This window comes from Streptomyces sp. NPDC051243 (assembly GCF_044455405.1).
Taxonomy (GTDB): domain Bacteria; phylum Actinomycetota; class Actinomycetes; order Streptomycetales; family Streptomycetaceae; genus Streptomyces.
This window is the reverse complement of the sequence record NZ_JBITES010000006.1, coordinates 33,210-89,763: the sequence shown is the minus strand read 5'-3', so window position 1 is coordinate 89,763 and position 56,554 is coordinate 33,210. Positions and strand designations below refer to the sequence as shown.

Annotated in this window: 52 protein-coding genes, 1 pseudogene and 1 riboswitch (1 of these 54 running past the window's edge); of the genes and pseudogenes, 21 read left to right on the top strand and 32 right to left on the bottom strand. The window is 70.9% G+C overall.

Annotation, left to right across the window (positions count from 1 at the left end; all coding sequences use genetic code 11):
• A protein-coding gene (gene ileS, locus ACIBAG_RS16665) for an isoleucine--tRNA ligase (protein WP_399105586.1) crosses the window boundary here: on the top strand, positions 1 to 1,428 show its 3' end. 1,710 nt of this gene lie to the left of the window's left edge; 1,428 of the gene's 3,138 nt are visible here — the last part of the coding sequence; its start codon lies off the left edge, out of view; it ends in the stop codon at positions 1,426 to 1,428.
• A 270-nt stretch (positions 1,429 to 1,698) separates the two neighbouring features.
• On the opposite strand, the gene ACIBAG_RS16660 is transcribed toward ileS, so the two are convergent.
• The 16 genes from ACIBAG_RS16660 to rsmH all read right to left on the bottom strand — a co-directional run bounded on the left by ACIBAG_RS16660 (position 1,699) and on the right by rsmH (position 19,609).
• Entirely contained in the window at positions 1,699 to 2,817 is a 1,119-nt protein-coding gene (locus ACIBAG_RS16660) for a DivIVA domain-containing protein (RefSeq protein WP_399105583.1), read from the bottom strand.
• Positions 2,818 to 2,872: 55 nt separating this feature from the next.
• Positions 2,873 to 3,160: a YggT family protein gene (locus ACIBAG_RS16655; protein WP_031483361.1), complete on the bottom strand. Its 288-nt coding sequence runs from the start codon at positions 3,158 to 3,160 to the stop codon at positions 2,873 to 2,875.
• A gap of 59 nt (positions 3,161 to 3,219) precedes the next feature.
• The gene (locus tag ACIBAG_RS16650) at positions 3,220 to 3,861 is read right to left on the bottom strand and encodes a cell division protein SepF (RefSeq protein ID WP_031483359.1); all 642 of its coding nucleotides are present in this window, start codon (positions 3,859 to 3,861) and stop codon (positions 3,220 to 3,222) included.
• 125 nt (positions 3,862 to 3,986) lie between these two features.
• Positions 3,987 to 4,706, bottom strand: a complete 720-nt coding sequence (locus ACIBAG_RS16645) for a YggS family pyridoxal phosphate-dependent enzyme (protein ID WP_399105581.1) — start codon at positions 4,704 to 4,706, stop codon at positions 3,987 to 3,989.
• A 6-nt stretch (positions 4,707 to 4,712) separates the two neighbouring features.
• Complete coding sequence (gene pgeF / locus ACIBAG_RS16640) at positions 4,713 to 5,441, bottom strand: peptidoglycan editing factor PgeF (RefSeq protein WP_399105579.1); 729 nt, start codon at positions 5,439 to 5,441, stop codon at positions 4,713 to 4,715.
• Positions 5,442 to 5,451: 10 nt separating this feature from the next.
• On the bottom strand, positions 5,452 to 6,654 hold the full coding sequence (ftsZ, locus tag ACIBAG_RS16635; RefSeq protein WP_399105577.1) for a cell division protein FtsZ: 1,203 nt from the start codon (positions 6,652 to 6,654) through the stop codon (positions 5,452 to 5,454).
• 287 nt (positions 6,655 to 6,941) lie between these two features.
• On the bottom strand, positions 6,942 to 7,739 hold the full coding sequence (locus ACIBAG_RS16630) for a cell division protein FtsQ/DivIB (RefSeq protein ID WP_399105575.1): 798 nt from the start codon (positions 7,737 to 7,739) through the stop codon (positions 6,942 to 6,944).
• Positions 7,740 to 7,765: 26 nt separating this feature from the next.
• Positions 7,766 to 8,857, bottom strand: a complete 1,092-nt coding sequence (gene murG / locus ACIBAG_RS16625) for an undecaprenyldiphospho-muramoylpentapeptide beta-N-acetylglucosaminyltransferase (protein WP_399105573.1) — start codon at positions 8,855 to 8,857, stop codon at positions 7,766 to 7,768.
• 6 nt (positions 8,858 to 8,863) lie between these two features.
• Positions 8,864 to 10,228, bottom strand: coding sequence for a putative lipid II flippase FtsW (gene ftsW, locus ACIBAG_RS16620; RefSeq protein WP_399105571.1), 1,365 nt, complete (start codon positions 10,226 to 10,228; stop codon positions 8,864 to 8,866).
• A gap of 103 nt (positions 10,229 to 10,331) precedes the next feature.
• Entirely contained in the window at positions 10,332 to 11,756 is a 1,425-nt protein-coding gene (gene murD / locus ACIBAG_RS16615) for a UDP-N-acetylmuramoyl-L-alanine--D-glutamate ligase (protein WP_399105569.1), read from the bottom strand.
• Positions 11,738 to 12,811 carry a phospho-N-acetylmuramoyl-pentapeptide-transferase gene (mraY, locus tag ACIBAG_RS16610; RefSeq protein WP_399105567.1) on the bottom strand — a complete coding sequence of 358 codons (1,074 nt, stop codon included), beginning with the start codon at positions 12,809 to 12,811 and terminating at the stop codon, positions 11,738 to 11,740. Before mraY ends, murD begins: the two co-directional genes overlap by 19 nt.
• The gene (gene murF, locus ACIBAG_RS16605) at positions 12,808 to 14,220 is read right to left on the bottom strand and encodes a UDP-N-acetylmuramoyl-tripeptide--D-alanyl-D-alanine ligase (protein ID WP_399105565.1); all 1,413 of its coding nucleotides are present in this window, start codon (positions 14,218 to 14,220) and stop codon (positions 12,808 to 12,810) included. The genes mraY and murF overlap by 4 nt, the downstream gene beginning before the upstream one ends.
• Before the next feature lie 4 nt (positions 14,221 to 14,224).
• A complete protein-coding gene (locus ACIBAG_RS16600) occupies positions 14,225 to 15,754 on the bottom strand; it encodes a UDP-N-acetylmuramoyl-L-alanyl-D-glutamate--2,6-diaminopimelate ligase (RefSeq protein WP_399105563.1) in 1,530 nt (509 codons plus the stop codon).
• 172 nt (positions 15,755 to 15,926) lie between these two features.
• Entirely contained in the window at positions 15,927 to 17,888 is a 1,962-nt protein-coding gene (locus ACIBAG_RS16595) for a peptidoglycan D,D-transpeptidase FtsI family protein (RefSeq protein ID WP_399105561.1), read from the bottom strand.
• A gap of 5 nt (positions 17,889 to 17,893) precedes the next feature.
• Positions 17,894 to 18,490, bottom strand: a complete 597-nt coding sequence (locus tag ACIBAG_RS16590) for a hypothetical protein (protein WP_399105559.1) — start codon at positions 18,488 to 18,490, stop codon at positions 17,894 to 17,896.
• Positions 18,491 to 18,652: 162 nt separating this feature from the next.
• Positions 18,653 to 19,609: a 16S rRNA (cytosine(1402)-N(4))-methyltransferase RsmH gene (gene rsmH / locus ACIBAG_RS16585; protein ID WP_399105557.1), complete on the bottom strand. Its 957-nt coding sequence runs from the start codon at positions 19,607 to 19,609 to the stop codon at positions 18,653 to 18,655.
• 418 nt (positions 19,610 to 20,027) lie between these two features.
• Between rsmH and ACIBAG_RS16580 the strand changes: the two genes are divergently transcribed.
• The 4 genes from ACIBAG_RS16580 (at position 20,028) to ACIBAG_RS16565 (ending at position 25,610) form a co-directional block, all read left to right on the top strand.
• Complete coding sequence (locus ACIBAG_RS16580) at positions 20,028 to 20,576, top strand: beta-class carbonic anhydrase (protein WP_399105555.1); 549 nt, start codon at positions 20,028 to 20,030, stop codon at positions 20,574 to 20,576.
• A gap of 236 nt (positions 20,577 to 20,812) precedes the next feature.
• A complete protein-coding gene (locus ACIBAG_RS16575; RefSeq protein ID WP_399105553.1) occupies positions 20,813 to 21,853 on the top strand; it encodes an AAA family ATPase in 1,041 nt (346 codons plus the stop codon).
• Positions 21,853 to 23,226 (top strand): DUF58 domain-containing protein, encoded by a 1,374-nt coding sequence (locus tag ACIBAG_RS16570; RefSeq protein ID WP_399105551.1) that lies wholly within the window; start codon positions 21,853 to 21,855, stop codon positions 23,224 to 23,226. Before ACIBAG_RS16575 ends, ACIBAG_RS16570 begins: the two co-directional genes overlap by 1 nt.
• Positions 23,223 to 25,610, top strand: a complete 2,388-nt coding sequence (locus tag ACIBAG_RS16565; protein ID WP_399105549.1) for a DUF3488 and DUF4129 domain-containing transglutaminase family protein — start codon at positions 23,223 to 23,225, stop codon at positions 25,608 to 25,610. Before ACIBAG_RS16570 ends, ACIBAG_RS16565 begins: the two co-directional genes overlap by 4 nt.
• Positions 25,611 to 25,885: 275 nt before the next feature.
• Here ACIBAG_RS16565 and ACIBAG_RS16560 read toward each other — a convergent pair whose 3' ends face one another.
• From ACIBAG_RS16560 to ACIBAG_RS16550, 3 genes are all read right to left on the bottom strand, one after another.
• Positions 25,886 to 26,281 carry a DUF3040 domain-containing protein gene (locus tag ACIBAG_RS16560; protein WP_399105547.1) on the bottom strand — a complete coding sequence of 132 codons (396 nt, stop codon included), beginning with the start codon at positions 26,279 to 26,281 and terminating at the stop codon, positions 25,886 to 25,888.
• A 290-nt stretch (positions 26,282 to 26,571) separates the two neighbouring features.
• Positions 26,572 to 27,399 (bottom strand): methyltransferase, encoded by an 828-nt coding sequence (locus tag ACIBAG_RS16555; RefSeq protein ID WP_399105545.1) that lies wholly within the window; start codon positions 27,397 to 27,399, stop codon positions 26,572 to 26,574.
• 425 nt (positions 27,400 to 27,824) lie between these two features.
• Positions 27,825 to 28,397 carry an SAV_6107 family HEPN domain-containing protein gene (locus ACIBAG_RS16550; RefSeq protein WP_399105543.1) on the bottom strand — a complete coding sequence of 191 codons (573 nt, stop codon included), beginning with the start codon at positions 28,395 to 28,397 and terminating at the stop codon, positions 27,825 to 27,827.
• 166 nt (positions 28,398 to 28,563) lie between these two features.
• On the opposite strand from ACIBAG_RS16550, the gene ACIBAG_RS16545 reads away from it, so the two are divergent.
• The 5 genes from ACIBAG_RS16545 (at position 28,564) to ACIBAG_RS16525 (ending at position 34,607) form a co-directional block, all read left to right on the top strand.
• Positions 28,564 to 29,325: an ATP-binding cassette domain-containing protein gene (locus ACIBAG_RS16545; RefSeq protein ID WP_399105541.1), complete on the top strand. Its 762-nt coding sequence runs from the start codon at positions 28,564 to 28,566 to the stop codon at positions 29,323 to 29,325.
• A complete protein-coding gene (locus ACIBAG_RS16540; RefSeq protein ID WP_399105539.1) occupies positions 29,297 to 31,381 on the top strand; it encodes a YhgE/Pip family protein in 2,085 nt (694 codons plus the stop codon). The genes ACIBAG_RS16545 and ACIBAG_RS16540 overlap by 29 nt, the downstream gene beginning before the upstream one ends.
• A gap of 23 nt (positions 31,382 to 31,404) precedes the next feature.
• Positions 31,405 to 32,034 carry a TetR/AcrR family transcriptional regulator gene (locus ACIBAG_RS16535; protein ID WP_399105537.1) on the top strand — a complete coding sequence of 210 codons (630 nt, stop codon included), beginning with the start codon at positions 31,405 to 31,407 and terminating at the stop codon, positions 32,032 to 32,034.
• A 397-nt stretch (positions 32,035 to 32,431) separates the two neighbouring features.
• Positions 32,432 to 33,046, top strand: coding sequence for a DUF4126 domain-containing protein (locus ACIBAG_RS16530; RefSeq protein ID WP_399105535.1), 615 nt, complete (start codon positions 32,432 to 32,434; stop codon positions 33,044 to 33,046).
• A gap of 55 nt (positions 33,047 to 33,101) precedes the next feature.
• Positions 33,102 to 34,607, top strand: a complete 1,506-nt coding sequence (locus ACIBAG_RS16525; protein WP_399105533.1) for a phytoene desaturase family protein — start codon at positions 33,102 to 33,104, stop codon at positions 34,605 to 34,607.
• A 33-nt stretch (positions 34,608 to 34,640) separates the two neighbouring features.
• Here the strand turns inward: ACIBAG_RS16525 and ACIBAG_RS16520 are convergent, their stop codons facing one another.
• From ACIBAG_RS16520 to ACIBAG_RS16495, 6 genes are all read right to left on the bottom strand, one after another.
• Positions 34,641 to 35,615, bottom strand: coding sequence for a hypothetical protein (locus ACIBAG_RS16520; protein ID WP_399105531.1), 975 nt, complete (start codon positions 35,613 to 35,615; stop codon positions 34,641 to 34,643).
• 57 nt (positions 35,616 to 35,672) lie between these two features.
• Positions 35,673 to 36,596 (bottom strand): methylenetetrahydrofolate reductase [NAD(P)H], encoded by a 924-nt coding sequence (metF, locus tag ACIBAG_RS16515; RefSeq protein ID WP_399105529.1) that lies wholly within the window; start codon positions 36,594 to 36,596, stop codon positions 35,673 to 35,675.
• Between the two features lie 221 nt (positions 36,597 to 36,817).
• Complete coding sequence (gene thiE / locus ACIBAG_RS16510) at positions 36,818 to 37,480, bottom strand: thiamine phosphate synthase (RefSeq protein WP_399105527.1); 663 nt, start codon at positions 37,478 to 37,480, stop codon at positions 36,818 to 36,820.
• 228 nt (positions 37,481 to 37,708) lie between these two features.
• Entirely contained in the window at positions 37,709 to 38,074 is a 366-nt protein-coding gene (locus ACIBAG_RS16505) for an Rv2175c family DNA-binding protein (RefSeq protein ID WP_031483328.1), read from the bottom strand.
• Between the two features lie 116 nt (positions 38,075 to 38,190).
• Entirely contained in the window at positions 38,191 to 39,444 is a 1,254-nt protein-coding gene (locus ACIBAG_RS16500; protein ID WP_399105524.1) for an NAD(P)/FAD-dependent oxidoreductase, read from the bottom strand.
• A gap of 8 nt (positions 39,445 to 39,452) precedes the next feature.
• Positions 39,453 to 39,803: a hypothetical protein gene (locus tag ACIBAG_RS16495; protein ID WP_399105522.1), complete on the bottom strand. Its 351-nt coding sequence runs from the start codon at positions 39,801 to 39,803 to the stop codon at positions 39,453 to 39,455.
• A gap of 52 nt (positions 39,804 to 39,855) precedes the next feature.
• Positions 39,856 to 39,967, top strand: a riboswitch (TPP riboswitch).
• Between ACIBAG_RS16495 and thiO the strand changes: the two genes are divergently transcribed.
• The 6 genes from thiO to ACIBAG_RS16465 all read left to right on the top strand — a co-directional run bounded on the left by thiO (position 39,965) and on the right by ACIBAG_RS16465 (position 45,747).
• Positions 39,965 to 41,131 carry a glycine oxidase ThiO gene (gene thiO, locus ACIBAG_RS16490; RefSeq protein ID WP_399105520.1) on the top strand — a complete coding sequence of 389 codons (1,167 nt, stop codon included), beginning with the start codon at positions 39,965 to 39,967 and terminating at the stop codon, positions 41,129 to 41,131. Its footprint overlaps the riboswitch before it by 3 nt.
• On the top strand, positions 41,128 to 41,340 hold the full coding sequence (gene thiS / locus ACIBAG_RS16485) for a sulfur carrier protein ThiS (protein ID WP_399105518.1): 213 nt from the start codon (positions 41,128 to 41,130) through the stop codon (positions 41,338 to 41,340). Before thiO ends, thiS begins: the two co-directional genes overlap by 4 nt.
• Before the next feature lie 3 nt (positions 41,341 to 41,343).
• Positions 41,344 to 42,138: a thiazole synthase gene (locus tag ACIBAG_RS16480; RefSeq protein WP_399105516.1), complete on the top strand. Its 795-nt coding sequence runs from the start codon at positions 41,344 to 41,346 to the stop codon at positions 42,136 to 42,138.
• Between the two features lie 110 nt (positions 42,139 to 42,248).
• The gene (gene pknB, locus ACIBAG_RS16475) at positions 42,249 to 44,189 is read left to right on the top strand and encodes a Stk1 family PASTA domain-containing Ser/Thr kinase (RefSeq protein WP_399105514.1); all 1,941 of its coding nucleotides are present in this window, start codon (positions 42,249 to 42,251) and stop codon (positions 44,187 to 44,189) included.
• A 102-nt stretch (positions 44,190 to 44,291) separates the two neighbouring features.
• The gene (locus tag ACIBAG_RS16470; protein WP_399105512.1) at positions 44,292 to 45,185 is read left to right on the top strand and encodes a deoxyribonuclease IV; all 894 of its coding nucleotides are present in this window, start codon (positions 44,292 to 44,294) and stop codon (positions 45,183 to 45,185) included.
• A 76-nt stretch (positions 45,186 to 45,261) separates the two neighbouring features.
• Positions 45,262 to 45,747: a DUF4396 domain-containing protein gene (locus ACIBAG_RS16465; RefSeq protein WP_399105510.1), complete on the top strand. Its 486-nt coding sequence runs from the start codon at positions 45,262 to 45,264 to the stop codon at positions 45,745 to 45,747.
• Positions 45,748 to 45,768: 21 nt separating this feature from the next.
• On the opposite strand, the gene ACIBAG_RS16460 is transcribed toward ACIBAG_RS16465, so the two are convergent.
• Positions 45,769 to 46,401 carry a sulfite oxidase-like oxidoreductase gene (locus ACIBAG_RS16460; RefSeq protein ID WP_031483319.1) on the bottom strand — a complete coding sequence of 211 codons (633 nt, stop codon included), beginning with the start codon at positions 46,399 to 46,401 and terminating at the stop codon, positions 45,769 to 45,771.
• Between the two features lie 175 nt (positions 46,402 to 46,576).
• Between ACIBAG_RS16460 and bfr the strand changes: the two genes are divergently transcribed.
• A complete protein-coding gene (gene bfr, locus ACIBAG_RS16455) occupies positions 46,577 to 47,053 on the top strand; it encodes a bacterioferritin (protein WP_399105508.1) in 477 nt (158 codons plus the stop codon).
• A gap of 13 nt (positions 47,054 to 47,066) precedes the next feature.
• On the opposite strand, the gene ACIBAG_RS16450 is transcribed toward bfr, so the two are convergent.
• Positions 47,067 to 47,312: a bacterioferritin-associated ferredoxin gene (locus ACIBAG_RS16450; protein ID WP_399106312.1), complete on the bottom strand. Its 246-nt coding sequence runs from the start codon at positions 47,310 to 47,312 to the stop codon at positions 47,067 to 47,069.
• A gap of 144 nt (positions 47,313 to 47,456) precedes the next feature.
• On the bottom strand, positions 47,457 to 48,809 hold the full coding sequence (locus ACIBAG_RS16445; RefSeq protein ID WP_399105506.1) for a class II 3-deoxy-7-phosphoheptulonate synthase: 1,353 nt from the start codon (positions 48,807 to 48,809) through the stop codon (positions 47,457 to 47,459).
• Between the two features lie 66 nt (positions 48,810 to 48,875).
• Between ACIBAG_RS16445 and ACIBAG_RS16440 the strand changes: the two genes are divergently transcribed.
• Entirely contained in the window at positions 48,876 to 48,962 is an 87-nt protein-coding gene (locus ACIBAG_RS16440) for a trp operon leader peptide (RefSeq protein WP_078662494.1), read from the top strand.
• A gap of 95 nt (positions 48,963 to 49,057) precedes the next feature.
• Positions 49,058 to 50,950 (top strand): anthranilate synthase family protein, encoded by a 1,893-nt coding sequence (locus ACIBAG_RS16435; RefSeq protein ID WP_399105504.1) that lies wholly within the window; start codon positions 49,058 to 49,060, stop codon positions 50,948 to 50,950.
• Positions 50,951 to 51,001: 51 nt separating this feature from the next.
• Here ACIBAG_RS16435 and ACIBAG_RS16430 read toward each other — a convergent pair whose 3' ends face one another.
• The 4 genes from ACIBAG_RS16430 to ACIBAG_RS16415 form a co-directional block, all read right to left on the bottom strand.
• Positions 51,002 to 52,030: a 6-phosphofructokinase gene (locus ACIBAG_RS16430; RefSeq protein ID WP_031483314.1), complete on the bottom strand. Its 1,029-nt coding sequence runs from the start codon at positions 52,028 to 52,030 to the stop codon at positions 51,002 to 51,004.
• 149 nt (positions 52,031 to 52,179) lie between these two features.
• A complete protein-coding gene (locus ACIBAG_RS16425; protein WP_399105502.1) occupies positions 52,180 to 52,881 on the bottom strand; it encodes a response regulator in 702 nt (233 codons plus the stop codon).
• Positions 52,878 to 54,107: a MacS family sensor histidine kinase gene (gene macS / locus ACIBAG_RS16420; protein WP_399105500.1), complete on the bottom strand. Its 1,230-nt coding sequence runs from the start codon at positions 54,105 to 54,107 to the stop codon at positions 52,878 to 52,880. The genes ACIBAG_RS16425 and macS overlap by 4 nt, the downstream gene beginning before the upstream one ends.
• Positions 54,108 to 54,150: 43 nt before the next feature.
• Positions 54,151 to 54,870, bottom strand: coding sequence for a lysophospholipid acyltransferase family protein (locus ACIBAG_RS16415; protein WP_399106309.1), 720 nt, complete (start codon positions 54,868 to 54,870; stop codon positions 54,151 to 54,153).
• 204 nt (positions 54,871 to 55,074) lie between these two features.
• Between ACIBAG_RS16415 and ACIBAG_RS16410 the strand changes: the two genes are divergently transcribed.
• Together ACIBAG_RS16410 and ACIBAG_RS16405 are read left to right on the top strand one after the other, a co-directional pair.
• A complete protein-coding gene (locus ACIBAG_RS16410) occupies positions 55,075 to 55,854 on the top strand; it encodes an alpha/beta hydrolase (RefSeq protein ID WP_399105498.1) in 780 nt (259 codons plus the stop codon).
• A pseudogene (locus ACIBAG_RS16405) lies at positions 55,847 to 56,479 on the top strand (hypothetical protein); the annotation flags it as partial. The gene ACIBAG_RS16410 and the pseudogene ACIBAG_RS16405, both read left to right, overlap by 8 nt.
• Between the last annotated feature and the right edge of the window lie 75 nt (positions 56,480 to 56,554).

Sequence of the window (56,554 nt, the reverse complement as noted above, 5' to 3'; positions counted from 1 at the left end):
GCGGTCGGCACGCTGGTCTTCGACAAGTCGTCGTACGAGAACGTCGTCTGCCTCGGCCACATCCTCGCCGAGGACGGCCGCAAGATGTCCAAGCACCTGGGCAACACCCTGGACCCGATCCCGCTGATGGACCGGCACGGCGCCGACGCGGTCCGCTGGTTCATGGCGGCCGGCGGCTCCCCGTGGGCGGCACGCCGCGTGGGCCACGGCACGATCCAGGAGGTGGTGCGCAAGACCCTCCTCACCTACTGGAACACCGTCGCCTTCCAGGCCCTGTACGCGCGTACGTCGAACTGGGCGCCGTCCGCGGCCGACCCGGCCCCGGCCGACCGCCCGGTCCTGGACCGCTGGCTGCTTTCCGAGCTGCACGCGCTGGTCGACCAGGTCACGCAGTCGCTGGAGGCGTACGACACCCAGCGCGCCGGCAAGCTGCTCTCGGCCTTCGTCGACGACCTGTCGAACTGGTACGTCCGCCGTTCGCGTCGCCGCTTCTGGCAGGGTGACAAGGCGGCGCTGCGCACCCTGCACGAGGTCGTCGAGACGGTCACGAGGCTGATGGCCCCGCTGACCCCGTTCATCACCGAGCGGGTCTGGCAGGACCTGGTGGTCCCGGTCACCCCCGGCGCCCCCGAGTCGGTCCATCTCTCCTCCTGGCCCGAGGCGGACCTCTCCGCCATCGACCCGGAGCTGTCGAAGCAGATGGTCCTGGTCCGCCGGCTGGTCGAGCTGGGTCGTGCCACGCGCGCCGAGTCGGGCGTGAAGACCCGCCAGCCGCTGTCCCGTGCCCTGGTGGCGGTCGCGGGCTTCGAGACGCTCGACCCCGAGCTGCACACACAGATCACGGAGGAGCTGAACGTCTCGTCGCTGGCGTCCCTGTCCGAGGTGGGCGGCAGCCTGGTGGACACCACCGCCAAGGCCAACTTCCGCGCGCTCGGCAAGCGGTTCGGCAAGCGAGTCCAGGACGTGGCCAAGGCGGTGGCGAACGCGGACGCGGCGGCGCTGTCCCTGGCGCTGCGCGAGGGGACGGCGTCGGTGGAGGTCGACGGCGAGACGATCACCCTCGCTCCGGACGAGGTGATCATCACGGAGACCCCGCGCGAGGGCTGGTCGGTGGCGTCCGACTCGGGCGCGACGGTCGCCCTGGACCTGGAGATCACGGAGGAGCTGCGCCGCGCGGGCCTGGCCCGTGACGCGATCCGCCTGATCCAGGAGGCCCGCAAGAACAGTGGCCTGGACGTGGCCGACCGGATCGCTCTGCGGTGGACGGCAACGGACGAGGCGACGATCGCGGCGCTGACCGAGCACGCCGACTTGATCGCCGACGAGGTCCTGGCGACGGACTTCGCCCAGGGCGAGGCGGACGACACCTACGGCTCCCCGTTCGAGGACGAGGGCCTGACCCTGACGTTCCGCCTGCGCAAGGCGTAGCCGAACGACCGAAGGCCCGGGCCCACCAAAAAATCATGGTGGGTACGGGCCTTCGGCGTTGTGTGCGCTCGCACAGCTGACGCACTGGGGCGGGCCGGATTCGAACCGACGTCCTCCTGGATGCTGTCGAGCGCGACGACCAGCTGCGCTACGCACCCCAGCGCGGGGAGGACGCTACCCCAGAGCCTGTGAACAAAAGGGCGGAGGCCCCGGAATTTTCCGGGGCCTCCGCCCTGAACGCTGCCGACGCCTACGGCGTACTACCAACCGTCAGTTGTCGTCCTCGTCGATGAGGAACCCGCGCATCGGCGAGGGAGCCTGGCCCATCGGTGACGGACCCTGCGGCCTGACCGGTGCCATCGGCTGGGTCATCGCCGGGGACATCTGCTGCTGACCACCGTAGGACGGACCAGCCGGAGACGGGGCGCCGCCCATCGTCTGGTTGCCGCCGTACGACGGGGCGCTCGCGCCGGCCGGTGCCATGGAGGGCGCCGGGGACGGCGGGAGGGACGCCGTGGCCGGGGTGCGCGGCGGGGCGAGCGAGTCGTCCGCCTGCGTCTCCAGCTGGCGCAGCTGGGACTCGAGGTAGGACTTCAGCCGCGTGCGGTACTCGCGCTCGAAGCCGCGCAGGTCCTCGACCTTGCGCTCCAGCGTGGCGCGGGCGGACTCCAGGGAGCCCATCGCGACGCGGTGCTTCTCCTGCGCGTCCCGCTCCAGGGCGTCAGCCTTGGCACGGGCGTCACGCTCGAGACCCTCGGCACGCGAACGCGCCTCGCCGACGATCTTGTTGGCCTCGGAACGGGCCTCGGCGATCGCCTGGTCGGCGGTCTGCTGGGCGAGCGACAGAACGCGCGCGGCGCTGTCGCCACCGGGGCCGCCCTGACCGGGACCGCCCATCGGGCCACCCATCGGACCGCCCATGGGGCCGCCCATCTGCTGCATGGGGGGCTGGCCCATCGGCCCCGGACCCTGGCCCATCGGACCGGGACCCTGCGGGCCACCCTGACCGCCGGGACCGGCGGGCAGCTGCGGGGCACCGCTCGGCAGCTGGGGCGGGCCACCCATGGGGCCACCCATCTGCTGCTGCGGCGGGCCCGATATCCCGGCGGGTACGGGAGCCCCGGGACCGCGCATGCCCTGCTGCGGCATGCCGCCCTGCTGCTGGTCCTGCTGCGGCTCCGGAGGCTTGCGCATGTTCTGCTGGTTCTGGGCAGCAGCGCGCGTGGCCGCGGCCAGCTTGGCGCGCAGGTCCTCGTTCTCGCGGAGCAGGCGCGTCAGTTCGGCTTCGACCTCATCGAGGAAGGCATCGACCTCGTCCTCGTCATAGCCTTCTCGGAGGCGGACGGTCGTGAACTGCTTGTTCCGCACGTCCTCGGGGGTCAACGGCATCTCTTCACCTCAACGTAGTCGTCGGCAGTCGGCAAGACCGTATCTGTCACATCGTTCACATCGCGCTCCGTACAAGCGTGATCAGGATGTAGACGATGATCATCAGTACGAAGAAGGACAGGTCGAGCGCCACGCCCCCGAGACGCAGCGGCGGGATGAACCGCCGCAGAAGCTTCAGCGGTGGATCAGTGACAGTGTAGGTGGCCTCCAGAACGACCACCATCGCCTTGCCGGGTTGCCATGAGCGGGCGAACTGGAAGACGTAGTCCATGACCAACCGGAAGATCAGCACGATGAGGAACACCATCAGCGCGATGTAGAGAACCTGCAGTACCACGCTCATGACTGGTGCTTCCCTCTCCCCTGTTTCAAGTTCCGTGCTGTTCTTTCCGGTGGTGCGTCTCAGCTCTGGTTGAAGAACCCGCCCTCTGCGATGCGGGCCTTGTCCTCCGCCGTGACATCGACGTTAGCAGGAGACAACAGGAACACCTTCTGGGTCACCCGCTCGATGCTTCCGTGAAGACCAAACACCAAACCGGCCGCAAAGTCGACAAGTCGCTTCGCGTCTGTGTCATCCATCTCAGTCAGATTCATGATCACCGGGGTGCCCTCACGGAAGTGTTCCCCGATGGTACGGGCCTCGTTGTACGTCCGCGGGTGGAGCGTGGTGATCCGGTACGGCTCTCGTTCCGACACGACCTTGGGCATGATCACCGGTGCGTTCTTCTCCAGGCTTGCGCGTTCTTGTGTGATGGACGCCACGGGCGCGATGCGCGCCGGGCGGCTGGATTCCGCGGGTAGCGAAGTCGATCGGGCCACGGGTTCACGCGGCGCGGGCGGCTGCACGATTCGCACCTCTTCGTCCCTTTGGGACTGATGTGCGCTGTGCGACTGGTGTGACGGCTCGTGCCGTCGGTGGTCCCGCTCGGGCTCCGGGTCCAGTTCGGGCTCGAAGTCGTCGTCGGGGTCGAACCCCCGGCCGTCGTACCCATCGTCCTCCACGAGGCCGAGGTAGACCGCCATCTTGCGCATCGCGCCGGCCATGCTCTGAGTCCTCCGCTCTGTGGTGGATCGGCGACTGCCAAGTGCCCGCGATCCACGCGGTCGTTACGCCCGCCTTTCGGCGACATTGACCATATTTTCTGCTGTGGTCCGACTTCCTGGCGACGTTACCCGAGCCTGGGGCGGACTCCGAGTACCGCAGTGCCGACGCGCACATGTGTCGCACCGGCCGCCACCGCCTCTTCGAGATCCGCACTCATCCCTGCCGACACCATGTTCGCAGTCGGATGAGCTCGGCGCAGGTCAGTCGACAAATCCATCAACCGCTCGAACGCCGCCTGTTGGCGCCCGGCGTACTCCCCGGCAAGCGGAGCGACGGTCATGAGTCCGTCCAGTCGCAGCCCCGGAGCCTTGGCGATGAGGTCCGCCAACTCTTCGATTCCGCCCGGCGCCACACCACCTCTCTCACCTCTCAGGCTCTCAGCCGCGTCCAGCGCCACCTGGATGAGGCAGCCCACCTCGCGTTCCTGCCGTTCGGCCTCCCTGGAGAGGGCCGTCACCAGCTTGGAACGATCGACGGACTGCACTAGATCCGCGTAACCCACCACGGATCGCACCTTGTTGGTCTGCAATTGACCAACAAAATGCCAAACGAGGGGCAGATCCGAACATTCGGCGGCCTTGGGGGCCGCGTCCTGGTCGCGGTTCTCGGCGACGTGACGGACACCGAGTTCCGACAGGATCCGCACATCGCTCGCGGGATAGGTCTTGGTGACCACGATGAGTGTCACCTCTTCGCGCCCCCGCCCCGCGGCGGCGCACGCGGCGGCGATCCGCGCCTCCACTTTCGCCAGGTTCGCGGCGAGTTCGCCCTTACGGTCCGTCATTCGCTCTCAGTCCAACCAGACATATCCCGCGAGTCGCCCCGTGGTGCGGTCGCGGCGGTACGAGAAGTGGTCGCCCGACTCACGGGTGCACACCGGCGACTGCTCCCGGTTGCGCACGCCGAGTCGTGCGAGCTGCGCGTGCACTCCGGCGGCGACGTCCACCGCCGGGGTGCCCCAACTCGTCTCGGTGTGCGCCGTCGGTTCCACGGCGGCCACTTCGGCGCGCATCGCCTCCGGCACCTCGTAGCACCGACCGCACACGGTGGGCCCGGTGCGGGCGATGATCCGGGCCGGGTCGGCGCCCAGTTCGGTCATCGCGCGTAGCGCGGCCGGAACGACTCCGGCGACCATGCCGGGCCGGCCGGCGTGGGCCGCGGCGGCGATCCCGGCGACCGGGTCGGCCAGCAGGACCGGCACGCAGTCGGCGGTGAGGACGGCGAGGGCGAGACCCCGCCGCGCCGTGACGATCGCGTCGACTTCGGGCACCGGACGATCACGCCACGGCCCGTCGACCACGGCGACGTCCGTCCCGTGCACCTGGTTCATCCAGACGACGGCACCGGGGTCGAGCCCGAGCGACTTGGCGGCCAGCTCCCGGTTGGTCAGTACGGCGTCGCTGTCGTCGCCGACCGCCCCGCCGAGGTTGAGCTCCTCATACGGAGCGGCGCTCACCCCGCCCCACCGGTCGGTGAAGGCGAAGTGCGCGCCGCTCACGGTGTCGCGCTGTCCTATCACGTCAGAAGGATCACTTAAGGAAGTCCGGGACGTCCAGTTCCTCGGCCGCGCTGTCGGCGTAGGTCCGCGACGGCGGGACCGGCGGGGCGACCGGAATGTCGGCGACCGGCTCCGGTGCGGCCGGAGGCTCGGGCTCCTCCTTCGGCTTGACGCTGCCGAGCGAGCCGAACGACGGACGGCTCTCGGGCTGCCGTACCGGAGTGGGCTCCTCGCGGCGGGCCGAGGACGAGGTCGAGCCGAGGACGTTGTCCCGGCGGGCCGGCGGCTGGCCTCCGTCGAAGCCGGCCGCGATCACGGTGACCCGGACCTCGTCGCCGAGGGCGTCGTCGATGACCGCGCCGAAGATGATGTTGGCCTCGGGGTGGGCGGCCTCGCTGACCAGCTGGGCGGCCTCGTTGATCTCGAACAGGCCGAGGTCGGAGCCGCCGGAGATGGAGAGCAGCACGCCCCGGGCGCCGTCGATGGACGCCTCCAGCAGCGGCGAGGAGATCGCCATCTCGGCCGCGGCCACCGCGCGGTCGTCGCCGCGGGCCGAGCCGATGCCCATGAGGGCCGAACCGGCCTCGGACATGACCGACTTGACGTCGGCGAAGTCGAGGTTGATGAGGCCGGGGGTGGTGATGAGGTCGGTGATGCCCTGGACACCGGAGAGCAGGACCTGGTCGGCCGACTTGAAGGCGTCGAGCACCGAGACCTGGCGGTCCGAGATGGACAGCAGCCGGTCGTTCGGGATGACGATGAGGGTGTCGACCTCTTCGCGGAGCTCGGCGATGCCGTCCTCGGCCTGGTTCGCGCGGCGCCGTCCCTCGAAGGTGAACGGGCGCGTGACCACGCCGATGGTGAGGGCGCCAAGAGAGCGTGCGATGTTGGCCACGACGGGCGCGCCGCCGGTGCCGGTGCCGCCGCCTTCACCGGCCGTCACGAAGACCATGTCGGCCCCCTTGAGGACCTCTTCGATCTCCTCGCGGTGGTCCTCGGCGGCCTTGCGGCCGACGGCCGGGTTCGCTCCGGCGCCGAGTCCGCGGGTGAGTTCGCGGCCGACGTCGAGCTTGACGTCGGCGTCGCTCATCAACAGAGCTTGCGCGTCAGTGTTGATGGCGATGAACTCGACGCCCTTGAGACCGACCTCGATCATCCGGTTGATGGCATTGACACCACCGCCGCCGACACCGATGACTTTGATGACTGCGAGGTAGTTCTGCGGTGCTGCCACGTCGAAGGCCTCTCGCCTCGAGTTACGGGTCGTCGGATCGCGGGGAGCGAGGTGCTTCGCGAACCGGCGACTGATGCCGAATGGGACGGTCCGTAGCGCCGACCCGAACCCTAACCCTGAAGTTTAGGGTTACCAGTGTGTCTGTTCCTTGAAGTCTTCTGAACAGGACACTAAGTCGACAAGTGGCGCACGTTCAACGAACACGCCGAACCTCCCGTTTTTCTTTTCACCCTATGTGATCAGCCATGTCGCTGCCCAACCAGGGTGCTGGCCTGCGCGAATGTGCGTCAACTCCCCGCTGACGCCGGGGCGGTGGGAACACTGACGTCGAAGTACCGCGCATCCGGCGAGGCTTTCATGAGAGCGGTGAGTGTGCGAGCCTTCGCGGCACCCTTCTCGCCACTGCCCCACCTGACGGTCCGGCCGTCGCCCAACTCCAGCGAGATGTCGTCGTAGGAACGGACCTTGACGACCTCGGTGGACCGCGCGACGGCGGCCGGAATGGCGCCGGCGACCCGCACCGCCTCCCGCACCAGACGGCCCTCTCCGAAGCGCCGCAGGCTCGCGGCGGCGGAGCTCGACCGGGACGGCGCCAATTCCAGTGCGGGGATGCCTTTCGGAGGCTCGGAAACCGTGGCGAAACGGACACCCTCATCGTCCACTTCGATGAAGTTTCCGCCCTTTTGGACAATCAGAACCGGAGTGCGCTCCACCACTTTCAGGCCGATTCCATGCGGCCAGGCACGGACCACGTCAATCGAGTCAATTCGGGGCAATTTCCGGCGCAGTCGTGCCGCAATCGCATCGGTGTCGACGGAAATCATGGGCTCCCCTACGGGGACGTCGGCGGCGTCATGGATCTGCCCGGGCGTCAGAACCCGGGTCCCGGAGACGGAAACGCGCTCCACGCGCAGCCACTGGGAGCCGTACAACGCCCATACGGAGCCCGCCCCGAGGAGCACCAGGATGACGGCAAGGATGATGATCGTACGAAGGCGGCGCAGCCTCAACCGCCGCCGGGCGAGGGGCGGGTCGGACGACTCCTGCTGGCGTTCACCGCGCTCCGCGGTCGTCTGTCCGGCCACGCTCCCTGCCCTCCGTCATGCGGTCCCTAACGGCGGTGCGAGGCGATCGCCTCGTACACCATGCCGACGAGCAGGTCGTCGGCGTCCCGGCGGCCGAACTCGCTTGCGGCGCGGGACATCTCGTACAGCCGGTGCGGGTCGGCGAGCACGGGCAGGACGTTCTGCTGCACCCACTCGGGCGTGAGTTCCGCGTCGTCGACCAGCAGTCCGCCGCCGGCCTTGACCACCGGCTGGGCGTTCAGCCGCTGTTCGCCGTTGCCGATGGGCAGCGGGACGTAGGCGGCCGGGAGTCCGACGGCGGAGAGTTCGGCGACGGTCATCGCGCCCGCGCGGCAGAGCATCATGTCGGCCGCGGCGTACGCGAGGTCCATACGATCCAGGTAACTTACCGGGATATAGGGGGGCATTCCCGGCATCTGGTGCACTTGCGGCAGTTCGTTCTTCGGGCCGACCGCGTGCAGGATCTGGATCCCGGCCTGCTGCAGCCAGGGCGCGACCTGCTGGACGACCTCGTTGAGGCGGCGGGCGCCCTGCGAGCCGCCGGAGACCAGCAGCGTCGGCAGGTTCGGGTCGAGCCCGAACATCGCGCGGGCCTCGGGGCGGGCGGCGGCCCGGTCGAGGGTGGCGATGGTGCGGCGCAGCGGGATGCCGATGTAGCGCGAGTTGCGGAGCTTGCTGTCCGGGGTGGAGACGGCGACCTGGGCGGCGTACCGCGAACCGATCTTGTTGGCCAGGCCCGGGCGGGCGTTGGCCTCGTGGATGACGATCGGCACGCCGAGGCGCTTGGCGGCGAGGTAGCCGGGCAGGGCGACATAGCCGCCGAAGCCGACGACGCAGTCCGCCTTGGTGCGCTCCAGGATCTGCTCGGTCGCCTTGATCGTGCCGCGCAGCCGGCCCGGGACGGTAATCAGCTCGGGCGTGGGCTTGCGCGGCAGGGGTACGGCGGGGATCAGCGCGAGCTCATAGCCCCGCTGCGGAACGAGCTTGGTCTCCAGGCCGCGCTCCGTGCCCAGGGCCGTGATCCCCACGGTCGGGTCCTGCCTGCGCAGGGCGTCCGCGAGGGCGAGCGCGGGCTCGATGTGGCCGGCGGTCCCCCCACCGGCGAGTACGACATGCACCGAAATTCACCGCTCTCCGGACGAACGCGCCGCCGAGGCACGCCGTCGCATCGTGTTCCATCTCCGAGGCCCCCGATCCTGCGCGGCGCCTCCCGCACGCTTTCTACCAAAGCGGGGTTGCCGCGCAGAAAGCGCCGCCCGCGCAGCGGGCTCGTCGCGCGCGAAGGCGATCAGCAGCCCGATGGCGAACATGGTCGGCAGCAGGGCGGACCCTCCGTAGGAGAACAGCGGGAGGGGGACGCCGGCGATCGGCAGCAGGCCGAGCACCGCACCGATGTTGATCACGGCTTGCGCGGTGATCCAGGTGGTCACGCCTCCCGCGGCGTACCTCACGAAGGGGTCCTCCGTGCGTCCGGCCACGCGGATACCCGCATAGCCTAGAGCCGCGAAGAGGGCGAGCACCGACAGCGTCCCCGACAGGCCCAGTTCCTCACCGGTGACGGCGAAGATGAAGTCGGTGTGGGCTTCGGGGAGTTGGCCCCATTTCTCCACACTTGCCCCTAGCCCGGAACCGAAAATTCCGCCGGAGGCGAGCGCATAGATGCCGTGCACGGCCTGCCAGCAGTCGACGGGGCCGGACTGCGGTTCGGTGGCGCCGAGGCACTGCAGGCGGGCCATCCGGTTCTCGCTGCTCTTGATCAGGAGCACGCCGATCACACCGGCGAACGACAGGACCCCCACGAACAGCCGGGTCGGCGCCCCCGCCAGCCACAGCAGGCCGAACAGGATCGCCGACAGCACGATCGCCGTACCCATGTCGCCGCCGAGCATGATCAGTCCGAGCAGCATGAAGGCGACCGGCACGAGCGGCACCAGCATGTGCTTCCACTGCGTCAGCAGCCTCTTGTCCTGCTTGCGGGCGATCAGGTCCGCGCCCCACAGCACCAGCGCGAGCTTGCCCAACTCGCTGGGCTGGATCTGGAAGGAGCCGCCGAGGGCGATCCAGTTCTGGTTGCCGTTGACCGCGACTCCTATCCCGGGCACCTGCACCAGGGCCATCAGGAAGACGGCGACGGCGAGGATCGGGTAGGCGAGCGCCCGGTGCAGCTTCACGGGCATCCGGGAGGCGGCGAACAGCAGCCCGGTGCCGATCGCCGCGGCCAGCAGCTGCTTGCGGAAGAAGTACGACCCCGGCAACGACATCTGCAGTGCCTTGATCTGGGAGGCCGAGTAGACCATCACCAGACCGAGCACGGTGATCAGCAGGCTGCCGCCGAGGATCAGGTAGTACGCGGTCAGCGGCCGGTCCCACGCCCGCTGCACGCGCGTGTACAGCCGTCGTACGGCGTTGTCGCTCGGCGGACGGGGAGGCTCGGGGCGGCGCCGGACGGCCCGCTGCACGGGAGGCCCTCCCGTACGGCTACCGGGCATCGGCGCTCACCACCTCGCCATGCGCGTACACACTGGCCGGCCACATCCGAGTCACGCGTCCCTCCAAGGGTCCCGAAGCACCCGAAGTGGCCGAGACCCGGCGTCAGGCGCCCGCGCCGAGTTCGCGAACCGCCTCCGCGAACACGTCACCGCGCTGGTTGTAGTTGGCGAACATGTCCATCGAGGCACAGGCCGGGGCAAGGAGCACCGTGTCGCCGGGCCGTGCGAGCCGCTGCGCTTCCTGGACTGCCGCGAGCATCGCCCCAGTGTCGGTCCGGTCGAGGTCGACGACGGGTACTTCCGGCGCGTGTCGCGCCAGGGCTTCACGGATCAGGCCACGATCGGCTCCGATGAGCACGGCCGCGCGAAGTCGCTTTGCCGACTTGGCGACCAGCTCCTCGAAGACGGCGCCCTTGGCGAGCCCGCCCGCGATCCACACGATGGACTCGTAGGCCGCCAACGACGCTTCCGCCGCGTGGGTGTTGGTCGCCTTGGAGTCGTCGACGTACGCGACCCCGTCCACGTCCGCCACGTGCGCGATGCGGTGCGCGTCCGGGGTGAAGGCCCGCAGCCCGTCCCGTACGGCCTTGGCGGGCACCCCGAAGGCCCGGGCGAGGGCCGCCGCCGCGAGGGCGTTGGCGATGTTGTGCGGGGCCGGCGGGTTGACGTCGGAGACCTCGGCTAGCTCCTGGGCGTTCTGCTGCCGGTTCTCGACGAAGGCGCGGTCGACCAGGATGCCCTCGACGACACCGAGTTGGGACGGGCCCGGGGTGCCGAGGGTGAAGCCGATGGCCCGGCAGCCCTCCTCGACGTCGGCCTCGCGCACCAGGTCCTCGGTGGCCTTGTCGGCGACGTTGTAGACGCAGGCGACGCGGTTGCCCTCGTAGATACGGCCCTTGTCGCGCGCGTACGCCTCCATGGAGCCGTGCCAGTCGAGGTGGTCGGGGGCGAGGTTCAGCACGGCCGCCGAGTGCGCCCGCAGCGAGGGCGCCCAGTGGAGCTGGTAGCTGGACAACTCCACGGCGAGAACGTCGTACTGCTCCTCGCCGAGCACGGCGTCGAGGAGGGAGACGCCGATGTTGCCGACGGCAGCGGTGCGCAGGCCCGCCGCCTTCAGGATCGAGGCCAGCATCTGGACGGTCGTGGTCTTGCCGTTGGTGCCGGTGACGGCGAGCCAGGGCGCGGCGTCGGGGCCGCGCAGCTGCCAGGCGAGTTCGACGTCGCCCCAGATCGGTACGCCGGCTTCCTGAGCCGCCGCGAACAGCGGCTTGTCCGGCTGCCAGCCCGGGGAGGTGACGATCAGCTCAGTGCCTTCGGGCAGGGTCGCGCCGTCGCCGAGGCGGACGGTGATACCGAGCGCCTCCAGTTCCTCGGCCTGGGCACGCGCGCGTGCGTCGTCGCCGTCGTTGACGACCGTGACGTTCGCCCCGCGCGCGTGCAGCACCTTGGCCGCCGGGATCCCGGAGACGCCGAGCCCGGCGACGGTGACGTTCTTCCCCTGCCAGTCGGTCACTTGTCCGCTGCCCATCCCGCGTAGAAGAGGCCCAGTCCGACGATCACACAGATGCCCTGAATGATCCAGAAGCGGACCACGACGAGCACTTCGGACCAGCCCTTGAGTTCGAAGTGGTGCTGGAGTGGCGCCATGCGGAAGACGCGCTTCCCGGTGAGCCGGAAGGAGCCGACCTGGATGACCACCGACATGGTGATGAGCACGAACAGGCCGCCGAGGATGGCGAGCAGCAGCTCGGTGCGCGAGCAGATGGCGAGACCGGCGAGCGCGCCGCCGAGGGCCAGCGAACCGGTGTCACCCATGAAGATCTTCGCGGGCGAGGTGTTCCACCACAGGAAGCCGAGGCAGGCGCCCATCAGCGCCGAGGAGACGACCGCGAGGTCGAGTGGATCGCGTACTTCGTAACAGGCGCCCGGGTTGGCGAGCGTCTGGGCGTTGGCGCAGGACTCCTGGAACTGCCAGACGCCGATGAACGTGTAGGCGCCGAAGACGAGCACGGAGGCGCCGGTGGCGAGGCCGTCCAGACCGTCCGTCAGGTTCACGCCGTTCGACATGGCGAGGATCATGAACAGCGCCCACACGACGAACAGCACCGGGCCGATGGACCAGCCGAAGTCCTGCACGAAGGACAGCTTGGTGGAGGCCGGGGTGTTGCCGCGGTTGTCCGCGAACTGCAGCGAGAGCACCGCGAAGGCGATACCGCCGAGCAGCTGGCCGGCCATCTTGGCCTTGGCCCGCAGGCCCAGCGAGCGACGCTTGACGATCTTGATGTAGTCGTCCAGGAAGCCGACCAGACCCATGCCGGCCATCAGACCGAGCACCAGGACGCCGGAGAACGTCGGCGGCTTGCCGGTGATCAGCTTGGACAGGAAGTACGCGGCGATCGTCGCCAGGATGAAGGCGATACCACCCATGGTCGGCGTACCGCGCTTGCTGTGGTGCTCGCGCGGGCCGTCGTCACGGATGTACTGGCCGTAGCCCTTGCGGGCCAGCAGCTTGATCAGCAGCGGGGTGCCGACCAGGGTCAGGAAGAGGCCAATGACTCCTGAGAACAGGATCTGATTCATCATCGGGCTGCGACCTCACCCTCGGCACCGTCGAGGAGCGCCTGGGCAACGCTCTCCAGACCGACCGAACGGGACGCCTTCACGAGGACGACGTCCCCCGGGCGCAACTCGCTGCGCAACAGGTCGACCGCCGCCTGTGCGTCGGACACGTGCACCGACTCCTCACCCCACGAACCCTCGTTATATGCGCCCAGTTGCAGCCAGGACGCTTCCCTGCCCCCGACCGCGACGAGCTTGCCGACATTGAGCCGGACGGCGAGCCGCCCGACCGCGTCGTGCTCGGCGAGCGCCTCGTCCCCGAGCTCGGCCATCTTGCCGAGCACCGCCCACGTACGGCGCCCCTTGCCCATGGCTGCCAGCGCACGCAGAGCTGCCCGCATGGACTCGGGGTTCGCGTTGTAGGCGTCGTTGACGACCGTCACGCCGTCCGGACGCTCGGTGACCTCCATCCGCCAGCGGGAGAGGGAGCCCGCCTCGGAGAGCGCGGTGGCGATCTCTTCCGCGGACATGCCCAGCTCATGGGCGACGGCGGCCGCGGCGAGCGCGTTCGACACGTGGTGCTCACCGTACAGGCGCATGGTCACATCGCTTGCACCGGAGGGTGTGTGAAGGGTGAAAGCAGGCTGTCCGCTGTCCGTGAGTCTCACGTTCTCGGCGCGTACGTCCGCTTCGCCTGACTCTCCGAAAAGGATCACCTTCGCCTTCGTACGGGACGCCATGGCCCGTACGAGGGGATCGTCGGCGTTGAGGATCGCGGCGCCGCCGTCCTGCGCGGACGGCAGGCCCTCGACGAGCTCGCCCTTGGCCTGCGCGATCTGCTCACGGCCGCCGAACTCGCCGATGTGGGCGGTGCCGACGTTGAGCACGAGGCCGATCTTCGGCGGCGTCAGATCGGCGAGGTAGCGGATGTGGCCGATGCCGCGGGCGCCCATCTCCAGGACCAGGAACCTGGTCTCCTCGGTGGCGCTGAGGGCGGTGAGCGGCAGCCCGATCTCGTTGTTGAGCGAGCCCGGCGTCCACACGGTGGGCGCCTTGCGCTGGAGGACCTGGGCGATCAGGTCCTTGGTGCTGGTCTTGCCCGCCGAGCCGGTCAGGGCGACGAGGGTCGCGCCGAGCCGTCGTACGACATGACGGGCGAGGGCACCGAGGGCCGTCTGGACGTCGTCCACGACGATCGCGGGGACGCCCACGGGGCGGGAGGCCAGGACGGCGGCTGCACCCGCCGCCACGACCGCTTCCGCGAAGTCGTGGCCGTCCACGCGCTCCCCGGCGAAGGCGACGAAGAGGCTGCCGGGCTCCACTTCACGGGAGTCCCGGACGACCGGTCCGGTGACCTGGACGGACGGATCCGGTATGTCGTGCGTCTGCCCGCCGACGACTTCAGCGATCTCGGCGAGAGAGAGGGCGATCACAAGTTCATCCCTGGGTCTTCTGGATAGCTTCGCGAAGCACCTGGCGGTCGTCGAAGGGACGCACCACCCCGGCGATGTCCTGGCCCTGCTCATGGCCCTTGCCCGCGACCAGCACGGTGTCGCCGGGCTCGGCGCGGGCGACGGCTGCGGCGATCGCGGCGGCCCGGTCCTCGAAGACCTGGACCTCGCCACGCTCGTGTACTGGCACGGACGCCGCGCCCTGGAGCATGGTTGCGAGAATCGCGAGCGGGTCCTCGGAGCGGGGGTTGTCGGAGGTCAGTACGGCGGTGTCGGCGAGCCGGGCCGCGGCGGCGCCCATCGGGGCGCGCTTGGTCTGGTCCCGGTCGCCGCCGCAGCCGAGCACGACGTGCAGCCTGCCCTCGGTGACCTTGCGGAGCGCCTTGAGCACCGATTCGACGGCGTCGGTCTTGTGGGCGTAGTCCACGACCGCGAGATACGGCTGCCCGGCGTCCACCCGCTCGAGCCGGCCCGGCACGCCGGGTACGGCGGCGATGCCGTCGGCGGCGGCCTGCGGGTCGAGGCCGGCCGCGGCCAGGGCGACGATGGCGGCGAGGGTGTTCGCCACGTTGAAGGGGCCCGCGATCGGCGACCTGGCGGCGATCCGCTCGCCCTTGGGCCCGATCACGGTGAACGTCGAGTCCATGGGGCCGATCTCGACGTCCTCGGCGCGCCAGTCGGCGTCGGGGTGCCCCTCGGCGGAGAAGGTGACGACCGGGACGGTGGCTTCCTTGGCGAGCCTGCGGCCGTACTCGTCGTCGAGGTTGACGACGCCGAGTTTGCTGCGTTTCGGCGTGAACAGCTGCGCCTTGGCCCGGAAGTAGTCCTCCATGTCGGAGTGGAACTCCATGTGTTCCGGGCTGAGGTTGGTGAACACGGCGATGTCGAAGACGCAGCCGTCCACGCGGCCGAGGACCAGCGCGTGGCTGGAGACCTCCATGGCGACCGCCTCGACGCCGCGTTCGCGCATGACGGCGAACAGGGCCTGCAGGTCGGTGGCTTCGGGGGTGGTGCGCTCGGACTTGATGCGCTCGTCGCCGATGCGCATCTCGACCGTGCCGATGAGTCCGGTGGCCCGGGCGGTCCTGAGGCCGCCCTCGACCAGGTACGCGGTCGTGGTCTTGCCGGAGGTGCCCGTGATGCCGATCTGCAGCAGGTCGCGGCCGGGGTGGCCGTAGATCGTCGCCGCGAGTTCGCCCATCCGGCCGCGCGGGTCCTCCACGACCAGGGCCGGCAGGCCGGTCTCGGCGGCGCGCCCGGCGCCGGTCGGGTCGGTCAGCACGGCTGCCGCTCCGAGGCCGGCGGCCTGCGTGACGAAGTCGGCGCCGTGCAGGCGGGCGCCCGGGAGGGCGGCGTACAGGTCGCCGGGGCGGACGGCACGCGAGTCATGGGTGATGCCCGTGACCTCGGCGGCGCTCTCCGGGTGGTCCGGCGCGGCGACACCCAGCTGGTCGGCGAGTTCCGCGAGGGGTGTGGCGGAGACCTGGGCCGGCCTGGGCGGTCCCGGGTATGTCACGGGATGCCCCTTCTGGGTGGTTTGGGACTGATCAGCGTGTGGCACGGCGGTGAGCGTACCCGGCGCACCGGCTTCGGAGCGAAGTGAGGGGCTGGGCATGCTCTGGTTCCCGGAGTCGGGAGTGATCGTTGTCACGAGGTGGTTCCTGGCTGCTCGGTGCTGATCAGGGTGGTCAGGGTTTGAAGCTGACCGGGAGCTTCGCGGGCTTGGCTCCGGTCGGCGGGACCTGGAGGGTCTTCAGCGCGAACTCCATGACCTTCTTGTAGATGGGTCCGCAGATCTGGCCGCCGAAGTAGTTGCCGGCGGTGGCGTTCTGGATCGCGCAGTAGACCGTGATGCGGGGTTTGTCGGCGGGCGCGAAGCCGGCGAACGACGACGTGTAGCCGCGGTACCTGCCGGTGGCCGGATCCACACGGTTCGCCGTACCCGTCTTGCCCGCGACCCGGTAGCCGGGGATGCGCGCCTTGGTGCCGGTGCCCTCCCTGTCGTCCACGACCGACTCCAGCATCTGGGCGAGGGTCTTCGCCGTCTTGGCGCTGATCACTCTGGTCTTCTTGGGCTTCGAGGCCGGGGTGAACTGCCCGTCGGGTCCCTTGGTGCCGCGCACGAGTGTGGGCTCGACGCGCACGCCGCCGTTGGCGACCGTCGAATAGACGGAGGCCGCCTGCATCGCGTTGATGGACACGCCCTGGCCGAAAGGAATCGTGTACTGCTGCGAAGTCGACCAGGTGCCCGGGGCGGCGAGGATGCCCGGGGTCTCACCCGGGAAGCCGAGCCCGGTGGGGCTGCCGAAGCCGAACTTGCGCAGGTAGTCGTACAGGATCCGGTTGGACTGCTTCTGCGTCTTGCCCAGCTGGCCGGTGGCCAGGATGGTGCCGATGTTGCTGGACTTGGCGAGTACGCCGTTGAGCGTCAGGTACCAGGTCGGGTGGTCGATGTCGTCCTTGAAGAGCCGGTCGCCGCGGTGCAGCCGGTTGGGTACGACGACGTTCGTACCGGGTGTGGCCACGCCCTCCTCCAGTACGGCGGCCATGGAGATGACCTTCGCGGTGGAGCCTGGCTCGTAGGCGTCCTGGACGGCCGCGTTGCCGAGGTTCGCGGCGCTGGCCGCGGAGAGGTCGTTCGGGTCGAAGCCGGGCGAGTTGGCCATTGCGAGGACCTCGCCGGTCTGCGTGTCCTGGACGATCACATAGCCGCGGTCCGCCTGGGACTTCGCCACCTGTTCGCTGATCGCGTTCTGCGCGGCCCACTGGATGTCGCGGTCGATGGTGAGCTCGACCTCGCTGCCGGGTACGGCGGGTGTCTCGGTGGAGTTCACGGTGGGCACCTGCCGGCCGCCGGACTGGGCGTAGCGGATCTCGCCGTCCTTGCCGGACAGTTCCTTGTTCAGCTGCTGCTCGACGCCGCCGCCGCCCTTGCCGTCGGCGTTGACCCAGCCCAGTATCCCGGCGGCGAGGTCGCCGTTCGGGTACACGCGCTTGCTGCTGGCGACGGCGAGGACGCCCGCGAGGACGTTGACCGTGCTCTTGTCCTTCTCCGCCTTGGTGGCCAGCGCGTTCTTCAGGTCCTTGATCTGCTTCCAGACCTGCGGGGTCCGGCGGCTCGCCAGCAGGGCGTAGCGCAGGTTCTCGTTCTCCGGCCGGAGCTTCTTGACGATCGCCGCCTGGTCCTGGCCGAGGATCGGCGCGAGAAGGGCGGCCGCCTGCTCGGGACCGTCGTCGATCTTCAGCTGCTCGCGGCTGAACAGCGTGGGGTCGGCCGTGATGTCGTACGCGTCCACGCTGGTCGCCAGCGCCACACCGTTGCGGTCGGTGATGGCGCCGCGCTCCGCGGCCAGGGTGTAGCCGACGTACCGGTTCCGCTCGGCCTTGGCGGCGTACGTGGCCGCGTCGACGCCCTGCACCTGGAGCAGTCGTACGACGAACGCGATCAGGACGAGGGTCAGGGCCAGGCTCACCATGCGCAGCCGGGGGCGTGGACTGCCGAGCCGGATGATGCGGGGGCCCGGGCCGCGGGACGGTGCCGGGCGGCGGGCCGGGCGGGCGCCGGCGCCCGGGCGCCGTTGGGTGCCGCCGGAGCGGGCGGGCTTCGCGGGTCCGGGCACCCGACGGCGGGGCGCTTCCCTGTCGGACACTTCCGTCACCTGCCGGGGGTCGGATACGTCGAGTACGGGGTGGACTGCTGGGCGGGGGGCGCGTACTGAGGCGTGGTGGGCGTGGCCTCGGGGGACGCGTAATGGGGTGCGGTGGGGGTGGCCCCGGTGAACGGCGTGGCGGACATCGGGGTCACGCCGGTCGCGGGCGGCAGAGTGGGCTCGCCGACGAGTGCCTCGGGGGCGAGGATCAGCGGCACGTACGCGGAGGTCTGGTCGGCCGGGGCCGGGCTGGGTACGCCCTTGACCGTGCCGTCCGGTTCGAGGAAGGCGGGGTCGCCGCCGGGGACCATGCCGAGTTCGCGGGCGCGGCGCTGGAGGGCGTCGGGGGCGGAGTAGGCGTCGATGTCCCGCTGGAGGGACTGCTCCTCGTCGGTGAGGGCCTTGGTGTCCCTCTTCAGGTCGTCGAGTCTGAACGCGCCTTCGCTGAGGGCGGAGTTCAGGACGAGAAGCCCGATGAGGCCGCCGCCGAGGAGCAGGACGACGAGGAGGACGAAGGGGGTGCGGGCGGCCCGTGCGCGCCCTGCTGGAATGAGTCGCGCGAGCCGGGCGGCACGCCCCCTCAGTTCGGGATTCCTACTCACTCACCCTCCCCCGGGTCCGGTTCTCCCACTCATGGGCGTACATCGCGGACACGTGGGTTTGGATTCTGGACCCGCTGGTCCGAACTCCGGAACCGTGGATCCGGACTCCGGAACCGTGGGTTTGAATCCCGGCCCCGGACGCCCGCCCGTGCCTCACGCCCCTCATTCGATGGACTCCCTGATGCGCTCGGCCCCGCGCAGGCGCGCTGGTGCCGCGCGCCGGTTCTCGGCGACCTCTTCCTCGGTGGGAAGTTCGGCACCGCGCGTCAGCAGCTTGAGCCGGGGCTGGTACTGCTCGGGCACGACGGGCAGCCCGGGCGGGGCGGTGCTGGCGGCGCCGGCCGCGAACACCTGCTTGACCAGCCGGTCCTCCAGCGAGTGGTACGACAGGACGGCGATCCGTCCGCCGACGGCGAGAGCCTCCACGGCGGCCGGGATCGCCCGCTCCAGGACGGAGAGCTCGCCGTTGACCTCGATGCGCAGCGCCTGGAAGGTGCGCTTGGCCGGATTGCCTCCGGTGCGCTTGGCGGCCTGCGGCAGCGCGTCCCGGATCAGCTCCACCAGCCGCGCGCTGTTGCTGAACGGCTCCTTCTCCCGCTCGCGCACGATCGCGGCAACGATCCGCTTGGCCTGCTTCTCCTCGCCGTACGCGCGCAGGATCCGGACCAGCTCGCCGGCCGGGTAGGTGTTGAGGACCTCTGCGGCGCTGATGCCGGTCGTCTGGTCCATGCGCATGTCCAGGGGGGCGTCCTGGGCGTAGGCGAAGCCTCGGTCGGCCTCGTCGAGCTGCATGGAGGAGACGCCGAGGTCGAACAGGACGCCCTGCACGCGCGCGATGCCGAGCCGGTCCAGGACGTCGGGGAGCTCGTCGTAGACGGCGTGGACGAGGGTCGCGCGCTCACCGTAGGGCGCGAGCCGCTCGCCGGACAGCCGCAGGGCCTCCTTGTCCCGGTCGAGGGCGACGAGCCGGGCCTCGGGGAACTGCTGGAGCAGGGCCTCGCTGTGGCCGCCGAGCCCGAGCGTGCAGTCGACGACCACCGCTCCCGGCCGCTGCAGGGCGGGGGCCAACAGGTCCAGGCACCGCTGGAGCATCACCGGGACATGTCGACTCTGGCTCAAGGGGCCCTCTCAGATCCGACGGGCCCGTACGCACTGCCGGGTCCCCGCCCGCTCGTGAAGGGGAGGCCTGCCGGCGCCGAGAGCGTCAGCCGACCGGGAGCGGGAGGAGGCCGAGCCGTACGTACGCGCCGCGCACGCGGGGAGATCTCCGGACAATCGCCGGGGTCTCCAGGAAAATCACAGCAGGGAGAGCCGCCCCTCCCGCTTCGCGTCACTTTAGTCCACGGTGTCGCGCGGTCAATCAACCGGCCTGCGCGTCGCGCTCCGGAGCGATCCGGACGCGGGAAGCCGGGAAAAATCACCCGCACGGCAACGCGCCCCTCACCCTTGTGGGTTACCTCACAGTGAGCGCGTGATAACGCTCTTTTTCCCTTCTCACGACAGGACCGGAAACGCTGTGACCAGTACCGTCGTGGGTATGACGACTTCTGCATCGGTTCCCGCTGCTCCCGAAGGTGCGATAGCCCCCCGCGGTACGGTCACCGACCGTCTCGTCGAGGCGAACGAGCGATACGCCTCCGCCTTCACCGACCCCGGTATGGACGCCCGCCCTGTGCTCCACGTCGCCATCGTCGCCTGCATGGACGCCCGTCTCGACCTGCACGCCGCGCTCGGTCTGGAACTCGGCGACTGCCACACCATCCGCAACGCGGGCGGCGTCGTCACCGACGACGTGATCCGCTCGCTCACCATCAGTCAGCGCAAGCTCGGCACCCGCAGCATCGTCCTGATCCACCACACCGGCTGCGGCCTGGAGGCGATCACCGAGGACTTCCGCACCGACCTGGAGATGGAGGTCGGCCAGCGGCCCGCCTGGGCGGTGGAGGCCTTCCGGGACGTGGACCAGGACGTGCGGCAGTCGATGCAGCGTGTGCGCACCTCGCCGTTCCTGCTGCACACCGACGACGTGCGGGGCTTCGTGTTCGACGTGAAGACCGGTCTGCTGCGCGAGATCGACCCCGCGTGACCATCCGCCACACCTGTCGTTTCGCTGTCAATGTGAGCTCGGGCCTGCCCAAAAGGCCGTAAGACCCGACATATCGCAGGCAGTTGTCCACAGGCGAGTGACACGAATCGGTAACGGCAGCAAGAATGCGGGTGTGGCAACACGCGGAACTTTTCACGCGTGGTGTCCGTGTTCCAGGGGTGGACCGGTCCGCGTCGTAAGCGTCGGCCCGGAAAGAACGGGCCGAGGAGGGCCGGGTGACGACCTATGACGATCGAGCGAGCCTCACTGATCTGACCGCCACTGTCGAGCGGGTTCGCAGTTCGGTGGAGGGTGTGATCGAGGGTAAGCCCGAGGTCGTACGGCTTTCGCTGACCGTGCTGCTCGCCGAGGGTCATCTTCTGATCGAGGATGTTCCCGGGGTGGGCAAGACGATGCTCGCCAAGGCGCTGGCGCGGTCCATCGACTGTTCGGTACGGCGTATCCAGTTCACGCCCGACCTGCTGCCGTCCGACATCACGGGCGTGTCCATCTGGGACCAGCAGCGCAAGGACTTCGAGTTCAAGCCCGGCGCGATCTTCGCCCAGATCGTGATCGGCGACGAGATCAACCGCGCCTCGCCGAAGACGCAGTCCGCGCTCCTGGAGTCCATGGAGGAGCGCCAGGTCACGATCGACGGGCAGACCTACGAGCTGCCGAGCCCCTTCATGGTGGTGGCCACACAGAACCCGGTCGAGATGGAGGGCACCTACCCGCTGCCCGAGGCACAGCGCGACCGTTTCATGGCCCGTGTCTCCGTCGGCTACCCCAGCGTGGAGGCCGAGCTGCAGATGCTGGACGTGCACGGCGGCGCCTCACCGCTGGAGGACATGCAGCCGGTGGCGCACGCGCACGACGTGGTGAAGTTGATCGACGCCGTGCGCGGTGTCCATGTCGCCGAGCCGGTCCGCCGGTACGCGGTCGATCTGGTCGCCGCCACGCGTACCCACCCCGACCTCAGACTCGGCGCCTCTCCGCGCGCGACGCTGCACCTGCTGCGCGCGGCGAAGGCGTCCGCGGCCCTGAGCGGCCGGGAGTACGCGCTGCCGGACGACGTGCAGGCCCTCGCCGTGGCCGTCCTGGCCCACCGCCTCCTGCCCACCGCGCAGGCCCAGCTGAACCGCCGTACGTCCGAGCAGGTCGTCCAGGAGATCCTGCAGCGCACACCGGTGCCCGCCGCGCCGCAGCAGCAGAGCGGCTTCGGGGGTCTCGGTCACGGCACTCCGGCGTACGGCCAGCAGCCGCCGCGGAGGCTGTGATGACCTCCGGCAGTACGGGCCCGGCCGAGGCGGACCACGGTGAGCGGAGCGGGGTCCGCACGGCACTGGCGGGTCTGACCACGCGCGGCCGCTCGTTCCTCGCCGCCGGCGTCGCGGCCGCCGTCTGCGCCTACGTCCTCGGCCAGAGCGACCTGCTGCGCGTCGGGCTGCTGCTCGCCGTGCTGCCGCTGGTCTGCGCGACCGTGCTGTACCGCACCCGCTACCGGGTCGCGGGCAGCCGCCGGCTCTCCCCCGCGCGCGTGCCCGCAGGCAGCGAGGCCCGGGTGCATCTGCGGATGGACAACGTCTCCCGGCTGCCCACGGGCCTGCTGATGCTCCAGGACCGCGTGCCGTACGTACTCGGCCCGCGGCCCCGCTTCGTGCTGGACCGGGTGGAGCCGGGCGGCCGCCGCGAGGTGTCCTACCGGGTCCGCTCCGACCTGCGCGGCCGCTATCCGCTGGGGCCGTTGCAGCTGCGCCTGAGCGACCCGTTCGGCATGTGCGAGCTGACCCGGTCCTTCTCGACGTACGACACCCTGACGGTCATCCCACGCGTGGAGCCGCTGCCGCCGGTCCGCTTCAGCGGCGAGGCGAAGGGGTACGGCGACGGCCGGCAGCGCTCGCTGGCGCTGGCCGGCGAGGACGACGTGATCCCGCGCGGCTACCGCTACGGCGACGACCTGCGGCGCGTGCACTGGCGCTCCACCGCGCGCTACGGCGAGCTGATGGTGCGCCGCGAGGAGCAGCCGCAGCGCGCCCGCTGCACGGTGCTGCTGGACACCCGGGGCCCGGCCTTCCAGGGCGCGGGTCCCGACTCGGCCTTCGAGTGGGCCGTCTCGGGCGCCGCTTCGGTGCTGGTCCACATGCTGGAGCGGGGCTTCTCCGTCCGGCTGCTGACCGACACCGGCAGCTCGGTGCCCGGCGAGGGCTCCGACGGGTTCGCGGGCGCCAGCCAGGAGTCGGCGGACGCGGCGGGGCTGATGATGGACACCCTCGCGGTGATCGACCACTCCGACGGTACGGGGCTGTCGCGGGCGTACGACGTGCTGCGCGGCGGCAACGAGGGGCTGCTGGTCGCCTTCTTCGGGGACCTCGACGACGAGCAGGCGACGGTGGTCGCCAAGATGCGGCAGCGCAGCGGCGGCGCGGTGGCCTTCGTGCTGGACAGCGGGGCCTGGGTTCGGGAACCGAGCGATGTGGCCGGTCCGTTGGACAGGGGCGAGGAGCGGCTGCGGATGCTGCGGGAGGCGGGCTGGACGGCCCTGAGCGTGCCGCGGGGCGCGTCGCTGGACGAGCTGTGGCGGCAGGCGGACCGAGCGCGTACGGACGCCGCCGTGACCGGCGGCGCGCGGGGCGAGGGGGGAGCGGCATGAGCGGGCGGACACGGATGGCGCTGAGCGCCGCGGCGGCCACTGTGCTGGCGTCCTGCGCCCTGCTGCCGCTGGTCTCCCCGGTCACCTGGCTCCTCCAGGCGATCTTCCTGCTGGCGATCCAGACCGGCGTGGGCATGGCGACCCGCCGGGTGCCGCTGGCCCGGCCGCTGACGGTGGCGGCGCAGGCCCTCGTCGCCCTGATGCTGCTGACCCTGACCTTCGCCAACCGGCAGGCGATCCTCGGGGTGATCCCCGGCCCGGAGGCCTTCGGCCACTTCGCCGACCTGTTGCGGGCCGGCGCGGACGATGTCAGCCGGTACTCGATCCCGGCGCCGCTGTCCGACGGCATCCGGCTGATGCTCATCGGCGGGGTCCTGATCATCGGCCTCGCGGTGGACACCCTCGCGGTGACCTTCCGCAGCGCGGCCCCGGCCGGGCTGCCGCTGCTGGCGCTGTACTCCGTGGCCGCGGGGCTGTCCGACGGCGGCGCGGACTGGCTGTGGTTCCTGGTCGCCGCCGCGGGCTATCTGATGCTGCTGCTGGCCGAGGGACGCGACCGGCTCTCGCAGTGGGGCCGGGTCTTCGGCGGAGCGCCACGGACACCGGGCGGGGAGCCGAGCGGCGCGGTCGCCCCGGTCCGCACCGGGCGGCGCATCGGCATGGTCGCGCTGGGCATCGCCCTGGTGGTGCCCCTCGCCCTGCCCGCCATGAACGGCGGCCTGCTGGACGCGGCTGGTACGGGCGTCGGCTCGGGCAGCGGAAGCGGGGGCACGATCTCCGCGGTGAACCCGCTGGTGTCGCTGCGTGACAGCCTGAACGTGGACGAGGACCGCGAGGTCCTCTCCCTGAAGACCAACACGGACGACCTCTCCAACCTGTATCTGAGGATCGTCTCCCTGGACGACTTCGACGGCACCACCTGGCAGCCGTCGAAGCGCAGCATCCAGGCAGTACCGGGCCAGTTCCCCACTCCCCTCGGCCTCGGCCCCGACGTCCGGCGGGCGGAGGTCGAGACGACGATCTCGGCCGCGGACTGGTACGCCCAGAACTGGCTGCCGATGCCGTATCCGCCGAGCGGCGTGGACATCGACGGCAACTGGCGTTACGAGCCGCTGGGCATGACGGTCGTCGGCGACCGCCGCCAGACCACGCGCGGAATGACGTACACCGTGCGCAGCCTCGATGTGCGGCCGACGGCGGATCAGCTCGCGAACGCCCCGGAGCCGTCCGCCGCGCTGAAGCGCGAGTTCACCGAGCTGCCCGACTCGCTGCCCGCCGTGGTCGCCCGGACCGCGCGTCAGGTGACCGAGGGCGCGACCAGCCACTACGAGCAGGCGGTCAAGCTGCAGGAGTACTTCGCCGTGACGGGCGGGTTCCAGTACGACACCAACGTCAAGGTCGGCAGCGGCCGGCAGGCGATCGCCCGCTTCCTGAGGGACAAGCAGGGCTTCTGCGTCCACTTCTCCTTCGCGATGGCGGCGATGGCCCGCTCGCTGGACATACCGGCCCGGGTCGCGGTGGGCTTCGCGCCCGGCACCCCGCAGGGCGACAGCTCGGTCTCGGTGGGGCTGAAGGACGCGCACGCCTGGCCCGAGCTGTACTTCGAGGGCGTGGGCTGGACCCGCTTCGAGCCGACGCCGACCCGTGGTTCGGTTCCGTCGTACACCATGTCGAACACACCCGGCTCCACGCTTCCGGACGTGGCGCGGCCCTCGCAGTCGGCGAGCACGGGGCCCTCCGCCTCGCCGTCGGCGAGCGAGAGCTGTGCGGGGCAGAAGCCGGAGCTGTGCGCGAGCGAGTCACCGGAGGCCGCGGTGGCCGCCGACGACGGCGGCCCGAGGTGGTACGTCGTCGTCCCGTTGTGGATTCTGGGCGGGGTGGCGGTGCTGCTGATCCCGTTGGCGCCGATGCTGTGGCGGTTGCGGACACGGGCGGTACGGCTGGGCGGGCACGGTCGCACGGCGGCGGACGTGTCCCTCCACACGCTGGCGGTCTGGCAGGAACTCACGGACAGCGCCTGGGACTTCGGCATTCCCCCGGACGACTCCCAGACCCCCCGGAAGACCGCCGCCCGCATCGTCCGCCTGGGCCACCTCGATCCACCGGCCGCGGCCTCGGTCCACCGGGTCGCCGACGCGGTGGAACAGGTCCTGTACGCCCCCGCTCCCCGACCAGTGGCCGGCCTCGCGGAGGACGTCCACCGCGTGCTCGCCAACCTCGAGTCCAAGGGCAGTTGGACCACGAGCCTGCGCGCCTTGCTGGCCCCGCGCTCCAGCGTGCGGGTGGCCTGGGCCCTGTCGGACTGGTGGATCAACGCGAAGCGACGGGCCGCCGCCGCCCGGCCCACGTGGCGGAGGCCGTCGACGCCCGGGCAACGGGGATGAGGGATCGCCGGGTGCGGGGGGGGCGGCTTGAGGTCGTCGGGCGCCCGGCCCCAGTAGCTCCACGGGGCCGGGGCAGCCGGGCGGCGGCTGGGCGTGCACCCGCCTGGTGACAGGCGTCCATGGCTGCCAACTCGTCGCCGGAGAACTCAGTCGCGCGTCGGCACCCGGCTCCCTCAAGGGGGAGACCTGCGGGTATACATCAGCGGGCATAGATCAGGGGGTGGCCACCCGTCCGGTGGTCACCCCCTGCGCATGTCCAAGAGCTGCTCGTCGAGCTAATGGCCGCCCTGTTCGTCGCGACGGCGCTGCCAGCGTTCTTCGATGCGGTCCATCATGGAGCGCTTCTGCCGTTGCTGACGGCGGGCGTGCGGGCCATCAGCGGCGGGCTGCTCGCCCGGCTTGGGGGCCTTGCGCCAACCGGTCACGGCGAGTACCGCACAGCCGAGCATGACGAGGAAGCCCACCACGCTGAGCCAGACCTGCTTGGCGACCATTCCAGCCATGAGGAGCGCGATACCTACGAGGAAGCCCGCGACTGCCTGGTAGACCCGTCGCCGGGTGTACGTACGCAGCCCGCTTCCCTCAAGCGCTGTCGCGAACTTGGGATCTTCGGCGTACAGCGCTCGCTCCATTTGCTCGAGCATTCGCTGCTCGTGCTCCGAGAGCGGCACGGAGTCCTCCTCATCGTGCAGTCGCCGGGGCGACCCGGGGGGTCCCTTCAGGATAGGCAGGGAATCGCCCCCGTGAAACCCGCCCCTCTACGCCAATTGGCCAACCGGTCTCCGGCATGGACGTCCCGGCTCACTGAGATCTTCATTCCCCAGCAGCCGACCCGTCATGCCGGAACGGTCTCCCTCGATCATACGGCGACGAGCGCCCGATCGGGGGGCCTGTGGCGTACTCCATGTGCAGCCAAGTCCCTGATCAAGGCGCACCCAAGCGGTCCGCTCACAGCGGGATCTCAGGCCTCCGCGGTCTCCCCCGTCTCGCCGAGCACGTGGAGCTGGGTGGCCACCGAGTGGAAGGCGGGCAGCTCGGCCGCCGCTTCCTCCAGCTTCAGCAGCGCCTCGAGTGCCCCGGGCTCGGTGTCGACCAGCACACCCGGGACCAGGTCGGCGAAGACCCGCACCCCGTGCACGGCACCGACCCGGAGGCCGGCCCCTTCGACCAGGGCGGTGAGCTGCTGGGTGGTGAACCGACGCGGCACCGGGTCGCCCTTCCCCCAGCGGCCGTCCGGGTCCTCCAGGGCCTGCTTGGCCTCCTTGAAGTGACCGGCGAGGGCCCGTGCCAGCACCGCACCGCCCAGTCCGGCGGCGAGCAGGCTCAGCACACCCTCGGCACGCAGGGCGGCGACCGTGTTGCGGACGCCCTCGGCGGGGTCGTCGACGTATTCCAGGACGCCGTGGCACAGCACGACGTCGTACCCGCCGCGCTCGACCACGTCGAAGAGGCCGTGGACGTCGCCCTGGACTCCGTGCACCCGGTCGGCGACGTCGGCCTCGGCGGCGCGCCGCTCCAGCGCGAAGAGGGCGTTCGGGCTCGGGTCGACGACGGTGACGCGATGGCCGAGGCGGGCGAGCGGCACGGCGAAGTTGCCGCTGCCGCCTCCGGTGTCGAGGACGTCAAGCGCCTGACGCCCCGTGGCCTTGACCCGGCGGTCCAGGGCGTCCTGGAGGACCTCCCAGACCACGGCGGTACGCAGCGAGGCGCGGGGGCGGGAGGGGTCGGAGCGCAGCGACGCCGTTTGAGGGTGGCTGTGGGAGACGGGCGGGCGCATCGGGTCCGACACGGCAGGTGACTCCTCGGCACGGCACCGCCACTTGCACGGCGGAGCGAACGACTGCCTCCCCGGCGCCCGGGTCACGAGAGCAGGAAGGCTTCAGGCGCCCTCCACCCTATTGCCTACGGCGACCCACCCGGCCATCACGGTGCCATGCGACGCCACCCGTCTCGCCCGGCGGACGGCAGGGTCGAACTCCGGCAGCCCCGGAACCCGGGCACAGCGGCCGCGACGGGAGGGGTTGGGCGGCGGCCCCGCCCGCGACGGCCTCGGGCGGCCACCCTGAATCCGCAGGCTGGAAGCCCGGCACCGCCGCCCTCCATCAGCCCTCGTCCATCCCCCCCTCAGCCGCCATCAGCCCTCGTCCCCCTCAGCCGCCATCGGCCCTGACCGACCCGCCTCAGCTCGCGTCAGCCCGCGTGGCAGCCCGCGCGTCAGCCCGCATCCGGCATCTCCTCCGGGCCGTGTCGCGAACCGTCGGCCTCCCCCGCGTCCGCGTCCGATCGCGGCTGGGGCAGGACCGGCTGGAGCACCAGCATCCGCTCGACGAGGCGCAGGAACATCGCTACGTCACGTATCAGGTCATCGGCGTCCCGGCGGCTGGCCGCGCCCTGGATGCCCGCCTCGGCCCTGGCGCGACGCCGGGCGCCGGAGGCGAACAGCGCGCTCCACTCGGCGAGTTCGGGCGCTATCTCGGGGAGCACTTCCCAGGCACTCCTGATGCGGGCGCGGCGCCTGGGCGCGGTCTCCGGGCGTCCTCGCGCGGCGAGTACGGCGGCGGCGGTGCGCAGGGCGGCGAGGTGGGCCGTGGCGTAGCGCTCGTTCGGTGTATCCAGAACGGCGGCCTCGTCCAGTCCGGCGCGGGCCTGGGCGAGCAGGTCGAGGGCGGCGGGCGGGGCCGTGGTCCGGCGGAGCACGGGGTGCACGTCGCTCGCCGGGCCGGTCAGTGAGGGGGCAGGGCCGGTGGCGCGGCGCCGACGGGCGGCTGCTGCGTGATAGCTGGCCATGACGAACCTCCTGTCGTCTGTGTGACGGCATGCCCGATACGGGATGCCGTATGTGCCCATCGTGAGGTATGGCACTGACAATCCGTTCTGACCTGCGCTTTTGCTTCGACAGAGAGTTCGGGCTACTTTTGCACTGACCAGTCAGTTCAAAAATGAGGGGGCAGGGATGGGGGGAACCGTGACCGGCGCCGGCGTCACGGCCCGGGGCCTCGGCCTCGAAGGACCTCGCGGATGGGCGTTCCGCGGGGTCTCCTTCGAGGCCGGGCCCGGCTCGCTGATCGCAATCGAAGGTCCTTCCGGCAGCGGCCGTACGTGCCTGCTGCTCGCGCTCACCGGACGCATGAAGGCCACCGAGGGAACCGCCGACGTGGGCGGAGCCGTGCTGCCCAAGCGCATGGCGGCGGTACGGCGCGTCAGCGCCGTGGCCCACGTCCCGGGCGTGACCGACCTGGAGCCGGCCCTGACCGTCGCCGAGCACCTCCGTGAACGGGCCCTGCTGCAGCGGCGGTTCGGCGACTCGCTGCGCGGGTTGCTGCGACCCCGTGCCGAGCGGAGGACCGAGGAGCAGGTGCGGATCGACGCCGCGCTGACGGCCTCGGGTCTTGACCTGGAGGCCCTGCCCAAGGGCGCCCGTACGGCCGTACGCGATCTGGAGCGTGTGGAGGCGCTCCGGCTGTCCATCGCGCTGGCCCTCATCGGGCGCCCTCGCCTGCTCGGCGTCGACGACACCGACCTCAAGCTGTCGGACGCCGAAAGGGCCGAGATCTGGGCGCTGTTGAGGTCGATCACCGAGGCCGGGACGACGGTCGTGGCGGTGTGCAGCGAATCCCCCGACGGCACGGTCGCGGTGTCCACGCAGGCGACCGGGTCCCGGGAAACCGACGGAAAGGAGGCCGCCGATGCGCTCGCCGAGGCTGGCCGCGCTTGAGCTCCGGCGCTTCGGGCGGGGGAAGCTGCCGCGTGCCGCCCTGGTCGCGCTGCTGGTGCTGCCCCTGCTGTACGGCGCCCTGTACCTGTGGTCGTTCTGGGACCCGTACGGCCGTCTCGACCGCATCCCCGTGGCCCTCGTGAACGACGACAAGGGAGCGGCCGTCGAGGGGAAGAAGCTCACGGCCGGCGACGACATCACCGAAGGGCTGCGCGAGAGCGACGTCTTCGACTGGCACGAGGTGAGTGCCGCCGAAGCCGAGAAGGGTGTCGAGAACGGCACCTACTACCTGTCGCTGACCATGCCGGCCGACTTCAGTGAGCGAATCGCGTCCAGCGCGGGCGACTCGCCGGAGACGGGCGCCCTTCAGGTGCGTACGAACGACGCGAACAACTACATCGTCGGGCAGATCTCGCGCACGGTCTTCAGCGAGGTGCGCGAGGCGGCGTCCACCAAGGCGTCGCGGTCGTTCCTGGACCGCATCTTCGTGTCGTTCTCCGACATCCACGGCGCGACGGTGCAGGCCGCGAACGGCGCCGACCGGCTCGAAGGCGGCATCGGCAAGGCGGAGAAGGGCTCCAAGGACCTCGCGGACGGGCTGACGGACGCCAAGGAGGGCAGCGGCGAGCTGACCACGGGTCTGCAGCGGCTCGACAAGGGTGCGGGCGAACTGGCGGACGGCACCAGGCGGGTCGCTCAGGGCACGCAGACGCTGGCCGACAGGGTCAACGGCATCGACCGGAAGATCGGCCCGTTCCTGGCGGACAACGAGAAGACCATCGGGGACACCGCCCGCCTGGTCGCCGACTCGTCGGGAGCGATCCGGAACAACCTCGACGACCTCGTGGAGCGGGCCCCGGCCGCCGCCAGGGGCGCGCACACGGCTGCCGACGCGCTGGCCGTCATCCACGGCGCGCGCTGCGAGGACGCCGTACTGCCCGACCCGGCCTGCTCCGACCTGAAGAAGGCGAAGCAGTCGGCGGCGGACGTGGCGACCATCGCCGACGACCTCAACACGCTGATCGCCGACCACGACGGCGACCTGAAGCAGCTCGACAGGAACCTCGCCACCCTCCAGAAGCAGGCCCAGGCGCTCGCCGAGCGCGCACCGCACCTCTCCGAGGACCTCGACGACGCCGTCAGCCGGATCAACCAGCTGAACGACGGCGCCGCCAAGGTGGCCGCGGGAGCCGTCGAGCTGCACTCGGGGATCGGCTCGGCCAGGAGCGGTGCGCTGGAGCTGGACTCCGGGGTGGGCCGGCTGAAGACGGGTGCGTTCGACCTCAACGGCGGTATGTACAAGCTCGTCGACGGCTCCGGAAAGCTCTCGGACGGGCTGCACGACGGTGCGAAGCAGATCCCGGACTACGACAAGAAGGCCCGCGACCAGCGCACCGAGGTCATGGCCGACCCGGTCCAGCTCGCCTCCCGGGACCTGCACAAGGCGCCCAACTACGGCACCGGTTTCGCCCCGTACTTCATCCCGCTGTCCCTGTGGGTGGGCGCGATGGTGGCGTACATGCTGATCTCGCCGATGAACCGGCGCGCGCTCGCCGCGGGCGCCTCGGCGTGGCGGATCGCGCTGGCCGGCTGGCTGCCCGTGGTGGCGATCGGGGTGCTGCAGACGGTGGCCCTGATGTCGGTGCTGCACTGGGCGGTCGGGCTGGAGATGGCCCGGGCGGCCGGGACGGTGGGCTTCCTGTTCCTGGTGACGGCGTGCTTCGCGGCGATCGTGCAGTGGCTGAACGCGCGCTTCGGCGCGGCGGGCCGGATCCTCGTCCTGGCCCTGCTGATGCTGCAGTTGACGTCGGCGGGCGGCACCTACCCCGTGCAGACCAGCCCCGGCTTCTTCAACGCGCTGCACCCGTTCCTGCCGATGAGCTACGTCGTGGAGGCGCTCAGGAGGCTCATCACGGGCGGCGGTCTGGAACCGGTGTGGCACGCGTGCGTGGTGCTCGTCGCCTTCACCGCGGGCGCGCTCGCGCTGACCGCGCTGTCGGCCCGGCGCCGCCAGGTGTGGACGCTCGACCGGCTGCACCCGGAGCTGAGCCTGTGACCGCGCGCGGGACAATCAGTGCCATGGAAAGCAGCAGCGCCCCGTCGGGCGGCAGCACACGCCGCGAGGCCACCCGGCAGAAGCTCTACGAGGCAGCCGTCACACTCATCGCCGAACAGGGCTTCTCCGCCACGACGGTGGACGAGATCGCCGAACGGGCCGGGGTGGCGAAGGGCACGGTCTACTACAACTTCGCGAGCAAGTCCGTTCTCTTCGAGGAACTGCTGCGGCACGGAGTCGGGCTCCTCACCGCTTCCCTGCGGGAGGCGGCCGAGCGGACCGCCCGGGAGGGCGGCAGCAAGGTGGACGCCCTGGACGCGATGATCCGCGCGGGGCTGGTCTTCATCGACCGCTACCCGTCCTTCACCCAGCTGTACGTCGCCGAGCTGTGGCGGACGAACCGGGCCTGGCAGTCCACGCTGATGGTGGTCCGGCAGCAGGCCGTGGCGGTCGTCGAGGGTGTGCTGCGCGAGGGCGTGGACCAGGGCGAGTTCAGCGAGGAGATCGACGTACCGCTGACCGCCGCGGCACTGGTCGGCATGGTCCTGGTGGCCGCGCTGGACTGGAAGTCCTTCCAGCCGGAGCGCTCCCTGGACGATGTGCACGCGGCGCTGTCCCGGCTGCTGCAGGGCCGGGTGAGCGGGCGCGGCTGAGGCGGTCGGCGCGCACATGCGAAGGCGCCGGTCCAGGGTGGCCGCGTCCCCCGCGGGCCACTCTCGAACCGGCGCCTTCTCTGCTCCCCCGTTCCCCCGTAGTCCCCCGTTTCCCCCGTGTCCCCCGTCGGACCCCCGTTCGGTCGTTCCCCCGGGTCCCCCGGTCTCGCTCCCGCCGACGCCTGGCCGGCGGAAGGAGCGGATCCGGGGCCGCTCCGTTCCGGCGCCCCGTGTCGCCGGTGCCGGAGCCGATCCCCTTCTCCGTGCCTCCACTCTCTCGTTCACGCAGGTCGGACCCCATCCGCGCGCGTACTCATCTCACCGGCTAGGTACGCGTACTCAGACCTGGGCACTCACGCCCAGGACCCTCCGTTGCCGACTGGTTACGATCGCGTCCGTGTCTGTACTCCCTTTGGTGTTCACCAGCGGCTGGGCCAGCGGCGTCAACGCGTACGCGGTGGTGCTGCTGCTCGGCGTGTTCGGCGCGACGGGACTGAGCGACGAGGTACCCGAGGCGCTGCAACGGCCCGACGTCCTCATAGCCGCCGGCGTGCTGTTCCTCTGCGAGGCCGTCGCCGACAAGATCCCGTACGTGGACTCGGCCTGGGACGCGGTGCACACCGTGATCCGGCCGATCGCGGGCGCGGTCGTCGCGGCGCTGCTCGCCGGGCAGAGCGGCTCGCTGCCGGAGCTGGCGGCGGGCGCGGTCGGCGGTTCCACGGCGCTGGTGAGCCACCTGGTCAAGGCCGGGACGCGGATGGCGGTCAACACCTCCCCAGAGCCGTTCAGCAACATCGTGGTGAGTGTCGCGGAGGACCTCGGGGTCGCCGCGATCATCACCCTCGCGATCTTCCACCCGGTGGCGGCGTCCGTGGTCGCGGGCGGCCTGTTGCTCGCCGGGGTGTTCCTGCTCCTCTTCCTCGCCTCGCGGATCCGCCGCTTCCTGCGGCGCAGGGCCCAGCGACGCGAGGAGAAACGACTCGCGCAGCCGGTGGGGCAGCGGCCGGACTGAGCTCCCGCCCCGGCCCCGCGGGCCGTTGTCAGTGGCGGCGGATAAAGTCCCTGACATGGCAAGGACTGTGGTGATCGGCGCCGGGATGGGCGCGATGGCGGCCGCTGCCCGGCTGGCCGTCGCGGGCCACCGGGTGGCGGTGTACGAGCGTACGGAGACGTACGGCGGAGCGGTGCGCCGCTTCGAGCGCGACGGCTTCGGCTTCGACACGGGCCCCGGGCTGCTTCCCCTGCCCGCCGTATACCGCGACCTGTTCATCAAGACCGGCAAGGAGCCGCTGGAGGCGTGCGTCGAGCTGGTGCAGGTCGACCCGTCCGCGCGCCATGTCTTCGCGGACGGCACCGAGGTGTCCCTGCCCAACGCCTCCCGCGCGGGCGTGGTGGCCGCCCTGGACGAGGCGCTCGGCGCCGGGACCGGCGGCCGCTGGGGCGATTTCCTGGTCCGCGCCCGCGAGGCCTGGGACCGGACGCGCAGGCCGCTGCTCGAGGAGCCCCTGTGGCCGAACTGGCAGGTGCTGGCCGAGCGCGAGCCCTATCCTGCCGTGCCCCACAAGCGACTGCTGCGTACCCGACGGGCGGGCACCCTCGCCGAGGTCGGCGCCTGGGAGCTGCGTGATCCCCGGCTCGTCGCCCTGCTGGAGAGCCACGCGCTCGCCTACGGCCTGGATCCGCGCGTCACCCCGGCGAGCGCGGCGGTGCTGCCCTACCTGGAGCACGCCTTCGGGACCTGGTATGTGCGGGGCGGCATACGGGAGTTGGCTCGGGCGGTGTACGAGCGGTGCGTAGCCCGGAAGGTCGACTTCCACTTCGGTGCGGAGGTCACCGGGGTCGTGGAGAAGGACGGCCGGGCGGCGGGCGTGGAGCTGGCCGACGGGACGGTCGCGGAGGCCGACTTCGTGATCTCCGGGGTGGCCCCGGGCGTGCTGGACCGCCTCGTCCGGGGCACTGCGGTGCGGGGCGAGGGCGAGGTCGAGGCCCAGCGCGGGGCGACGAGCCGTCTGACGGTGCTGCTGGCGCTGCGCGGCGGCCGACCGGAGGGCACCGCGCACCGAACGGTGGTGCACGCGGAGGACCGCGAGACCGAGCTGGACGCCGTGTTCGGCGCCGTCGGCGTGGGCGCGGGCACCACGGTCACCGTCCTGCGGCCCGACGACCCGGCGCTGGTTCCGGACGCCGGCCATGAGGCGGTCACCCTCACATCGACGGTGCCGGCACGGCCCGACCGGGACCCGGCGGAAATCTACGACGAGCAAGCGGCACGCCTCATGGCGGTCGCCGAGCGTGCTGTGCCCGAACTGCGCGACCGGCTTCTCTGGCACCAGGTGCTCACCCCGGCGGACATCGCGGAGGTGACCGGTGTGGAAGGCGGTGCTGTTCCGGCACCGGCACTGGCCGCGGCCGCCGGGCGACTCCTGCACCCGTCCAACAGCACGGCCATATCGGGCCTGTTCACGGCCGGCGGCTGGTCCCACCCGGGCGGCGGTCTCCCCCACGCCGGAATGTCGGGCGCGCTGGTGGCCGGGCTGATCGTGGAGGGGCCGGAGTTCCGGGGCTCGCAGTGATCCGCGCGTGAGCCGAACCGCGCGGGCAGGCTGTCAGAAGCGGTACTGCTCGTCGTACCCCTGCCCCTGCCCCTGCTGGCCGTTGCCCTGGTACGGGTACTGCTGCTCCGGCGGGAGCTCGCCGCCGTAGGCCTCGTCGGTGCGCTGCTGCGGTACCCAGACGCCGCCGGACGGCGTCTCGCCGTAGGTGCCGGTGGCGTACTGGTCCTGGCCGTAGCCCTGCTGGCCGTACTGCTGCTGGCCGTAGGCGTCGTAGGAGGTGCCGTCGTAGGTCTGGGTGCCGACGTACGGGTCGGAGTAGGCGGCGTACTGCTGCTGGCCGGTCGCGTCGTAGCCGTACTGCTGCTGGTCGTAGCCGGAGTAGCCGTCGTACGCATAGCTCTGGTCGGCCGTCGCGTACTGGTCCTGGGGCTGGCCCGCGGGCGTGTAGTTCTGGTTGGCGGCGGCGTAGGCGGAGTCGCTGTATATGCCGTACGAGCCGGTGTCCTCCGGCAGGGGCTGGGGCTCGTAGACGGAGGTCGTCTCCGCTGCCGTGGGCCGGGCCGGACGGGAGGGCGTGAAGACGTCGTCGCGGTCGTAGTCGTCCTGGCCGTAACCGACGCTGTCCTGGCCGTAGTTGGCGTCGTCGGTGCCGTACGGAGCGTCGCCGCCCCCGAAGCCGCTCTCGGTCGCCTCGAGGTCGGAGACCTCCAGGGTCGGCTCCTGGCGCTCCGGCTCGCCGCGGCGGCGCTTGGTCGCCAGGGGGCCCAGGGCGGGCGCGGAGACCGCCCAGCCGGCCGAGAAGCCGCGGCGGAACGACAGCGTGACGTAGGTCTGGCCGACCGCGAACGCGGCGGCGCCCAGACCGATGACGATGACGGACGGGATCAGCACCCCGACCACGACGCCGAGGAAGCCGACGAAGGCGAGCAGCCGCCAGCGCAGCCGTGCCTTGTACTGCAGCAGCACCTCGCCCAGCAGCCACAGCGCGACGATGCCGAACGCGATGTAGAGGACCGTCCAGCCCATGTACGCCCCTCTCCCATTGGCCGCCTACGCAGTGTGACGTATGTCAGGACGGCCGGTCTAGGCCTGCGGTGGGTGGTGCAGGCCCAGGTTCTCGTAGATTTCCAGAGTCGCCGTGGAGTTGTTGAGCGTGATGAAGTGCAGTCCTGGCACTCCCTCGGCCAGTAGCCGCGCGCAGAACTCCGTGGCGAACTCGATCCCGATCGAGCGTACAGCGGCCGGATCGTCCTTTGCTGTGAGGATCCGCTCTTTCAGGGCGGCCGGGAAGGCGGCGTTGGTGAGGGACGGGATCCGCTCCAGCGTCCGCACGCTGGCGATGGGCATGATCTCCGGAATGATCGGGGTGTCGCAGCCGGCGGCCGACACACGGTCGCGAAGCCGCAGGTAGTCCTCGGGTTCGAAGAACATCTGGGTGATCGCGTAGTCCGCACCGGCCCGGCACTTGTCGACGAAGTGACGGACGTCCGTCTCCCAGTCGTCCGAGCGCGGGTGCATGGCGGGGAACGCCGCTACGCCCACGCAGAAATCTCCGGACGCCTTGATCAGTTCGACGAGTTCGGCGGCGTAGGTGAGGCCCTGGGGGTGCCGCACCCAATCGCCCAGCGGGTCGCCCGGCGGGTCGCCGCGCAGGGCCAGCATGTTGCGGATGCCGGCGTCGGCGTACTGGCCGATGATGTTGCGCAGGTCGGCCACCGAGTGGTCGACGGCGGTGAGGTGGGCGATCGGGGTGAGCGTGGTGTCCGAGGCGATCGCCTCGGTCGCCTTGACCGTGCCCGCGCGGGTGGAACCGCCCGCGCCGTAGGTCACGGAGACGAAGTCGGGCCCGACGGCCTCGACCCGGCGCAGCGCGTTCCACAGGTTCCGCTCGCCCTTCGGGGTCTTGGGGGCGTAGAACTCGAAGGAATACGTCGTCTTGCCGGTCGCGAGCATCTCGCGCACGGTACGAGCGTGGTCCGACCTGATGGATGCGGTGCCGAGGGCCATACTCGCAGGTTAGCCAGGGGGCCTCGGTCCCCCAACCGAAGGCCGGACATTTGCCCGATTTGTCGGCCTGTTGTCCACTCCTTGGACAAACAAGGGCCGAACACGGCCCCAAGTCCACAGGAACCCGGTCTCGCTGACCACTGACTGAGACACCCGACCCGGGGCCGCAGGACGACCGGACAGCCACGGGGCCGCCGCGCGGCTGGGCGGCCGGGCGGGCCCTACGCCTGCCGCAGCCGCTTCGCGAACTCCGCCGCCGCCGCGCCCGGGTCGGCCGCCTCCGTGATCGCCCGTACGACGACGACACGGCGGGCGCCGGCCTCCAGCACCTGGTCGAGGTTGGTGAGGTCGATGCCGCCGATGGCGAACCAGGGACGGTCGGTGCCGAGGGCGGCGGTGTGGCGGACCAGGTCGAGGCCGGGGGCGTGGCGACCGGGCTTGGTGGGAGTGGGCCAGCAGGGGCCGGTGCAGAAGTAGTCCACGCCCTCCTGGGCGGCGGCCGCATCGGCCTCGGACTCGGCGTGCGTGGAGCGGCCGATCAGGATGTCGTCGCCGAGGATCGCGCGGGCGGCGGGGACCGGGAGGTCGCCCTGGCCGAGGTGCAGGACGTCGGCGCCGGCGGCGTGGGCCACGTCGGCGCGGTCGTTGACCGCGAGAAGCTTGCCGTGCCGGGCGCAGGCCTCGGCGAAGACCTGAAGGTGCTCCAGCTCCTCGGCCGCCTCCATGCCCTTGTCCCGCAGCTGCACGATGTCGACGCCACCGGCCAGCACCGCGTCCAGGAACTCCGCGAGGTCGCCCTGCTGCTTTCGGGCGCCGGTGCAGAGGTAGAGCCGGGCGTCGGCGAGCTGACTGCGGGCGGTGGCCGCGGTGGCGGTGTCGGACATGCGGTTCCTCTGTGGTCGGTTGCCGGGCGGGGGCGTATCGGACTGGTACCGGACGGTGGCACGGTAGCCGGATCCAGCCCGGCAGCCCCATGAACCGCGAGGGCATGCCGCTCGTCAGGCCCGTCCTCGGGTCGGCCCGCGGGCGACGGCCGCGGTGAACCGCGACCGTGGCCCGCGGGAACGGGTCCGGCCCCTACGCCGAACGGTGTTCGGATCCGGGTGTGGGGATCAGACGGCGAGCGCCTGGGCGCGACGCTTCACCTCCGTGCCGCGATTCTCGCTGAGGGCCTGCGCGGGCGTACCGGGCAGGCTCTCGTCGGGGGTGAAGAGCCACTCCAGCATCTCTTCGTCCGTGAAGCCGTCGTCCCGCAGGAGCGTCAGGGTCCCGGACAGGCCCTTGACGACCTTGTCCCCGTCGATGAAGGCGGCAGGGACGTGCAGCGCGCGGTTCTCACCACGGCGTACGGCGATGAGCTGGCCCTCCTTGACCAGCTGCCGGACGCGTGTCACCTCGACGTCGAGCATCTCTGCGATGTCGGGGAGAGTGAGCCAGGCGGGGACGAGAGCATCGATCTTTGCGTCAATCTCGGTCACGGTAACCAGCCTGCCATCTGCCACTGACAGTCGGAAGTCAGGCCTGTCCGACCAGGGGCAAGACCCCGCTCCCGGCCCTACGTCACGGACCTGCGTCACGGACGTGCGGCACGGTCCTACGCCACCGCCGCCTTCATCGGCCGCGCCGGGTCCGCCAGCAGCCCCGGGTTCATCTGCGTGCCCGCCTCGATCAGCCGCCGCCCCTGCGCGAGGTCCCTCGGCCGGCCCACCGCCAGGAGGGCGACCAGGCGGTCGTCCTTCAACCAGCAGACCGTCCACGCCGGGCCCGAGGGGTCGCCGCGCCACAGGGTCGTGTCGGCGGCGGCGTGGTGCCCGGCGTACTGAACGAAGCGGCCGAACTGCTCGGACCAGAAGTACGGCACGGGGTCGTAGACCGCGAGAGGCTCACCGGTGACCTCGCCGAGGATGTTGGCCGCGACCGTGCGCGGGCCCTGGAGGGCGTTGTCCCAGTGGTGGACCAGCAGGCGCTCGCCATACCTCCCCGAGGGAAACGACGCGCAGTCGCCGACCGCGTAGACGTCCGGCACGGAGGTGCGCAGGTGGTCGTCGGCCACGACCTCGCCGTGCGCGCCGAGCTCGATGCCCGAGCCGGCCAGCCAGGCCGTGGCGGGCCGCGCCCCGATGCCGACCACGACGGCGCCCGCGGGCAGCCGCGAGCCGTCGTCGAGGATCACCGCGCCGGGCTCGACGCGCTCCACGCGCGCGTGGGTGCGCAGCACCGCCCCGCTGTCCGCGTACCAGGCGGTCATCGGCGCCGCCACCTCCGCGGGCAGCGCCCCCGCGAGCGGCCGGTCGGCGGCCTCCACGACCGTCACGGCGCAGCCCGCCTCGCGCGCGGCCGTGGCGAACTCGGCGCCGATCCAGCCCGCGCCGACGACCACGATGTCGTGCTGCCGGGCGAGCACCGGCCGCAGCCGCTCGGCGTCGTCGAGGGTCCGCAGCAGATGGACGCCGGGCACGCCCTCGGTGCCCGGCAGCCGGATGGGTTCGGCACCGGTGGCGAGCACGAGGACGTCGTACGGGACGGGCCCGGCCTCGGTGTCCAGCTCGTGGTCGGCGGGGCGCACGCCCAGCACCTCGCGCCCCAGCTGAAGCTCGATGCCGAGCGCCTCGAAGTCGACGTCGAAGGCGGAGCCCTCGGCCTTGCCGAGCAGGACGGCCTTGGACAGGGGAGGCCGGTCGTACGGCTGGTGGGGCTCGGCGCCGATCAGCGTGACCGGGCCCGTGAAACCCTGTTCCCGAAGGGCGACCGCCGTCTGCACACCGGCCATGCCGGCGCCGGCGACGACCACGCTCCGCTGCGACCTGCTCGTCTGCTCGCTCACCTGATCACCATAGACAACTGACATTTTGTCAGTCAGGAGTCGTGCTCAGTGACCTGCTCCACAACGCTGGTGCCGCTGCCCGCCTGCGACTCCCACTCCCAGCTCTCCTCCAGCCGTACCCGCCCGTCGGGCAGCTCGACCACCGTCGACACACAGTGCCCCGACGACGTCGTCCCGTCCCGCTTCAGCTGCACGTACCGGAAGTCCAGCCGGTCGCCTTCCCGGGTGCCCACGAGACGGCCGCGTACGACGTCGCCGCCCGCGTACTCGGCCCAGATCTCGCCGTCCTTCTCGTGGTACGTGAACCGGGTGCGGGTACCCACCTGACCTGGGGACTGATCGGCGACAGGGGCGAGGACGAGACCGTCGAGCGAGCGGGCCACGGGCGGAGGCTCCCTTACTGAGACATACGGCGGCGGGCTAGGGTGGCCAACGTAAAGCACTCGCGGGAGCCCGGACGCACCGGGCTGAGAGGGAGGCTGGCGGCCTCCGACCGTACGAACCTGATCCGGGTCATGCCGGCGAAGGGAGGGGCTGGACGCCCATGTCGCGTACGCGAATGTCAGACGTCCTTGTCATCGGGGGCGGAATCATCGGCCTGGTCACGGCGTGGCGGGCCGCACAGCGCGGGTTCACGACGACCGTCGTGGATCCCGAGCCGGGTGGCGGGGCCGCCCAGGTGGCCGCCGGGATGCTGGCCGCCGTCACGGAACTGCACTACGGCGAGCAGACCCTGCTGGGCCTGAACCTCGCCTCGGCCCGCCGGTACCCGGACTTCGCGGCCGAGCTCACCGAGCTGACCGGCCACGACCTCGGCTACCGCCGGTGCGGCACGCTGGCCGTCGCGCTGGACTCCGACGACCGCGCTCACCTGCGCGAACTGCACACCCTGCAGCGCCGGTCGGGGCTGGACTCCGAGTGGCTGTCGGGGCGGGAGTGCCGGCGCCTGGAGCCGATGCTCGCGCCGGGGGTGCGCGGGGGGCTGCGCGTCGACGGCGATCACCAGATCGACCCGCGGCGGCTGGCCGCGGCACTGGTGGCCGCGTGCGAGCGGGCCGGTGTCGTCTTCCACCGGTCCTGGGCCGAGCGCCTCGACGTCGTACGGGACCGGGCAGCCGGAGTCACCGCGGCGGACGGCACCGCGCTGGGCGCGGACCAGGTGGTCCTCGCGGCCGGCAGCCTCAGCGGGCGGCTGCCCGGGGTCCCGGACGACGTACTGCCGCCCGTACGCCCCGTGAAGGGGCAGGTGCTGCGGCTGACCGTGCCGAAGCGGTACGCGCCGTTCCTGAGCCGGACCGTGCGGGCCGTGGTGCGCGGCAGCCAGGTGTATCTGGTGCCGCGCGAGAGCGGGGAGCTGGTCGTCGGCGCGACGAGCGAGGAGCTGGGCTGGGACACCACGGTGACCGCGGGCGGGGTGTACGAGCTGCTGCGCGACGCCCACGAGTTGGTGCCCGGCATCACGGAACTGCCGCTCACCGAGACGCGGGCCGGTCTGCGCCCCGGCTCCCCGGACAACGCGCCGCTGCTCGGCCCGACCGAGCTGGAGGGTCTGTCGCTGGCCACCGGGCACTACCGCAACGGCGTGCTGCTGACGCCGGTCACCGGGGACGCCATGGCACACGTCCTGGCCACCGGTGAACTCCCGGAGGAAGCCCGGCCGTTCACGCCGAAGCGCTTCAGCCCCGCCGCACTCACGGAGCAGCCCGCATGAGCGTCCAGGTCACCATCTCGGTCAACGGCGAGCGTCGGCGGATCGAGCCGGGCACGGCTCTCGACACGCTCGTGAAGTCCCTCACCGCGGCGCCCTCCGGGGTGGCCGCCGCCCTGAACGAAACCGTCGTCCCGCGCGCGCAGTGGCCGTCGACGCCCCTTTCCGAGGGGGACCGCGTCGAGGTCCTCACCGCCGTCCAAGGAGGCTGAACCATGGCCGACGATCCCTTTGTCATCGGCGGTACGTCCTTCACGTCCCGTCTGATCATGGGCACGGGCGGGGCGCCCAGCCTGGAGGTGCTCGAGCGGGCGCTGGTGGCGTCCGGGACGGAGCTGACGACGGTCGCGATGCGGCGGGTGAACCCGTCGGTGCACGGCTCCGTGCTGTCCGTGCTGGAGAAGCTCGGGATACGGGTGCTGCCGAACACGGCGGGCTGCTTCACAGCCGGAGAGGCCGTGCTGACGGCCCGCCTCGCGCGCGAGGCGCTCGGTACGGAGCTGATCAAGCTGGAGGTCATCGCCGACGAGCGGACGCTGCTGCCGGATCCCATCGAACTGCTGGACGCGGCGGAGACGCTGGTGGACGACGGGTTCACCGTGCTGCCGTACACCAATGACGACCCCGTCCTGGCGCGGAAGCTGGAGGACGCCGGCTGTGCGGCGATCATGCCGCTGGGGTCGCCGATCGGGTCGGGGCTCGGGATCCGCAATCCGCACAACTTCCAGCTGATCGTCGAGCACGCGCGCGTGCCGGTGATTCTGGACGCGGGGGCCGGTACGGCGTCGGACGCGGCGCTCGCGATGGAGCTGGGCTGCGCGGGTGTGATGCTCGCCTCGGCGGTGACGCGGGCGCAGGAGCCGGTGTTGATGGCCGATGCGATGAGGCACGCGGTGGAGGCGGGGCGGCTGGCGTATCGGGCGGGGCGGATCCCTCGGCGGCACTTCGCCGAAGCGTCGTCCCCTGCGGAGGGCTTGGCCGTGCTGGATCCGGAGCGGCCCGCCTTCTGAACGGCGTTGCGGTCCCGGCGGCGTGGTTTGCGTCACAGGTCGGCTGCAGTACCGCCCCGATCTTGGCCGGAACGGCGGGTGTGTCAGCGTCGGCTCGTACACTCGCCTGCGTGGATACGACCCTTCAGGACCCTCTGGTCGGGCAGGTGCTCGACGGCCGGTATCGCGTGGACGCGCGGATCGCGGTCGGCGGGATGGCCACGGTCTACCGGGCCGTGGACACCCGCCTCGACCGCGTCCTCGCGCTCAAGGTGATGCATCCCGCACTCGCGGTCGACGGGGTGTTCGTCGAGCGGTTCATCCGCGAGGCGAAGTCCGTCGCCCGGCTGGCGCACCCCAATGTCGTGCAGGTCTTCGACCAGGGCACCGACGGGTCGTACGTCTATCTCGCCATGGAGTACGTGGCCGGGTGCACCCTGCGTGACGTGCTGCGCGAGCGGGGCGCGCTGCAGCCCCGGGCCGCCCTGGACATCCTGGAGCCGGTGCTCGCCGCGCTCGGCGCCGCGCACCGCGCCGGGTTCGTGCACCGGGACATGAAGCCGGAGAACGTGCTGATAGGGGATGACGGCCGGGTCAAGGTCGCCGACTTCGGGCTCGTGCGGTCCGTTGACACCGTGACCAGCACCACCGGTGCCGTGCTCGGCACCGTCTCCTATCTCGCGCCCGAGCAGATCGAGCAGCCCGGCACCGCCGACGCCCGCGTCGACGTGTACGCGTGCGGTGTCGTCCTGTACGAGATGCTCACCGGCGACAAGCCGCACGACGGGGACTCCCCCGCGGTGGTGCTCTACAAGCACCTGCACGAGGACGTCCCGCCGCCCTCGGCGATCGTGCCGGGACTGGCGTACGAACTCGACGAGCTGGTCGCGTCGGCCACCGCTCGCACCCCGGACATCCGCCCGTACGACGCCGTCGCGCTGCTCGCGCAGGCCCGCGAGACCCGCGCCGTGCTGAGCGCGGACCAGCTGGACGCGGTGCCGCCGCAAGCTCTCACGGCGGAGCACAGCAACGCCGACGACCGTACGAGCGTGATCCCGCGCGCGCTGAACATCCAGCGGCCGCTGCCCGTGAACGAGGACGAGCCGGATCGCGAGGCCGTCTTCGACCGGACCAGCCGGCTGGAGACTCCTCCCCCGCCGCCCCGGCGCGGATCCCGGACGTCCCGCGCTCCGCGCGGCCCGCTCCTCATCGTCGCCGCCGTCCTGCTGGCCCTCGGCCTCGGTGTCGGCGTCTGGTACATCAACTCCGGCCAGTTCACCGAGGTCCCGCCGCTGCTCTCCAAGACCGAGGCGCAGGCCAAGGAGCAGCTGGAGGAGGCCGGGCTCGAGCTCGGCAAGGTCGAGCGCGCCTACAGCGACACCGTCGAGCGGGGCACCGTCATCAGCTCGAACCCCGAGTCGGGCGACCGCATCCGCAACAACGACTCCGTGAGCCTGGTCATCTCGGCGGGACCGCAGACCGTGAAGGTGCCCGACCTGCAGGGCTACCCGCTGGCCAAGGCGAGGACCGAGCTGAAGGAGAGCGGCCTCCAACCGGGCATGGTGAACCGGGTGTTCAGCGACGACGTCACCCGGGGCTCCGTGATCTCCTCGGACCCCGGGACCGGCACCAAGGTCCGCTCCGGCTCCGCGGTCGAGCTCACCGTCAGCAAGGGCAGCCCAGTGGACATCCCGGACGTCACGGGCGAGAGCCTGGCCGACGCCAGGGCCGAGCTGGCGGAGGCCGGCCTGAAGGTGAAGGTCGCCCCGGCGCGGGTCAACTCCGAGTTCGACGCGGGCCAGGTCGCCCAGCAGTCTCCGGCGGACGGCAGCCAGGCCGCCGAGGGCGACACGGTGACGCTGACGCTGTCCAAGGGCCCGGAGATGATCGAGGTCCCGGACGTGGTCGGCGACAGCGTCGACGACGCCAAGGCCGAACTGGAGGCCGCCGGCTTCCAGGTCGACGAGGACCGGGGCCTGCTCGGGCTGTTCGGTGACACGGTCAAGAAGCAGTCCCCGAAGGCCGGGCAGACGGCACCCAAGGGATCGACGATCACCATCACCATCCGGTGAGGACGGCCGGGAGGAAGGCCCTTGCAGCGGGACGACCGCCCTTGCGGAAGGCCGTCACCGGCCGGTGACCGGGCGGTCCGGGCCGCATGACACCCTGAACGGGTGAGAAGTCAGCAGTCCGGCACCGCCCTCTCGGGCCCCTCCCGCAACCCCGTCGGCGGCCACGTCCCCGTGGCCGGCGGTCTCAGCTCGGTCGGGCTCAGCTACGCCCACGACCTCAAGGCCGAGACGGTCCAGGTCTTCGTCGCCAACCCGCGCGGCTGGGCCACACCCGCCGGGAACCCGCGCCAGGACTTGGAGTTCCGCGCGGTGTGCGAGGCCGAGTCGATCCCGGCGTATGTGCACGCTCCGTATCTCATCAACTTCGGCTCGCACACCGAGGCGACCGTCGAGAAGTCGGTGGAGTCGCTGCGGCACTCGCTGCGGCGCGGGCGGGAGATCGGAGCGCTGGGCGTCGTGGTGCACACGGGCAGCGCGACCGGCGGCAGAGAGCGGTCGGTGGCGCTGAAGCAGGTGCGGGAGCACCTGCTGCCGCTGCTCGACGAGCTGACCCATGACGACGACCCGTACCTGCTGCTGGAGTCCACCGCCGGACAGGGCTCCTCGCTGTGCTCGCGGACCTGGGACTTCGGGCCGTACTTCGAGGCGCTGGACGCCCACCCGATGCTCGGCGTGTGCCTGGACACCTGCCACATCTTCGCCGCCGGGCATGACCTGACCGGCCCGTCCGGCATGCACCAGACGCTCGACCTGCTGGTGGACACCGTCGGCGAGGGCCGGCTGAAGCTGATCCACGCCAATGACTCCAAGGACGTCGTCGGCGCCCACAAGGACCGGCACGAGAACATCGGCGCGGGTCACATCGGCGAGGACCCGTTCCGGGCGCTGATGACCCACCCGGCCACCGAGGGCGTACCGCTGATCATCGAGACGCCCGGCGGGAAGGAAGGGCACGCGGCGGACGTGGAGCGGCTGAAAAAACTTCGGGACGCGTAGCCGGATACGGAATACCCCTAGGGGGTATACGGTTCTTGCTCGGTGCAGGAACCGTAACCTGGCATTGGGGGCAGTCATGCAGCACGAAGCGCACATGTCACACACGCACCAGCATGAGGTGACCGCAACCAGCACGTGGGCGATGGCCGTCCGGGCCACCCTGCACTGCCTCACCGGCTGTGCCATCGGCGAGGTGCTGGGCATGGTGATCGGCACCGCGCTCGGCTGGAGCACCGTACCGACACTGGCCTTGGCGATCACTCTCGCCTTCTTCTTCGGCTACGCGCTCACCCTGTGGGGCGTGCTGAAGGCGGGCGTCGGACTGCGCGCCGCGCTCAAGGTGGCACTGGCCGCCGACACGCTGTCCATCGCCGTGATGGAACTGGTCGACAACGGTGTGATCGTGCTCTGGCCGGGCGCGATGGACGCCGAGCTGGCCGACCCGCTGTTCTGGTGGGTGCTGGCGATCGCGCTCGCCGTCGCCTTCGTCCTGACCACGCCGGTCAACAAGTGGATGATCGGCCGCGGCAAGGGGCACGCGGTGGTGCACCAGTACCACTGACGGCCGAGGCGGAACCGGGAGTCAGAGCTCGGGCCCGTCCCCGGGCTCCTCCTGGTACGAGTAGCGCTGCTCCCGCCAGGGGTCACCGATGTTGTGGTAGCCGCGCTCCTCCCAGAAGCCACGGCGGTCCGCGGTCATGTACTCCACGCCGCGGACCCACTTGGGCCCCTTCCAGGCGTACAGATGAGGGACGACCAGACGGAGGGGGAAGCCGTGCTCCGCCGTGAGCAGTTCGCCGTCCTTGTGGGTGGCGAAGATCGTGCGCTCGGAGGCGAAGTCGGCGAGGCGGAGGTTGGAGCTGAAGCCGTACTCCGCCCACACCATCACATGGGTGACGGCCGGGGCGGGCGGGGCGATCTCCAGGATGGTCCGCGCCGGGATGCCGCCCCACTCCGCGCCGAGCATGCTGAACTTCGTGACGCAGTGCAGATCGGCGACGACGGTGGTGTACGGCAGGGCCGTGAACTCCTCATGGGTCCAGCAGTGCTTCTCACCGTCGGCGGTGGCACCGAACACCCTGAACTCCCAGCGCTCGGGCCGGAACTTCGGAACGGGGCCGTAGTGCGTGACCGGCCAGCCGCGCTGCACCCGCTGCCCCGGCGGAAGCTCGGAGTGTGCTGCTGCTCCACTTTCGCTCTCCACCGGCTGACCCATGACTCCATCCTGACAGACCCGAAGCAGTGCACCTGACCTCACCCCCCTCAATTCCGAACAAACCGGACTAAGCATGCACTTACTTACTAAGTGAAGACTTACTGGACGATCTTCGTCGCCGGTGCAATCATGCGGCGCAACCTGCCAGTTCCCCCGCTTGGAAGGAGCCTCTGCGATGCAGGGCGACCCCGAGGTCCTCGAATTCCTGAACGAGCAGCTCACCGGCGAGCTCACGGCGATCAACCAGTACTGGCTGCACTACCGGATCCAGGACAACAAAGGCTGGACCAAGCTCGCCAAGTACACGCGTGAAGAGTCCATCGACGAGATGAAGCACGCGGACAAGCTCACCGAGCGCATCCTCATGCTGGACGGCCTCCCCAACTACCAGCGCCTGTTCCACGTGCGCGTCGGCCAGACGGTGACCGAGATGTTCCAGGCCGACCGGCAGGTCGAGGTCGAGGCGATCGACCGCCTCAAGCGTGGCATCGAGGTCATGCGCAACAAGGGCGACATCACGTCCGCGAATCTCTTCGAGTCGATCCTCGAGGACGAGGAGCACCACATCGACTACCTGGACACGCAGCTGGAGCTCATCGACAAGCTCGGTGAGGCGCTCTACATCGCGCAGCAGATCGAGCAGCCGAGCTAGGACCTGTCCGGTTCTAGGCCGCCTCGTCCAGCTCGGTCTCCAGGTCGGCGAGCACCGGCTTGCCCCGGTCGGCGAGCTCACGGCGCGGGCACGCACCCCTGCCCAGGAGCGCCTGAATACGGCGTACGCACGATCCGCAGTCCGTGCCGGCCTTGCAGGCGGAGGCTATCTGGCGGGGCGTGCAGGCACCGTCCTCCGCGTGCTTCTTGACCTGCTGCTCGGTGATGCCGAAGCAACTGCAGACGTACACGCGGTTCACCTCCCGGCGGGATCGTTGTGCCATCCCCTTGATCGGTGAGGCTAACCTAACCTTACCCGGCTCATAGGAACCGTAAAAGTGCTGTGGGGCGCGGATCGTATGTGATCCGCGCCCCACTGCACGTGCTCGTAACAGGCGGCCCCGTTACTGGTCCCTGTACATCTCCGCGACGAGGAACGCCAGGTCAAGCGACTGGCTGCGGTTGAGCCGCGGGTCGCAGGCCGTCTCGTAGCGCTGGTGCAGATCGTCGACGAAGATCTCGTCGCCGCCGCCCACGCACTCGGTGACGTCGTCACCGGTGAGCTCGACGTGGATGCCGCCCGGGTGGGTGCCGAGGCCCTTGTGGACCTCGAAGAAGCCCTTGACCTCGTCGAGCACGTCGTCGAAGCGGCGGGTCTTGTGGCCGGAGGCCGCCTCGAAGGTGTTGCCGTGCATCGGGTCGGTCACCCAGGCCACGGTGGCGCCGGAGGCGGTGACCTTCTCGACCAGCTCGGGAAGCTTGTCGCGGATCTTGTCGGCGCCCATGCGGACGATGAAGGTCAGCCGGCCCGGCTCGCGCTCCGGGTCCAGGCGGTCGATGTACTGCAGCGCCTCCTCGGCCGTCGTCGTCGGGCCGAGCTTGATGCCGATCGGGTTGCGGATCCTGGACGCGAACTCGATGTGCGCGTGGTCCAGCTGCCGGGTGCGCTCACCGATCCACACCATGTGCGCGGAGACGTCGTACAGGTGCCCGGTGCGGGAGTCGACCCTGGTCAGCGCCGACTCGTAGTCGAGCAGCAGCGCCTCGTGCGAGGAGTAGAACTCGACCGTCTTGAACTCCTCCGGGTCGGCCCCGCAGGCGTGCATGAAGTTCAGCGCGTTGTCGATCTCGCGGGCGAGCTGCTCGTAGCGCTGGCCGGACGGGGACGACTTCACGAAGTCCTGGTTCCAGGCGTGCACCTGGCGCAGGTCGGCGTAGCCGCCGGTGGTGAAGGCGCGCACCAGGTTGAGCGTGGAGGCGGACGCGTTGTACATCCGCTTCAGGCGCTCGGGATCCGGGACGCGGGCGGCCTCGGTGAAGTCGAAGCCGTTGACGGAGTCGCCGCGGTAGGTCGGCAGGGTCACGCCGTCGCGGGTCTCGGTCGGCTTGGAGCGCGGCTTGGAGTACTGGCCGGCGATGCGGCCGACCTTCACGACCGGCACCGAGGCGGCGTACGTCAGCACGGCGCCCATCTGGAGCAGGGTCTTGAGCTTGTTGCGGATGTGGTCGGCCGACACCGCGTCGAAGGCCTCGGCGCAGTCGCCGCCCTGGAGGAGGAACGCCTCTCCCTTGGCGACGGCCGCCATCCGGGCGCGCAGCTGATCGCACTCGCCCGCGAAGACGAGCGGCGGATACGACTCCAGCTCCGCAACGACTGCGCGCAGAGCCTCGGGGTCGGGGTACTCGGGCTGCTGCGCCGCGGGCAGGTCTCGCCAGGTGTTGCCAGCACTCGCGCTGGTCTTAGCGTTCACGGTCACGACCTCAACATTACGGGGTCGTGTCGGGCGTCCCGCCCCATGCCCAGCAATTGAGACACGGGGTACATGCCTCGGACATCGGGTAGGGTGCCTGGCATGTTCGCGCACTCGACCCAGAACTGGTGGTGGACCGCTCATCCGGCGGCCCACTGACTGCGCGTACGCAAGACTTCGCGAAGGCCGCCCGAGGGGCGGCCTTCGGTGTTTCCGGGGTCCGTTCCTCTCCCGCTGAGAAGGAGCACGGATCCATGAAGCTGCTCGGCTTGCTGGACGATCCCCGCCCGTTCGCCCTGCTGCGCCGCCGCACCCCGGGCCACGACCACGATCTGATCGAGGTGCTGATCGGCCCGGTCGCCACCTACGACCGCCTCGCCGACCTCCCCGACGAGGGCCTCGCGCTCGTCCCCTTCCGCCAGATCCGCGAGCGCGGCTTCGACGTCCGCGACGACGGCACGCCGCTGACGGTGCTGACACCCGAGGAGTCGTACGGCATCCCGCTCGCCGACGCCCTGCGACAGCTCCCGTCGCACGACGTCCGTGTCGAGGGCGGCGGCTTCGACGTCGGTGACGAGGAGTACGCCGGGATCGTCGGGCGGGTGCTGCGGGACGAGATCGGGCGGGGCGAGGGCGCGAACTTCGTGATCCGGCGGACGTACGAGGGTGCGATCCCCGAGTTCTCCCGCGCCGACGCGCTCGCGCTGTTCCGGCGGCTGCTGGACGGCGAGCGGGGCGCGTACTGGACGTTCGTCGTGCACACCGGGGACCGGACGCTGGTGGGAGCCAGCCCCGAGGTGCACGTCCGGATGTCCGGCGGCACCGTCGTCATGAACCCGATCAGCGGGACGTACCGCTATCCCGCCGAGGGGCCCACTCCCGGGCACCTGCTCGACTTCCTCGCCGACGGCAAGGAGATCGAGGAGCTGTCGATGGTCGTCGACGAGGAGCTCAAGATGATGTGCACCGTCGGCGACATGGGCGGGGTGGTCGTCGGGCCCCGGCTCAAGGAGATGGCGCACCTCGCGCACACCGAGTACGAGCTGCGCGGGAAGTCCTCGCTGGATGTGCGGGAGGTGCTGCGCGAGACCATGTTCGCGGCCACCGTCACCGGCTCGCCGGTGCAGAACGCCTGCCGGGTCATCGAGCGGCACGAGGTCGGCGGGCGCGGTTACTACGCGGGCGCGCTGGCGCTCATCGGCCGGGATTCCGGCGGGGCGCAGACCCTCGACTCCCCCATCCTCATCCGCACCGCCGACGTCGACGCGGACGGCGGGCTGCGGGTGCCGGTCGGTGCCACGCTCGTGCGCGGGTCGGATCCGCACAGCGAGGTCGCGGAGACGCACGCGAAGGCGGCGGGTGTGCTGGCGGCCCTGGGTGTACGTCCGTCCCGGCCGAGTGAGGAGCACGCGCGCGTGCGTCTCGCCGACGACCCACGCGTGCGTGCCGCGCTCGACGGGCGCCGGGCGTCGCTGGCGCCGTTCTGGCTGCGGATGCAGGAGCGGTCCGAGTCCCTGGAGGGCCATGCCCTGGTCGTCGACGGCGAGGACACCTTCACGGCGATGCTGGCCCATGTGCTGCGGTCGAGCGGACTGAAGGTGACCGTCCGGCGGTATGACGAGGCCGGGCTGCGGGAGGCGGTGCTCGGGCACGCGGGCCCGGTCGTGCTGGGCCCCGGGCCGGGGGATCCGTCCGACCTCACCGACCCGAAGATGCGGCTCCTGCGTGACCTCGCGGCCGAGATCATCCTCCCCCACGCTCGACTTCGCTCGCACGGGGGGACCCCCATCCACCGGCACGGTGTGCTGGGCGTCTGCCTCGGCCACGAGCTGATCGCGGCCGAGCTGGGGCTGGAGATCGTACGGAAGGAAGTTCCGTACCAGGGCGCCCAGACGGCGATCGACCTGTTCGGGCGGGCCGAGACCGTCGGCTTCTACAACAGCTTCGTGGCGCGCTGCGAGGACGAGGTGGCCGAAGAGCTGGCCGCGCACGGCATCGAGGTCAGCCGGGCCGGCAACGGGGAGGTGCATGCCGTGCGAGGACCCGGGTTCGCGGGGGTGCAGTTCCACCCGGAGTCGATCCTGACGCTGAACGGGACAGTCATCGTACGGGAGTTGGTCGGTCAGCTGCGGAACACGACCGTTTAGTCGTCCGGGGGCTGCCGCCCCCGGACTTCCGCTCCTGCCGGCGGCTGGCGGTCAGCCGAAGAACACCCCGACCTCCTCGTACAGCTTCGGATCCACCGTCTTCAGCTTGGCCGTGGCGTCCGCGATCGGAACGCGGACGATGTCCGTGCCGCGCAGGGCGACCATCTTGCCGAAGTCGCCGTCGCGCACGGCCTCGATGGCGTGCAGCCCGAAGCGGGTGGCGAGCCAGCGGTCGAAGGCGCTGGGGGTGCCGCCGCGCTGGACGTGGCCGAGGACCGTCGTACGGGCCTCCTTGCCCGTCCGCCTCTCGATCTCCTTGGCCAGCCACTCGCCTACGCCGGACAGCCGGACGTGCCCGAAGGAGTCCAGCGACTCGTCCTTGAGGACCATGTCGCCGTCCTTCGGCATGGCGCCCTCGGCGACGACGACGATGGGGGCGTAGGAGGCCTTGAAGCGGGAGGTCACCCAGGCGCAGACCTTGTCCACGTCGAAGCGCTGCTCGGGGATGAGGATGACGTTGGCGCCGCCGGCCAGGCCGGAGTGGATGGCGATCCAGCCGGCGTGACGGCCCATCACCTCGACGACCAGGACGCGCATATGGGACTCGGCTGTGGTGTGCAGCCGGTCGATGGCCTCCGTCGCGATGCCGACGGCGGTGTCGAAGCCGAAGGTGTAGTCGGTGGCGGACAGGTCGTTGTCGATGGTCTTCGGTACGCCGACGCAGGGCACGCCGTACTCGTCGGACAGGGCGGTGGCGACGCCGAGGGTGTCCTCGCCGCCGATGGCGATGAGCGCCTCGACCTCCTGCTTGGCGAGGTTCTCCTTGATCCGCCGGATACCGTCCTCCTGCTTGAGGGGGTTGGTGCGCGAGGAGCCGAGGATGGTGCCGCCGCGGGGCAGGATGCCGCGCACGGCGGGGATGTCGAGACGGACGGTGTCGTTCTCGAGCGGACCTCGCCAGCCGTCCCGGAAGCCGACGAAGTCATAGCCGTACTCCTGCACGCCCTTGCGGACGACGGCCCGGATGACGGCGTTGAGACCGGGGCAGTCGCCGCCTCCGGTCAGTACTCCGACCCGCATGGAAATGTCCCTTCGCCGCGGTTGCCTGGTGAGGGCCACGCTAATGGTGATCCGGGTCACACAGGGATGGGCGGGAAGGGCAATTCCGGTGAAGCGTCAGGCGGTTGGTTTACGCACGGACCGCATCATCGGGTCAGCGGATCTGCCGATCATTCGTCGTCGAGGCCCCGCTCGATCGCGTACCGCACCAGCTCCACCCGGTTGTGCAGCTGGAGCTTGCCGAGGGTGTTCTGGACGTGGTTCTGCACCGTGCGGTGGGAGATGACCAGGCGTTCGGCGATCTGCTTGTAGCTCAGGCCCTTGGCGACGAGCCGCAGCACCTCCGTCTCCCGGTCGGTGAGCTGCGGCGCCCCCGGCTGGTCGGCGTCGGAGGCGGCGGGCGCGGGCTCGGAGGCGAGGCGGCGGTACTCGCCGAGGACCAGTCCGGCCAGGCCCGGCGTGAACACCGGGTCGCCGACGGCGGTACGGCGCACCGCGTCCAGCAGTTCCGCGGTGGACGCCGACTTGAGCAGGTAGCCGGTCGCGCCGGACTTCACGGCCTCCAGGACGTCGGCGTGCTCACCGCTCGCGGACAGCACCAGGACGCGCAGAGCCGGGTTGTGACCGACCAGCTCCTTGCAGACCTGGACGCCGGGCTTGGCCGGCAGGTTGAGGTCGAGCACCAGGACGTCGGGGGTGGCGGCCTTGGCACGGCGTACGGCCTGGTCGCCGTCGCCCGCGGTGGCGACCACGTCGAACCCGGACTCGGTGAGGTCGCGGGCGACCGCGTCGCGCCACATGGGGTGGTCGTCGACCACCATGACCTTGATCGTGCCCTGCCGTCCGTCCGGTCCGTTCGCGGTGTCCGTCATCGCTGCTCCGCCTTCCCCCGTGAAGCGCTGGTGTCCTTCGGTACCTTCAGTTCCACTTCGGTGCCCTGCCCCGGCACCGAGATCAGCTCGGCGCTGCCGCCGAGGTCCCGCAGCCGCCCCCGGATCGACAGGGCGACTCCCAGCCGCCCCTCGCCCTCGGCCTGGGCGAGCCGGCCCTCGGGGATGCCGGGTCCGTCGTCCCGCACGGTGACGATCACCGAGTCGGGCTCGTCCTCGACCAGGATCCACGCGCGCGCGTGCTCCCCCGCGTGCTTGCGGACGTTGTCCAGGGCGGCCCCCACGGCAGCGGCCAGCTCCCGCGCCGCGAGCGGGGCCAGCGGCACGGGCGCGCCGGGCTCGGCGAGGCTCACCCGGGCACTCGCGTACGGGGCCAGCAGGGCACGCAGATCGACGGGACCGTCGGCGTCGTCCGGCTCCTGCACGGTCCGTACGACCGCCCCGTCCGCGGCGTCCTCGGAGACCCGCGACACGGGCAGCAGCCCGCCCGAGACCAGCGTGCGCAGCGCCACCTCCTGCTCGCCTGCCATCCGGCCCAGCTCGGCCGCCTCACCGCCGATGACGGCGCCGCGCCGCTGCACCATCGCCAGCACCTGCAGCACGCTGTCGTGGATGTCCCGGGCGAGCCGCTCCCGCTCACGCGTGGCCGCCTCGATCTCCAGGGCCCGGGCGAGGGTGCGCTCGGAGGCGCGGGCGACCTCGACGACGTACCCGATGGCGATGGAGGCGATCCACACGAGCAGCACCATGTGGACGGTGTCGCGGGTCGGCACGCCCGAGCGGTGCACCAGGTTGGCGGCGGCGACCAGCGTCGAGGCGAAGGCTGCCCAGCGCCAGCCGCCCTTGATGGCGAACGCGAGCACGGCGCCCGCGGTCCATATCGACGGCAGGGTCGGCGCCCCGGCGTCGATCCGCTCGGGCGTCTCGGCGAGCCGGGTGAGCAGGATGCCGGCCAGGGCGATGGTGAGGTCCACGACGAGGAAGCGCTTGGTGCAGCTCGCGGCGTTCGCGACCCTGGGCAGGGTGGCCAGCGTCCACACGGCCAGTACGGCGAAGTAGGCGATGGCCACCCAGGGGCGGGCGACCTCGTCGTAGGCACTGATGAACAGGCCGATGGCGTACACCATCGTCAGCACCCGGTAGCCGGTGAGCGCACGCCACAGCGGCTGCTCGACGGACATCCTCATGACCCGCTCACGTGCCGCCACTTGCCCCCACCCCTCGGCCCCCTCGGCTCAGCTGCGGCCGACTCTATTCGGGCTGTTCCCTCTTCTTGCGCGCCTGTTCCTTCTCGGCCTTCGCCGCCTCCGCGATCTGCCGCTTGGCGGCGGTCGCGTACATGTCGACGTACTCCTGGCCGGAGAGCCTCATGATCTCGTACATGACCTCGTCGGTCACCGCGCGGAGCACGAACCGGTCGTGCTCCATGCCCCGGTACCGGCTGAAGTCCAGGGGCTTGCCGATCCGGATGCCCGGCCGCATCAGCTTCGGCATGATCTTGCCGGGCGGCTGGATCTTCTCCGTGTCGATCATCGCCACCGGGATGACCGGCGCTCCGGTGGCGAGCGCCACGCGCGCGAGGCCGCCGGGCTTGCCCCGGTACAGGCGGCCGTCGGGCGAGCGCGTGCCCTCCGGGTAGATCCCGAACAGCTCACCGCGCTCCAGGACCTCTATACCGCTCTTGATCGCCGCCTCGCCCGCACCGCGCGCCCCGGAGCGGTCCACGGGCAGCTGGCCGACACCCTTGAAGAACGCCGCCGTCAGCCGGCCCTTGACGCCCGGGGTGGTGAAGTACTCGGCCTTCGCGATGAAGGTGACCTTGCGGTCGAGGACCGCGGGCAGGAAGAACGAGTCCGAGAAGGACAGGTGGTTGCTCGCGAGGATCGCGGGGCCCTCGGCGGGAACGTTCTCCAGGCCTTCCACCCAGGGCCTGAAGGCGACCTTCAGCGGTCCCCCGATGGTCACCTTCATCGCGCCGTACAACAACCGAGTGCCTCCCATGTCTGTCGATCAGACCTTAACCCGGAGCACTGTCAAAGAGTCCGACGGCCCTGGTCGGTGTCAGTGCGGTCGCGTACGGTGAAGCACACCTGGCTGTATCGATTCGCGGCTCCGCCGCGGTTCATGTCGTCGCTCTGGTTCATGTCGTCCCTCTCACGAACAGGAGACCGTAAGGTGCCGGTCCTTCCCGGAGCCGAGCCATACCGCCACGAGGGCGGGGAGGTCGGGGTCCTCCTCTGTCACGGCTTCACGGGTTCCCCCCAGTCGCTGCGCCCCTGGGCGGAGTACCTCGCCGAGCGCGAGCTCACGGTCTCGCTGCCGCTGCTGCCGGGGCACGGCACGCGCTGGGAGGACATGGCACTCACCGGCTGGCAGGACTGGTACGCCGAGGCGGACCGCGCCCTGCGCACCCTGCGCGACCGCTGCGAGCGGGTCTTCGTGGCCGGCCTGTCCATGGGCGGCACCCTGGCACTTCGGCTCGCCGCGAAGCACGGTGAGGGCGTGGCCGGCGTGGTCGTCGTCAACCCGGCGAACAAGGTGCACGGCCTGTCCGCGTACACCCTGCCGGTGTCCCGCCACTTCGTCCGTACGACGAAGGGGATCACCGGTGACATCGCGAAGGAGGGCGCCGTCGAGATCGGGTACGGCCGGGTGCCGCTGCAGGCGTCCCACTCCCTGCGGACCTTCTTCCGTCTGACCGACGGCGAGCTGCCGCAGGTCACCCAGCCGCTGCTGCTCCTGCGCAGCAGGCAGGACCACGTCGTGCCTGCCGCGGACTCGGCCCGGATCCTGAGCAGGGTGTCGTCGACGGACGTAACGGAGATCGTGCTGGAACAGAGCTACCACGTGGCGACGTTGGACCATGACGCGGACCGGATCTTCGAGGAGAGCCTCGGCTTCATGGACCGGCTCGCAACCGGCGTGGGCAAGGAAGGGACGACCGCACGTGGCTGAGCACGACTCCGACAGCGAGAAGCGCGGGGACCGCGAGGATCGCGAGCCGGAAGAGCAGCACGTCCCGTTCGACGAGGACGCAGCCTGGGCCGCGATCGTCGCCGGGTACGGCGAGGAGCCGGCGGACCCGCCGGGTTCGAAGCCGTTCAGGTCGGTGGAGGACCTGGCGCTGCTGGAGTCCGACGAGGACGACGAGCCCAGGGGCGCGAAGGACGACGACGGGCCGGGCGACAAGGGCGGGGAGTCCAAGGAGGACGAACCGGCCAGGCCGCTGGGCAGCTCTGTCTCCTTCGCGCCGGGCGTCGGCGTCGGTGCCGGCGCCGGACCGCGCGACTACAGCGTGCCCGAGCCGTCCGAGGACGACTTCGACGGCGACGACGAGGGCCACTTCGTTCCGCCGGAGCCGCCGCCGCTGCCCGACGCCGACGCGACCGCGAAGTTCGCCTGGCTCGCGGTGATCGGCGGGCCGGTGCTGCTGCTGCTCGCCGTCCTGCTCAGCTGGGACATGACGTGGTGGCTGGCCACCCTGGGCATCGGCGGGTTCCTGGGCGGGTTCGCCACGCTGGTCATGCGGATGAAGACGGACGACGAGGACGACGACGACCCGGGCCGGGGTGCGGTCGTGGTGGTGGGGGGGGGGGGGGGCGCGGGGGGCCGCCCCGGCGCGGCGGGGGGGGGGGGGGGGGCGCCCACGACACCG

What these genes read in the sequence shown, in the direction of transcription:
- ACIBAG_RS16425 (WP_399105502.1), bottom strand. Translation starts at nt 52,881, where the DNA reads ATGACGGACACCGCGAACGGACCGGACGGACGGCAGGGCACGATCAAG.
- ftsW (WP_399105571.1), bottom strand. Translation starts at nt 10,228, where the DNA reads ATGCCCGGTAGCCGTACGGGAGGGCCTCCCGTGCAGCGGGCCGTCCGG.
- ACIBAG_RS16525 (WP_399105533.1), top strand. Translation starts at nt 33,102, where the DNA reads ATGGCAAGGACTGTGGTGATCGGCGCCGGGATGGGCGCGATGGCGGCC.
- ACIBAG_RS16645 (WP_399105581.1), bottom strand. Translation starts at nt 4,706, where the DNA reads ATGACGGACCGTAAGGGCGAACTCGCCGCGAACCTGGCGAAAGTGGAG.
- ACIBAG_RS16660 (WP_399105583.1), bottom strand. Translation starts at nt 2,817, where the DNA reads ATGCCGTTGACCCCCGAGGACGTGCGGAACAAGCAGTTCACGACCGTC.
- ACIBAG_RS16465 (WP_399105510.1), top strand. Translation starts at nt 45,262, where the DNA reads ATGCAGCACGAAGCGCACATGTCACACACGCACCAGCATGAGGTGACC.
- ACIBAG_RS16650 (WP_031483359.1), bottom strand. Translation starts at nt 3,861, where the DNA reads ATGGCCGGCGCGATGCGCAAGATGGCGGTCTACCTCGGCCTCGTGGAG.
- metF (WP_399105529.1), bottom strand. Translation starts at nt 36,596, where the DNA reads ATGGCCCTCGGCACCGCATCCATCAGGTCGGACCACGCTCGTACCGTG.
- mraY (WP_399105567.1), bottom strand. Translation starts at nt 12,811, where the DNA reads ATGATGAATCAGATCCTGTTCTCAGGAGTCATTGGCCTCTTCCTGACC.
- ACIBAG_RS16580 (WP_399105555.1), top strand. Translation starts at nt 20,028, where the DNA reads ATGACGACTTCTGCATCGGTTCCCGCTGCTCCCGAAGGTGCGATAGCC.
- ACIBAG_RS16415 (WP_399106309.1), bottom strand. Translation starts at nt 54,870, where the DNA reads ATGAAGGTGACCATCGGGGGACCGCTGAAGGTCGCCTTCAGGCCCTGG.
- ACIBAG_RS16545 (WP_399105541.1), top strand. Translation starts at nt 28,564, where the DNA reads ATGGGGGGAACCGTGACCGGCGCCGGCGTCACGGCCCGGGGCCTCGGC.
- ACIBAG_RS16460 (WP_031483319.1), bottom strand. Translation starts at nt 46,401, where the DNA reads ATGGGTCAGCCGGTGGAGAGCGAAAGTGGAGCAGCAGCACACTCCGAG.
- bfr (WP_399105508.1), top strand. Translation starts at nt 46,577, where the DNA reads ATGCAGGGCGACCCCGAGGTCCTCGAATTCCTGAACGAGCAGCTCACC.
- ACIBAG_RS16540 (WP_399105539.1), top strand. Translation starts at nt 29,297, where the DNA reads ATGCGCTCGCCGAGGCTGGCCGCGCTTGAGCTCCGGCGCTTCGGGCGG.
- murD (WP_399105569.1), bottom strand. Translation starts at nt 11,756, where the DNA reads ATGGGCAGCGGACAAGTGACCGACTGGCAGGGGAAGAACGTCACCGTC.
- ACIBAG_RS16520 (WP_399105531.1), bottom strand. Translation starts at nt 35,615, where the DNA reads ATGGGCTGGACGGTCCTCTACATCGCGTTCGGCATCGTCGCGCTGTGG.
- ACIBAG_RS16570 (WP_399105551.1), top strand. Translation starts at nt 21,853, where the DNA reads ATGACCTCCGGCAGTACGGGCCCGGCCGAGGCGGACCACGGTGAGCGG.
- ACIBAG_RS16440 (WP_078662494.1), top strand. Translation starts at nt 48,876, where the DNA reads ATGCCTCGGACATCGGGTAGGGTGCCTGGCATGTTCGCGCACTCGACC.
- ACIBAG_RS16550 (WP_399105543.1), bottom strand. Translation starts at nt 28,397, where the DNA reads ATGGCCAGCTATCACGCAGCAGCCGCCCGTCGGCGCCGCGCCACCGGC.
- ACIBAG_RS16565 (WP_399105549.1), top strand. Translation starts at nt 23,223, where the DNA reads ATGAGCGGGCGGACACGGATGGCGCTGAGCGCCGCGGCGGCCACTGTG.
- thiS (WP_399105518.1), top strand. Translation starts at nt 41,128, where the DNA reads ATGAGCGTCCAGGTCACCATCTCGGTCAACGGCGAGCGTCGGCGGATC.
- ACIBAG_RS16535 (WP_399105537.1), top strand. Translation starts at nt 31,405, where the DNA reads ATGGAAAGCAGCAGCGCCCCGTCGGGCGGCAGCACACGCCGCGAGGCC.
- ACIBAG_RS16435 (WP_399105504.1), top strand. Translation starts at nt 49,058, where the DNA reads ATGAAGCTGCTCGGCTTGCTGGACGATCCCCGCCCGTTCGCCCTGCTG.
- thiE (WP_399105527.1), bottom strand. Translation starts at nt 37,480, where the DNA reads ATGTCCGACACCGCCACCGCGGCCACCGCCCGCAGTCAGCTCGCCGAC.
- thiO (WP_399105520.1), top strand. Translation starts at nt 39,965, where the DNA reads ATGTCGCGTACGCGAATGTCAGACGTCCTTGTCATCGGGGGCGGAATC.
- ACIBAG_RS16480 (WP_399105516.1), top strand. Translation starts at nt 41,344, where the DNA reads ATGGCCGACGATCCCTTTGTCATCGGCGGTACGTCCTTCACGTCCCGT.
- ACIBAG_RS16430 (WP_031483314.1), bottom strand. Translation starts at nt 52,030, where the DNA reads ATGCGGGTCGGAGTACTGACCGGAGGCGGCGACTGCCCCGGTCTCAAC.
- ACIBAG_RS16500 (WP_399105524.1), bottom strand. Translation starts at nt 39,444, where the DNA reads ATGTCAGTTGTCTATGGTGATCAGGTGAGCGAGCAGACGAGCAGGTCG.
- ACIBAG_RS16655 (WP_031483361.1), bottom strand. Translation starts at nt 3,160, where the DNA reads ATGAGCGTGGTACTGCAGGTTCTCTACATCGCGCTGATGGTGTTCCTC.